This window comes from Paenibacillus konkukensis, from assembly GCF_023523925.1.
Classification (GTDB): Bacteria; Bacillota; Bacilli; order Paenibacillales; family NBRC-103111; genus Paenibacillus_S; species Paenibacillus_S doosanensis.
In genome coordinates, this window is sequence record NZ_CP027059.1 from 7,750,637 (window position 1) to 7,808,307 (window position 57,671).

Consider the following 57,671-nt stretch of genomic DNA (forward strand, 5'->3'; position numbering starts at 1 on the left):
GGTCGCCGCAGCTTCCTGCTGAATGCCTCAACAACCTGGATGCACGGCTTTTGTTTAGAAGAAACACGGCCGAAGGGGACAGGGATACACGGTTTTCACGCAAAATAGTCGTTGCAAGAAAGCGAGCGGTTAGGTATACTTTACGCAAAAGGATAATTAAACCGGTTTAACGATCGGTTGCTGCATACGCTTGAATTAAACCGGTTTAATGGATATCCGGCTTGATCTAGGCTGCAATGCTGACCCTCGTCAAGAATGCTCGGCGCGTATGTGTTCAGGTTCAACAAATGCTTTGCTGTTACAGCAAGGTTCAGTGAGCAGCAGGTTCTTGAATTGAATGTAAGCGGTTACTAAAGGGTTGGCGAGAAAGCGGCCGGAGAGCTTGGGAACAGCGGCAGCAGTCGCTTTTGTAAACGAAGCTTTTTTCCGAATCAGAGGCTCAAAGAATAAAGGAATCCGTAGGGCCAGCGTGCGGAAACCGCTATCGACCGCAGGACGCGTACAATTTGCCACGATTCTGAACATCTTCAAATAGTGCAGTTGTGGTTTGCCGCCTTGACCAATATCGTGACGTACATAGGCTTGCGGATCGCGCAGGCAGCCTTTCGCAGGATCAGGGCGGAACCATGGACTCATATAACGATAGTCAAAGGAGAGCTAAGACTATGAACACGAAAGTGAATAAAATTTACGTTGTTTTCAAGACGCATTTTGATATCGGCTTTACCGGGTTGGCTTCGGACGTCGTCCATAGCTACAGGACGGAGATGCTGGAGGATGTCATTCAAATTTGCGAACAAACGGGGCAAAACGACCCGCGTGAGCGTTACGTATGGACGATGTCGGCTTGGCCGCTTGCGCAATCTTTGGAAGGAAGCCGTGAGGAAGACAAGCTTAGGGCGCAGGAGCTGATTCGGGCGAGGCAGTTGATCTGGCATAAGCTGCCTTTTACGACGCATACCGAATTTTGCGGTTTGGAGGAGTGGGTTCGCGGAATGTACGTGTCCCGTGCGTTAACCGAACAGTTCGGTTACGATCCTGAGGATGCGAAGATGACGGATGTTCCGGGTCATACATGGAGCGTTCCGTCCTTGTTGAAAAAAGCCGGCGTGAAGCTGCTTCACTTAGGCTGCAATCCGGCGTCTACGCCTCCCGACGTGCCGCCCGTATTTTATTGGGAAGGGCCCGACGGCGAGCGCCTGCTTACCTTTTATTCCAAGGGAGCGTACGGCACGGGGATTTTGCCTCCTGAAGATTGGGACTATCCGGTATGGCTGGCGATGATTCAAACGAATGACAACCACGGGCCTCATGAAGCGTCCATAATTGAGGAGATGAAAGCTTCGATTGCGAATGCGGGCTCGAAGGCGGAGCTGCATGTCGGCAGTCTGGCGGATTTTGCCGCAGATTTCTTGTCTTATGAGCCTCTTCTGCCGGTCATAAGAGGAGATTTGGCCGACTCCTGGATTCATGGCGTCGGCACGGCGCCCAAGGAGGTGGCCAAAGCAAGAGAGCTTCGGGGCCGCACGACGGCTATGGAGAGCGCCGCCGCCATCCGGCACTGTTCGGGCGACGGCGGCAATCTGGAGGAAGCTGCAGCCCAAATACGCGGCAGCTACGAACAGACGCTGCTGTTCGGCGAGCATACGTGGGGGATGGATTGCAAATCGTTTTTGTTTCCGAGAACGTACGAGAAAGCGTCGTTTCTGAAGGATAAGCAGAGCGAGCGTTATCGCTTAATGGAACAGTCGTGGCGGGAGCAGGCGGATTATTTGCGCCATGCCGAGCGTCATCTGGAGGAAGCGGCGCGCGCTTTGCGGCCGGGGAGCAGGGAGGCGGCGCAGCGTCCCGGCCATGCGGAAGCGGCGCCTGATGCCGGACATGCGGCGGAGATGCTGGCGGCAGCCGGCTGCGATGAGGAACTGGCGCAAGCCTGCGCCTGCGGGACAATGACGGGCAGCAGCCTCCGTGTATATAATCATACCGGATGGATGAGGGACGGCTATGTGGCGCTCGATGGGGAGCACCGTCCGGACGAGGATGAAGTGTGGGTGGACGGTTCGAGCGGCGAACCGCTCCAGCTCCGAGCTTCCGGCAGCGGACTCCACGTGCTGGTGAAGGAGCTCCCGGCGCTCGGTTACAAGACCATCGTCCGCGTTAAGCGGGAGAACGGGCCTGTAAACGGCGGGATGAAGGATAACGATAGCGGGCTGCGCGGAAGTGTGACCGAGACGGAGATCGTTATGGAAAACCGTTATTTTACGGTTTCCGTCAACCGCTGCGGCGGGTGGATTACGAGTCTGTGGGATAAGAGACTGGGCAAAGAATGGATCGAGCCGAATGCCGATTACGGATTCGGACAGTATGAATACAATATTTACTCCAACAAGGAAATTACCCGCTATTTGAAAAAATACGCTTACCGGTATTACGACTGGGGAGTGCATGATTTCGGCAAGACGGGGTATCCCGAGCAGCAGAAGCGGCTTGTCTTCGGCACGGAGGTCCGCATGTCGCGGCTTATTGAGGAGCAGGGCCGCATACGGATCGAAGTGATCGCGGGAACGCCGGCCGTTTCTTTGACCGAATACGGGAATGCGGCGGAAGTCGTATGGAGCATCGCGTTGGCCGACGAGCCGCATATCGATATGGAATGGCGCTTGAACGGAAAAGTCGAGACGCCTTTGGCCGAATCCGGGCAGCTCATTTTCCCGCTGAAGCTCGATCGCCCGCAGTTTAGAGTGAACAAGCTGGGCAGCGTCGTGGACCCGTGCCGCGATGTGGTGGCCGCTTCCGGTACGTTGCTGAATTGCTGCGAATATTTTCTCGATGTCTCGAACGGCTCCGCCGGCATGGCGATCATCCCGCTCGATTCGCCGTTATGCTTTATCGGCAGGAACGGCATGTGGGATTATGAACCGGATTATAAGCCGGAAAAGCCGGAAATTCATTTTAATTTGTTCAACAATTGGTGGGGCACGAATTTTCCGCAATGGACGGGCGGCGATTTAACGTACCGATTCCGCTTAGTGCCGCATCAAGGCGATTGGGCGGATGCGTGCGTATGGAGGACGGCGCAGGAGACGATGAGCCCTGTGCTGACGCTCCCCGCCGAAACGGCGGCGATGGATGCTGTGGAGCTGCTTCCGAACGGCTTGGACGGATTTGCCGTAGTGTGCTTTAAAATAGCTGAGGACGGAAACGGCTACATCCTGAGGCTGCGGGAATGGACAGGAACGAAGCGGGAGACGGCGCTGTCGCTGCCCGCATGGGTCGGAGCCGTCGAAATGACCGATTTGCTGGAACGCGGCATTCGGACATTGTATTCGTGCGATCGGTGCAGAGACGTCCGCGACGAACAGGTGGCGGTACCGTTCTCCACGAAGCCGTTCGAAATCCATACGTTCCGGATTTCCCGGTAATCCGCATCTCAACGCAGTACAGAATCGGTTCAACTGGCTGCCAACTACCGACGGATGATCGTAAAAACGGGCTGCATATTCCGCTTCACGGAGAATGCAGCCCGTCTTCCATGCAGTTATTCGAATCCGAATCAATAACCAAGCAGCTTCTTGCCTTTGTCTTTCCACATTTCGATAAACGGCTCGTTAACGGCCCATTGAAGCATTACGACCGATTCGTTCGGGGCGAGACTCAGTGTCATCAGCGGTTTGCGGGCTATCTGTCCTTCGGACGGATAGACGGTAATATCGCTGTCGGTTACAACGCCGAGCAGCTCGTTGTTCGGCGACGAGAAGGCATCCTTCGCGTCGGGCCGAATGCGCCGGATTTCGCTCCAGTCGGTCGACAGCCGATCGTAGGAAACGACCGAATCCGGCAGGGTGATCGGGACGTCCTGGAGCAAGTAGCGATACATATTGCCGTCCGTCCGGTTGTTGTAAGAAGCGAGCTGGGGAACCCATTGCCCCTGCTTGCGCACGATCGTCCAGCTATCGCCGGTGTCGTCTATAGGCGCCGAAGCGGCGCTTCCGCCGGAAGATTGCTTGGAAGCGTTTAACAACTGCAATCGGGATTGGATCGAGCTTCCGTACAATGTTTTCATCGAAACATGCGGCTCCGAGGCCGGGGCGAGCGGCGTTCTGGCCTTGTTCTGCGCAATGTCCTGAAGTTCCTTGACCCATACGTACTCATGACGCGTCTCCTTGCCTTGAACGGTCTGGCGCACGGTTTGCGCGACGGACAAATAGCGGTTACCGGCAAAGAGCAGCTTCTCCGACAGCGCAAGCGGTCCCGCAGGCTTCGGGTCCAGCTTCCGCGCTTTGCTCAGCTCGGAAGCGAGCGATGCGCTTAGCACCCGGGATTCTTCTCCAGAGCTGACGAGACTTTGCGGCACGATTTTCATAAAGTCGGTTTTGTACGGCATCAGAATGCCGTCCCCTTCGGCAACCTTCTGCAGCTCGCCCTGATCGCCTGCCAAAAGCAGCGTCCGGTATGTGCTGTACTCCGCGCCTCCCTCCTGAGGGTGGTCGGTCCGCAGCCCGATCAGCACGGCGGAATGAATGCTGACGTTTTCCTCACCCGTCCCGGAGAAAGGGGGAATCCAAGCTTCCAGCGCCCCGTTCTTATCGCGGAGTACGCCGGCGGGTCCTTGTTCGAGCATGGAATGCCAATCGACGGACAAGAACACGGCCGCCGCGACCAGAACGGCGCTGATCCCGCCTAGCCAGGGCAGCCATTTGCGCGGAGTGTTATCCTGTTCATCCAGGCGTTCCCCGATCCGTTTTTTCAGCGTATCAGAGAACCCGTTGCGGGTGAGCGGTCCACTGGCCAGCCCTTTCTTTAACTCGTCGTCAATCGGCTCCATGACTGTGACTCTCCTTTAACTTCGTCATTTTTTTGCGGGCATGAAACAAACGTGATTTCACCGTTCCCTCGGTCACTCCCAATATTTGCGCCATTTCTTTCATCGATAATTGATAATGTGCGTAAAGGATGAGCACCTCCCGGTATTTGACAGGCAGCCTGAGCACCATCTTCCACAGATCGTTAACCGCCATTTTGTCGATGACGGCCTGTTCGGCGGAGGAGGACTCGGCAGAGGGGGCGAGGAAGTCCATTAATGTAACTTTCCGGTAAAATGCCGAGCGCCGATAGTCGAGCGTCATGTTGCGGGTAATTGTTAAAATCCACGTTTTGACGGAAGATTCATTGCGGAACGTATACAAGTTGCGGTACACCTTAATAAAAACCTCTTGAGTAATATCGTCCGCTTGGTCCCATTTGCGCGTCATGCTAAAAGCGTAATTCCATACATCTTTGCCATAAGCGACCATCAACTCTTCCAGGATGGCCTTCTTATTGGAACTTTCGGATAAATGCCTCAAATATTCAAAATTCACATCGGATTCCAACACTGCCACCTCAATTATTTGACGATCAGCCCTCCACTCAGGTTCAAAAAAATATTTTCCCTAGATAAAAGACTTCCCGGCAAGCACTCTTCTTCACTCTAGTTTACAGCTTCCGGCCGCATCGGGAAAGACCTGTCGGCATAAAGATCCGCTTGCAGCCGTAATCCGAAGCTTTACCGGTCCGCTTTCAATTCCGGGGCTGGTAGCCGTTTTCTTTTAAAAAAGCGATGATGGCGGGAAGCGCCTCTACGGTGTTGTCCAGCTTTCCCTGCTTGCCCCCGAAGCTGTGCAGCAGGATGATGCCGCCCGGCTTCGTATGGGACTTGACGTTGCGAACAATCTCTTCGGAATCCGTGCCAGCCCAATCGCGGGGGTCTACGTTCCAGCCGATCAGGGGGCGTTCGGATCGCTCGGCTTCCTTCTTGACGAGAGCGGAGACGGCCCCGTAAGGCGCTCTGATCAAAGAAGGGGAGAATCCCACCGTCTTCTCGATCCATTCGTCCGTCTTCGTAAGCTCTGCGCGGATTCGGGCCGAAGAGAGCTTGGATAAATCCGCATGATCCCATGAATGATTGCCGATCGCATGGCCTTCTTCATGAATCCGTTTGAGCACCTCCGGAAACTTGCTCACTTGGGTGCCGACGACGAAAAAAGTCGCTTTCACATCGTTTTCCCGCAAAATATCCAAAATCGCCGGCGTATACTTGCCGTCCGGCCCGTCGTCGAACGTAAGCGCCACCTTCCCGGCGAACGCCGGCGGGCTCGCCTGCACGGGCCCCAGCACCGGGCCGGCAGCGGTGCTGGTATCGGCGGCGGCATACAGGGCATGCCTGGCTTCCGGCGGTTCGGTTCCGACGGAGTGCGACGGCGAAAGAGCCGCTGACGATGGCGCAGACCCGTTCAGGGAACCGGCTGGGGATATGGCGGGTTCACGGATCGCATCCCGGGCGCCGATCGGCGCGGAGCCGCCGGGCAGAGAAAACATGCTTTCCGTTAGGGCAAAGCTGAGCCATGCCATGCCGGCCATACCGCAAAACGCGGCCCCGGCAATCCAATGCTTGCCTCTATCCGTCAAAAATCGCGTTAACATGACAATAAACCTTCTTTCATCCGTTTTTGACGGCGTTTGTTGATGTATATATTTGACGAATAGGCATGCAAAAAAGTTTACATTTTCGACAGCGGGATAAGATTTTTTTTGCCGGATGGGAGGGATGAGGGGGAAACTGTTGACCGTTTGGTTATAATTGGATATTATATAATTATCTAATTTGATGAATCTATAATTAGGTGTCCGTCGAGAACGGCCGGAGGTGTCGGCTGAATCTGGAAGAGCGGTTCAACATGTTATGACTTATACAATAAGAAGGAGAGGCGATCGATGCATGCAGCTGGATAAAGTCGTCAATTATCATAAGGCATTGGCTGATCCGACCCGGATCAAAATTTTAATTTTACTGGCGGAAGGGGAAGTGCACGGACTGCTGCTGGCGGAGAAGCTGTTTTTATCGGCGGCGACCATTACCCATCATTGCGCCAAACTGCGGGAAGCCGGGCTGATCAACGAAAGAAGGGAGAAGAACGTCGTCTATTTTTCCCTGAATCATTATTTTATTCAGCATAGCGCCTCAGCTACGGCGGAGCTTATTTATCGAAATGCGAAGCAGAGGGAGGAGGTGGAGGACGTGGAAAACAATAACGAACGGCTTGTTGCTTCCGTTATCAAAAACTTTTTCACTGCGGACGGCAAGCTGAAGCATGTTCCCGCGCAGCTTAAGAAAAAGCTGATCGTTCTGGAATATATGGTGTCCCGCTTGGAACAGGGCAAGAAGTATACGGAGAAAGAAATCAATGAGTTTATTAAAAGGTTTCATGACGATTTCGCTACGATTCGCAGGGAATTTATTATGCACCAATTTTTGTTCCGGGAGCAGGAAATCTATGAGGTGAACCCGCGGGAACTGTGGGCTAGGTGGGAGAGCTTAAGCTGAGGCGGACGACAAGGGCAGAGGGGAAGACAGGGGAAGACCCCTCTGTTTCTTGTCTAAAAGCACGGCACAAAAGTAACTCCGCCGGACAAACTTCTATAAGTGAAGCCACCACATACCCGCGCATTCGGGCAGCCGAACCCAGTTATGCCGGGCAATCTGCTCTGCCACATCGTCTCCGAAGAAAAATTGCGCCAGCTCCTCCGCCTGAGCCAGACTCTCGAATTGATAATCCGTCCGGACCCAGCGATGGGAGAAGCCGTACCTGGAAACCAGCAGCGAGTAATATTCCGTCAAAAAGGCCGGAGGCTCGGGCGTTTCATGTCCGGTGCCCATCGTTTCCCAGATGATGATCGTGCCTCCCGGACGGAGGACCCGCTTCATTTCGCCCATAATCGTCTCCAGATTGGATTCCCAATCGGCGACATGGCGGTTTACCGCATAGCATACGGTCCAGCCGGCGATGATCAGATCGGCGCTTCGGTCCTCCGCCGGTATCGCGGAATGGCCCGCCGCCGTCCGGGTCGTCCACCGGCAGCCAGCCGCCGTCTCCCGCAGCTTTCGCGCAGCGATCTGAAGCATCGCTTCCGACCGGTCTACAGCCAAGACCGAGCGCGCATAAGGCGCGAGCACGGAACTGAATCTTCCCGTACCCGCTCCCAGATCGACGATGTCCAGTCCGCGAACGTCTCTGATTTCCGTGACGTAAGGGAGCAGGCTAAGCTGCTTGGAGATCAGCTGGTCGTACTTTTCCGCTTGCTCTTGATAAATGAGGTCGTGATTCGGCATAGTGATAATTCCTCCTGTAATGAATTTGGTTATGGTTCCCCCTGATCATAAAAGTTGACGTAAGGTGAAGGTCAAGCGTATTTTTTCAGGCGCGATCGGCGAAGCGTTTTTCTCTCCTTTTAGAACAATGCACCGGCGTGTACAATAGAAATGATAAAGGCAGCGAGGAAAAGCCTGTCTTACGGTACCAGTTTCTGGATGGAGGCCGATTGAATTTGAAGCAAACGGACATCAGTATTGCACTGTTCACTTTGGCAGGCATCGCCACGGCGCCGGGATTTATGGACCCGCTCCGGGAGGAGCTGTCGCAGCAGCTGGAGAGCAGAGGGTATAGGGTGGAGACGGATTCGCTCTATCCGTTCGGCGATTGGTCGCAGCGGGTGACGCGCCAGCTGGCCGCAATTTTCCGCGATCTGACGGATATTCAGGAGCGCATATGGGCTTCGATCGGCGCACGTGCGGCGAAGGAGCGGATTTTTGAGGCGGCCGAGGCGGGGCGGACCGTGCTGTTGATCGGACACAGCGGGGGAGGCGTCAGCGCCGTGCAAGTGGCGGGGCGGCTGCAGAAGGCGGGGTATTCGCCGCCGCTCGTCGTTCAGATCGGTTCGCCCAAATGTCCGATACCGCCGGAGCTGCGGGAGCGCGTGCTGTTCCTGTCTGCCGTCGGAACGGGAGGCAGAAGAGATCCGGTGACCCGGTTAGGACGCTGGGGCGGCTGGGTACGGCGGTTAGGGCTTCTTCAGATTTGGCGGCGCCGAGCGTATCCACCCGGTGAAATCACCGACATCCCGCTGATCGGGAGCCATCCCGACTATTTCCGCACGCATTCTCCGTATGTGGATGAAGCGGGCCGCACGAATATGGAGCAGACGCTGCGTCCGCTTTTGGCATGGCTGGAGCGCAAGCTGCCGCAATGAGGGCGCGGGCTCCGGGACATTCCGTAGCATAAAAACTTATACTGTTTTTCGTAATACGAAATAGCGGATAAACGTTTACAAATAAGATTAGGTAAGCTATATTTTGAGGAAAGGAAGGATTATCAAGCAGAGGGAAATTTAAGGTTTCGCCGTCGCAGAGAGAGTATGAAGAGGGAATTGCCGAAAACTAAAAACTGGAGGGAAGAAAAATGAAAAAAATCGCGCTATGTATCGTTTTTCTGCTTGCTAGCTTTTCGAATTTCGCCATTGCCTCCCCCTCGCAGCCGCCGGCGGCATCGGCCGGGGCGGTTTTACCTGATGGAATGCCCGAAACGCTAAGTCTTCTCGACGAAACGCCGCTTTATTCCGAGCCGGACGATAAGCTGGAGCCTTCATCCACGTTAAGCCCGCAGAATGTCAAGGTCATCGGCACCCAGTACGGCGATGGCGGATTCGCCGGCGCGTCAGGCGAGACTTGGGTGCAGATTCAGACCACCTGGCTGGGCGCGATGTGGATTAAGCTGGACAACGGCAAGCTCGGCGTCATTCGCCCGTTTACGGCGGATTTGAACTTGGAAGGCGAGAACAAGCTTTACGACCGTCCTTATCCTGCGGCGCTGAATAAGGCGGTGCTATCCCCGCAAACGGTGCATGCCAAGGCCGAGTTCGTATCCCCTTCGGGATTTTATGCGATTCAGATTGAAACGACTTGGCTCGGCGATATGTGGCTGATCCATCCGAATGTTCATATCGATGCGCCTGCGGAAGAAGCCGGGCAGGAGCAGCCTTTCCCGGATGCCGTAAGCCCGGATTACGGATCGTTGATGAGAATAGCCGATATCCATTTCGTGCAGCTGGGGGAACGGTCCTTTGCGAAGGGAAAACTGGTTGTTCAGAAGGACGCCTGGTCTATCGGCAGATTCAACCCCGGGCCCATAGAGATGCCCGTCTCGGGAAAGCTGAGCTTCTGGAGTCCGTACGGAGACCTGATCGCTCAAGTTCCCTATGCGGTTCCTTCTACCGTGGGGGACGAGATAGAGACGAATCTGCTGCTTCCGCTTGACGCGGACGTATCATCGGCCGTTATGGCTACTCTGCAAAATACGATACCGATATATATTAGCTTGCCGCTCCCGCCGCTATTTAACCTGAGCGATCCGGACGAGCAAGTGATCCTCGGCATTCTTCGCCATCAGCATACAGGGAGCTACTCCGTTGCCAAAGCATGGATCAGCGGCAAGCTTCCCGGGTCTCACGACTATAAGATTACGTTGACGTTCTATGGGCCAAATCATGAAGTATTGGGATATGCACACATTCACCAGCGTCTGACAGGGCCGCCGACCCCCGAGCAGGCCGGTTCGGAAGGCGGAGGAACTCCGTACCTTACGGAAATTACCGGAAACGGAATTTGGGACGATTACAGCCAAGTCGCTGTCCGCGTAGATCAGGTTAGCGATTGAGCGAAATCACAATCTTGACCAGGGAACAAATGTTCTTGTATGATAGAAATGTCATTATGAGACGAATGGACCTTGGGAGGGAAGCTTGTGCCGGCCTATTGTAAATTAGTTCGAGATGAAATTCCGCAAATCATTGAATCGAGCGGGCGGAAGTGCGTCTATGAGGTGCTGGACGATCAGCGCTACGCGGCGGAGCTGTACCGGAAAATGAATGAAGAATTATCGGAGTTCGCAGCGGCGGAGGGGATGCCCCAGGCAGTGGAAGAGCTGGCTGATCTGCTGGAAGTCGTTCGCGCCTTAGCGGATCTGCGGGGCATTCGTATGGAAGAGGCCGAGCGGGTAAGGGAGAAGAAGGCCGCCGAAAGAGGCGGATTTGCGAAAAGGATTTTCCTTGTGGAAGCTGAAAATGACTTTTAAAAGTGTGGTGAAAAAGCGGCCGAAGAGTCGATAGAGAGTTGGAGCAGCAAGTGAAAAGCTCTATCGACCGCAGGCCGCGAATAAATCATCATGTCTTAGGATAGCTCCTAATCGTTCTGCAGAGACGCTTTTATCAGCTTTTGCAGATTAGAGATCGTTTCGTCTTCCTGCGAAGGAATGTTGATAGTCGCAGTCAAATGCGGCGCGTCGAGGACGGCAAACGAGATTTGATCGAAAACAAGCCTTCCCGCTGCCGGATGGACATTGATTTTTCTTCCCTCGGGACCGTTCAGAACGTCATGCTGCGGCCACCAATCCCGAAACTCCGGACTTACTTTATTCAACTCCCCGATCATCTCCAACCACCACGGATCGCCGGCGAATTTCCCGTAGAGGGCTCGAAAATGCGCCAAGCGATGGCGCGCGTGCGCTTCCCAGCGGTCCTGCAGCAGCTGCCGGACGTAAGGAGAGGTGAATGTGCGCCACACGCTGTTCCGCTCGCGCTCCGTCATGGACGCATAGTCTCCGTAGATCAAGCTTGCCATCCGGTTCCATGCTACGATAGTCAAGCGTTGATCGGATACGTAGGCCGGGCTTACTCCTTGCAAATCAAGGAAGCTTTGCAGCGTCGGGCTGATCTCGTGCTCAGGCTGAGCCGCATCTGCAGGCAGCTGCTGCAGGGCCAGCAGAAACAAATGTCTGCGTTCGTTGGAATCGAGCTGCAGCGCTCGTGCGATGCTTTCCAGCACCTGCGAGGATACTTGAATATCCCGGGCCTGCTCCAGCCACGTATACCAATCCACGCTGACGCCGGACAACTGGGCGACCTCGCCGCGCCGGAGCCCCGGAGTGCGCCGCCTTCCGCCGGCAAACAGACCGGCTTGCTCGGGAGACAAGCGGGCGCGACGCGATCGAAGAAATTGAGCTAGCTCCTGCCGCCGCTCCTGGCGGGATGATTCCATTCACCGATTCCTCCTTTACATTATCCGCTTCCTCATGGTAGGAGTACTACTCCTAGGATAAACTCTCATCTTATTCTATTATATGATTTATTATACACTCGCTTTGGACCAACAGCGAATCTTATCCATTAGGTCCGAAGGGAGATTTTTTTATGGAAAAAGCAGAGGTAATTCAATCCGATAGCACCAGCAGGCAGGGCAAAGGATGGCTTCTGCTGGGGCTTTCGCTCGGGTATTTTATGGTTTTGCTGGATACGACGGTCGTCAATGTAGCTTTGCCTGCCATTCGCTCCGATCTGGGCGGCGGCATGACCGGGCTGCAATGGGTCGTCAACGCCTATACGATCGTGTTTGCAGGACTTCTGTTATCTATGGGGGCGCTGGCCGACAAGCTGGGAGCGAAGCGAGTGTACGCCGCCGGTTTGGCCGTATTTCTTGCGGCATCGGCCGGTTGTGCGGCCGCTCCGACACTTGGCGTGCTGATCGGGATGCGCGGTGTCCTGGGGATCGGAGGAGCCGCGCTGATGTCGGCCTCGCTTACGCTGATAGGCCATACGTATCCCGGGCCCGCGGAACGCGCCCGCGCGCTTGGAATCTGGGCGGCGGTTACCGGGGCGGCGATGGCCGCCGGACCGGTTGTCGGGGGATTGCTGGTAGATTCGTTCGGCTGGCGCAGTATGTTTCTGATCAATGTGCCGATCGCCGTGTTGAGCCTGATCTTGACGATGCTGCTTATTACCGAGACGAAGCGCAAGCCGGAGCAAGGCTTCGACCTCGCAGGGCAAACGACGGCGATAGCAGCGATTGCTGCGCTATCTTACGCCCTTATGGAAGCAAATGATTACGGATGGAGTTCACCCGTCATTATCGGGACTGTCGGCTTTGCCGCCGCTTGTATCATCCTCTTTCTGTACGCGCAAGCGCGGGGCAGATCGCCGCTGCTGCCGCTCAAGCTGTTCAGGAGCGCAACCGTATCCGCCGGAATGGTCGCGGGGCTTGCGATCAATATCGGATTGTCGGGAGTATTGTTCGTCGTTCCCATGTTCCTGCAGCAATCGCGCGGGTTATCCGCTCATACGACAGGACTCGTGCTGCTTGCGCTCACAATCCCGCTTGCGCTGAATCCGATGGTGACCGGCCGTATTGTCAGCCGTATCGGGGCACGCCTTCCGATGACGCTGGGGTTCGCCTTAACAGCGGCGGGCACCGTGCTGGAAAGCAGGGCGGACGCAGCGGACGGCTACGGGCTGATATGCGCAGGGCTATTGCTTATCGGCTTCGGAGTATCCTTCACGATTCCGTCGATGATGGCCGCGGTCATGTCTTCCGTATCCAAGGACCAGACCGGCACCGCCTCCGGCGCGCTCAATTCAAGCCGCCAGCTGGGAGCGACCGTCGGCGTCGCTCTGGCCGGCTCCATGCTAAGCTCCAGCGGATCGATTATCGAGGGGATGCACAGATCGCTTGTCGTGACGGCGATCGTGTTGCTCGGGGGAAGCCTGCTGTCTTATGCCTTTATCGGCCGCAAGACGAAGTGATGGAGTGAAGCTTTCTACCTGCTACAAATACTTTTGTTCTATACGTTTCAATATTTCATCAGGGAATGCTTTGGAATTGAGCTCAGTCAAAATACTGTGAAAAGACCTTAAACTTCGTGATGTTTGCTCGCGTGTCATTACGCCTAAGCTTAGAGCGGTTTCAAAATCATCCATATCGAAAACATGATAACTGCCGTCCAAGTTCACCGAAATATCTATAAATAGATCATGAACGCAAAAAATGTCAGGACGTATTTCCTCAATATCCACGATATCAATCAGCCACCAGGTGGATTTTTACGAATATCGTCAGCATATTCCAGCAAGTCATGTTCCCTTCCTAAAGAATTCCAAAAAATAATCGATTCGTCCGCCGCATCGCTCGACGATCGCCCGCGAAATCGCCAGCCCCAGTCCGTTTTCGCCGTCCTTGCCTTTAACAAAACGGTGGAACAAGTGCGGAAGCAGCTCCTGTGGAAATGCCCCCGCCATCGTCGGCGACCTTGATCACGACTCCATCTTTTTCCGCAGCGATGCGGATTTCGATCTTGCGTCTTGCATGTCTGGTCGCGTTGGCGACGACGTTCAACAGCGCTTGAAGCATTTTCTCCCGGTCGGCATGCACGGTCATCCGTTCTGCGGACGGTTCCCCGTAGGTCAGCTTCAGGCTCAAATTCCGCTCCGCGAGCAGCGGATTGACACTGCAAGGGAGAATCGAGCTGGGCAAAGCGGTCGAATCGAAGGATGCGGAAGTGATTAGAGGCGCGCTCGATAAGCTGTACAAGCTGTATGAAGCTGAGGTCGAAGCGCGGCAAGCACAGAAGCAGTAAGCAATCAGCAGACTTCATTTCAAATAGAACCTTATAACGGAACCCTCCTGACATTGCGGTCAGGGGGGTTCTTCGCTTAAAGGAACGTTTTGCGATTCATCAGTGTTAAAATCTGATTATTTTATAGAAAATGCGTATAAGCTTGGATGGTAAACTTTCCCTCGATTTTTTACAATTGTAGTACGCCTTGAAATAAAGAGCGATTCGCGACCCGGAGGTGACCGTATGACAGAGCCTATTTATATCGGCAGCGTATTTGCCGCAGGGCTGTTGTCTTTTTTTTCGCCGTGTATTTTACCGTTGCTGCCCGTTTATCTGGCCTATCTCGGCAGCTCGGAGCCGGGCGGCAAGCACGGCCCGTCCCCTGTATTGTTCGGCAGGACGCTGCTATTTATATTGGGCTTATCTACCGTGTTCGTATTGCTTGGTTTCGGCGCGGGAGCGCTTGGCAGCGTATTTGGCAGTCCGTGGTTTATCGCCGTCTGCGGCGTCGTAGTGATTCTGTTTGGCATCTACCAGACCGGGGCGGTCTCGTTGCCGTTTCTGGAGCGCGAGAGGCGATTTCACACCGATGCGAGGCGCAGCCAGGGGTTGTTCGGAGCTTTTCTGCTCGGCTTCACGTTCAGCTTCGGCTGGACGCCCTGCATCGGACCGGTTCTGGCTGCGGTCATCAGTCTTTCGGCCACCGGCGGCACCTTATCGGCAGGCGTCCTATACATGCTGACGTATGCGCTGGGTCTTGCCGTTCCTTTTCTCGTGCTGTCGCTGTTTTCCGACGTGCTGTTGTCGCGAATGCGCGGCATATATAAGCATATGCGTACGCTGAAAGCGGCCTCCGGCATCGTCCTGATGCTTATGGGCTTATTGCTGTTGACGAACAAGCTTAATGTGCTTGTCGCTTATTTTTCATAATAGGAAAGGATGAAGCGGGATGAGACGAATGAAATCAAAATGGATTTGGGGTGTAGCGACCGCAGCGCTGCTGGCGCTGATCTGGTTCGGGTTCGCCGGCCGGCCGGAAGCGCAGATGAGGGCGAATGCCGGAACCGCAGCCGGTACGAATAATCCCGGACAGCCGGCGCCGGCGTTTGAGCTAAAGGACTTGAAGGGGAATACCGTCTCCTTGGCCGAGTTGAAAGGGCAGAAGGTATATGTGAAATTTTGGGCCTCCTGGTGCCCGATCTGTTTGGCAGGACTTGACGAGCTGAATCAGCTGTCCGGTCAGGACAACGGTTATAAGGTGCTTACGATCGTGAGCCCCGGATATAACGGCGAGCAATCCGCCGCCGATTTCGCCGCATGGTTCTCCAAGCGCGGATACGACAATATTGAAGTGCTGCTCGATGACGGAGGGACATGGGCCAAGAAATTCGGGGTAAGGGGATATCCTACGTCGGTCTACATCGGTTCGGACGGGATACTGGCGCAAACGGTTCCCGGCCATAACGCCAACGAAGCGATTACGGCCAATTTTCAGTCAATTCATTGAGAACAAAGATATCCGTAACTCAAGGAGGATTACGATGAAACGTAAATTACTGTTCGCAGTTTGGATGGGTGCCGCGCTGCTATTGTTTCTTTCGGCTTGTTCGTCATATAATTTAGTCAGCGATAGTCAAGCCATGTTTGCCGCGGGCGGCGCGGGAACGGGCGGCAAAGTCACGACGGCTGCTCTGCCTAACCCGAACAAGGATGTAGATTATTCGAAAAGCGAGCTTCGCACGATCTATTTGGCCGGCGGCTGCTTCTGGGGAATAGAAGCGTACATGTCCCGCATTTACGGAGTGAGCGACGTTGTGTCCGGATATGCCAACGGAACCGGCGAGAACCCGAGCTATGAAGATGTGGTCCGCGGGGACCGGGGATTTGCCGAAACGGTCAAGGTCGCTTATGATCCGAATCGCGTAACGCTTGCGGAGCTGGTGGCCGATTATTTCAAAGTCATCGACCCGACGAGCGTGAACAAGCAGGGCAATGACCGGGGAATCCAGTACCGGACCGGCATTTACTATGAAAATCAGCAGGATTTATCCGTTATCCAGGCGGGGGTGGACCGGGAACAAGGCAAATACGAGAAAAAGATCGTAACCGAGGTGCTTCCGCTCAGCAATTTTTATTTGGCCGAGGAATATCATCAGGATTATTTGGAGAAGCATCCGGACGGTTACTGCCATATCGATCTTGGCATCCTGAAGGATCAGCCGATTCAGATCGACCCGGCCAAGTATCCGAAACCGAGCGATGCCGAGCTGAAGCAAAAGCTGACGAAGGAGCAGTATCAGGTTGCCGTGCTTGCGGACACGGAGCACGCTTTTACGAATGAATACTGGGATTTGTTCAAACCGGGCATTTATGTCGACGTGACCACGGGCGAACCGTTATTTTCCAGCGCGGATAAATACGATGCCGGATGCGGCTGGCCCAGCTTCACGAAGCCGATCATTCCTGAGGTGGTCACGTATGCGGAGGACGACAGCTACGGCATGGTACGGACCGAGGTGAGGAGCCGCGCGGGCAACATTCATCTGGGTCATGTGTTTGACGACGGCCCCGCCGACAAAGGCGGCAAACGGTATTGTATCAACAGCGCTTCGATACGTTTCGTCCCTTTGGCCGATATGGATAAGGAAGGGTACGGCGATTTGATCGGCATTGCACAATGAGGGCAAAGGGGCTTCAGCCATGTATAAACTGCTGCTCGTGGAAGACGAGGACTTGGTGAGAAACGGCATCAAACGATTTGTGTCTTTCGGCGAACTGAATATTGACCGGATTTATGAGGCGGCGAACGGCGAGGAAGGGCTGCGGGTGTTCCGAGAGCAGCTCCCGGATCTGGTGCTGCTCGATATTAATATGCCGCGGATGAACGGGCTTGATTTTGCAGCGAAAATTAAGGAACTGAAGCCCGAGGTCAAAATTGCCGTCATCACCGGCTACGATTATTACGATTACGCCGTGGCCGCGCTCAAAATCGGCATCGACGATTACGTGCTCAAGCCGGTTTCCCGCAATGATGTGTTCGAGGTGTTAAGCAAGCTGGTGAATAAGCTGAGAAACGAAGGGCAGCAGGCCGAGCTGCTGGCGCTGCTCAAGGATTTTCGGTCGGCGGCTTCCGAAGCCGGAGAAGATGCCGCGGGAGAAGCCGGCGGAGGGAAAAGGCTGATCGCTCATTTTATCGAGGACAATATGTCCAATCCGGAGTTTTCGCTGACCGTGCTGGCGGAGCTTATGGGCTTTAGTCCGGGGTATATGAGCACGCTGTTCAAGAAGCATTTTAACGTCTCCTTCCAGGATCATATCGCGGCGGTCCGGCTGGAGCGCGCCAAGCTGCAGCTGCTCGCGTCGGATAAAAAGGTGTACGAAATTTCGACGGAAGTCGGCTTCGACAACCCGAACTATTTCAGCGCCGCCTTCAAAAAGAAATACGGCATGTCGCCTTTGCAGTACCGGGAAAGGATTAAGGAGTAATGGGGCCGTTTTTCCGCTCGCTGCAATTTCGCATTTCGATCATTTACATCCTGATCAGCGTACTGACGATTGCCGTGACCGGCAGCGCGCTGTATGCGGGCATTTCGCGGGTGGTCATGCATGAATCGGTCGAATCCAGCCAAATGGCCGTATCCAAAGGCGGTACCTATGTCGAGATGTACTTGGATCGGCTCAAGGTGCTGTCGTCCGTACTGGCGGGCAATCCGCAAACGATTCGTACGCTGGCTTCCAAGGATAAGGCGGGAGAGCAGGATGTGCTGAAAATGATCGATAATGTGCTGGCCGCGGACCCTTATATTCAATCCGTCATTGTGATCGGGCAAGACGGCTACGTTCTATCGAACGAACGGAAGCTGAATATGATGCGCTCTTCGGACATGATGAAAGAGGGCTGGTACGTCGCCGCCATCCACAGCAGCAATCCGGTGCTCACTTCCGCCCGCATGCAAAAGTTTTCGATGGACAAAAACAACTGGGTCATCTCCATGAGCCAGGAGATCCGCGATAAGGACGGCAGCAATCTCGGGGTCGTTTTGCTGGATATTAAATATAAGGGGCTCGAAGCTTACCTGAACGATCTGGACTTGGGCAAGGACGGCTACACCTATATCGTGAACAGCCGTAACGAAATCGTCTACCACAAAGACGTTTCTTACTTTGTCGATGAAGCGAAAAAAAACCAGCTCATTGAGATGAACCGGCAAAATCCAGGCTACGACGCCAAGCGCGATCGGCTTGTATACCAAACGGATTTGAAGGGATCGGACTGGACGCTGGTCGGCGTCAGCTCGCTGGACGGGCTTCAGCAAATCCGCGCGCAATTGCTCAGGTCGTTTATTATGGTCGGCACGGTGCTGCTGCTCTTTATTTTGCTTGCGATTCCATGGATTGCGAGGAGCATGACACAGCCGGTCAGACGGCTCGAACAGGCTATGCAGAAGGTGCAGAGCGGTCAGCTCGCCATCAGCGTCCCCGAAACCGGCGTGACGGAAGTTCAGGGCTTGGCGCGGCATTTCAACTCGATGATTATGGAAATCCGCCAGCTGCTGCAGGATATCGAAACGAAGGAGGGCGCGCTGCGCTTGCATGAGCTTAGCGTGCTGCACAGCCAGATCAACCCGCATTTTCTCTACAATACGCTGGATACGATCGTGTGGATGGCCGAGTTCCAGGATACCGACCGCGTCATATCGACGACCAAGGCGCTGGCGGAGTTTTTTCAGTTATCCTTAAGCGGCGGCAGCGAATTTACGACCATCGCCAAAGAGATGGCCCACGTCGAGCAGTATCTGTTTATCCAGAGAGAGAGATACGGAGAGAAGCTGTCTTATACCATCAGCTATGATCCGGCGCTTGCCGATGTCGTCATCCCCAAGATCATTCTCCAGCCGCTCGCGGAGAACGCGGTGTATCACGGCATCCGGGAAAAAGAAGGCCCGGGGAGGCTGGAAATCTCCTGCGGCCGGGCGGACGACGGAACGATCCGGTTGACCGTCAAAGATGACGGGGCCGGCTTCAACCCCGCCGTACTGCAAGCTCCTCCGGCAGCGGCCGGAGGGGGCGGCTCTGCAGGGGACAAGTCCAAGCTGGGCGGCGTCGGCATTCACAACGTCGACGAACGAATCAAGCTGTATTACGGAGACCGTTACGGAATTGCGTTATCATCCGCTCCAGGGGCGGGAACCGTTGTGAATATCTCCATTCCCTTAGCGATAACATCACATGAAGGAGAGAAGCTTACTTGAATACACATACAGATCATGACACGATAGAGACTCCGCGCGGAGGAAGCATCAAGCTGCCCTTCTGGAGCCTTCCGCGTAAAATTATGCTGATGCTCCTGATTATGTTTGTGCTTATCGTTTCCTTGTTTACGATCGCCGTGCACCGTCAGGACCGCTTGCTCATTATGGGGGCCAGCAAGGAGCAGGCGGAAACCATTGTTCATACGCTGGATGCGCTTATCGCAGAAACCGGGCAATCCGCCATGCTTCAACCGTACATACAAGAACAAATCAAAATGCAGCCGGATATTCAGGCGATTACGTTCTATGAATCGGCAGGCGGCGGGAAAATCGTGGCGGCGGCAGACGCTTCGCTGATCGGACAGCCCGGAACGCCGGAAATCATGCAGGCCCTTTCGGGAAATCAAGAAATTTACCAGGCGGACGACCGCATGCTCAAGCTGATTGCGCCGATCCATATTGCAGGCAAACCGGCTTACGCGATAGAAATCGCCATCGCCCTAAGCAAGGAATCGCAGTCCGCCGACAAGCTGCTGATCGATACTTTGCTTACGAGCTTGGTGCTGTTGGCGGTGTTTGCGGTCATTATGTTCGCGATATTTAAGAAAATGGTATCCGGCCCGCTGCGGCAGGTTATCGAGATCGCCAACGAAATTTCGCAAGGTCATTTGCAGCCGGTCATACCGGCCCATCGCCGTAAGGATGAGATCGGGCTGCTGTACGATTCCTTCTCGCAAATGACGGAAAGCCTGCGCCATCTGATCGGCAACGTCCGTTTCGGCACGAAGCAGGTCGGTTTCGCGGTAAATCGGCTGGCCGGCAATGCGGAGACGACGGAACGGGCGGCCAACGACATTGCCGCCAGCTTCCAGGAGCTTGCGAGCGGCAGCGATATGCAGCTTCGTCTTGCCCAGAACAATGAAGTGGCGATGAGCGAGATGGCAGCGGGCATTCAGCGCATTGCCGTTTCGTCCATGAGCGTGGCGGATATGAGCGCGGAGACGACGCAGCTGGCGCACCGCGGGGATGAAGCGCTGCAGGAGGTCGTACAGCAGATGACTCGGATCGAGGCGACGGCGGGCCAATTGAACGAAGCGCTGCACACGTTAACAGGCAAAACGGAACAAATCGATCAGATTGTGAAAATAATCGGCGAAATTTCGGCGCAAACGAACTTGTTGTCGCTTAACGCAGCTATAGAAGCGGCGAGGGCCGGGGAAGCAGGGCGCGGCTTCGCCGTCGTTGCAGGGGAGATCCGCAAGCTGTCCGAGCAGACGGAACGATCGGCGCTTGAAATTTCCGAGCTCGTTCATTCGATACAAGCCGATTCGGAGTCTTCCTTAAGCTCGATGGCGGTTGTGAACGGCGAGGTGATGAGCGGCATTGTGAAAGCGGAGGAGACCGGAGCGATTTTCCAGCATATTTTAACCAAGGTCGAGCTGGTATCCAGTCACATTCAGGAAGTTTCGGCAGCCGCCGAGGAAGTATCGGCGGGGACGGAAGAAGCGGCGGCTTCCATCGCGGAAATGTCCAGGATCGCGCGGCAATCCGCTGAACAAACCCATGTGTCCTCGGGCAATGTCGAGGATCAGCTGCATCAGGTCAACGAAGTCAAAAACATGTCGGTGCAGCTGAAAACGCTGCTGAATAATTTGCGCGAAAGCGAAGCCGCCTTCCGAATCTAACGGCAGGATGAATATCTATTTTGACCGAAAACCGTTCTCTGTCCCGTTCTCAAACTAGCAATCTTTCATATAATGCACAATGGAGACAAGCGAGGCTTGCAAGATTAGTAGAGCAGCAAGCAGGCTTGTCTCCGAATGAAAGATAAAGGAGCGAATGGCATGACGAGAAAATCGATTCAAGAGCTTCAGGACGGTTATTCGAACCAGCAGTTTACTCCGCTCGACATCACCAAGCATTATTTGAAACGAATTAAGAAAAAAGATCCGGTGCTGAATTCATTTATTACCGTCTCCAAAGAATGGGCGAGAAAAGAGGCCAAGATCGTCGAAGCCAAAGAGAAGGCCGGCGATCAGACGGGGCGGTTGTACGGCATTCCGCTGTCCTACAAGGATAATATCGATACGAAAGGCATCCGCACGACGTACGGCTCGTCCATCGACGCGAATAACGTGCCGGAGCGGGACGCGGCCGTCGTTCATAAGCTGCTGCAGGAAGATTCGATCACATTGGGCAAAAACAATATGCACGAGTACGCCCTTGGCATCACCTCGAACAATCCGCACTACGGCCCGGTTCATAATCCGTGGAATCCCGAATATACGCCTGGAGGTTCCAGCGGAGGGTCGGCCGCTGCAGTCGCCGCGGATTTGACCGTCGCCTCGATCGGTACGGATACCGGCGGTTCCATCCGGATTCCGGCCGCTTCGTGCGGAGTTGTGGGACTTAAGCCGACGTATAATAAAATCCCGACCCAAGGAGTATTTTACGTTTCGTGGACGCTCGATCATGTCGGCCCGCTGACCGCCAACATGACGGATCTGGCAATCATGATGGAGGCTTTGACGAAGCAAAAGTATGTGCCTTATTTGCAGCAGGATATTCGCGGGCTTCGCGTAGGCGTGCCGACGAGCTTTTTCAACGAGCATATCGAAGCGGAGACGTACCAGCTGTATGTCAACGCGCTGCAGGCATTGGAGCAGCTGGGCGCGGTGCTGATCGACGTGGACGTATCATTTATTAACGGCTATCAGCAGCAAATATTGAACATCGCCGCTTCGGAAGCGGGCTATGTCCACCGCGACCGGATGGAATGCTGCCTGTCGCAATACGTGGCGGATGCGAGGGCGCTGCTGGAATCGTCTCTCACCATTACGTCGCGTCAATATATCGAGGCTTTGAAGGCGAAGGAATCCTATATGAAGCAGTTCGGCCGCTTATTCCGCGAACAAATTCAAGTGCTCGCGACTCCGACGATTCCGATCGCTGCAAGAAAGATCGGCGTCGAGGAAGTCCAGTTCGGCTCGTACACCGAGAGCTTGTTCGACGCGATGACTCGTTACACGGAAATTTTCAACGCCGTCGAAGTGCCAGCATTGTCGATCCCTTGCGGAATTACGAGCGAAGGGCTTCCCGTCGCGCTGCAGCTGGTGGCCGCATGGGGACGAGAAGACCGGCTGATCCGCGCAGGCTATGCGTATGAGCAGGATCAATTGGCAAGCTTCTACCAGACCCGAGACGAAATTTGCGCAGGGTATCATGCTTGATTCGGGATTCGGTGGAAATTGGGTGAAATTGAAAAAAATAGAGGGGCCGGGAACTAACCGGGAGCCCTCTATTTTTTTGCATCTGGATCGCAGGACGGCGAGCATCAGATTGTGGCTGCGTCGCCCTAAGCAGACGCAGCCTATTACGCTCGGGTCTGCTGCCGAGACCGCGAAATGCGCTGCGACTTTAGTTAGGAGCCCGTCGAGCGGTAATGGCGTACGCCGATGTTCCATACCAGCAGGCACGGCACCAGGAAAAGAAATCCCGCCAGGGGGATAAACGCATAGATGGGGTGATTGGCGCCTTCGCGGCCGAGTATGAATAACAGCGGCAAATAGTTCGCGCAGCCGAAGGGGATGACGAAGGTGAAGAAACGGCGCACCCACTTTTGATAAATCGTCAGCGGGTACTGTGTCATTTCCCGCCCGCCGTCCGTGAAGATGTTGGCGATTTCGAGCCCCTGGACCGTCCAGAAGCTGATCGAGGCGGCCAAAATAAAAATACCGGTGAAAATGACGACGCCTCCGGAGACCATCAACAGAAGAGCTGTCACCTTGAGCGGCGTCCAGTCGATGTTGATCGAGGAAGCGGCCCATACCAGCACGGCTGCGCTCAGCAGCAGACGTCCGATTCGCGCGAATTCGAAGCGGGAGCCGAGCACCTGCAGGGCGGTACTGCGCGGACGCACGAGCAGCCGGTCGAAATCGCCGCTGACGACGAGACTGGAGAAGACGTCGAAGCCCCGCACGAAGCATTCCGTAATCGCGAAGGCCATGTACGTAACCGCGAAGCACAGGGCGACCTCGTAGAAGGTCCAGCCTTGAATCTGCCCGAAGCGCTCGAACATGAAGTAGACTCCGGCGAACATCGTAAACGGCGTCAGACACTGCCCGAGCGTCAGCAGCAAGAAGGAAACGCGGTACTGCATTTGCGATTTGAGCAGGATCAGCATGTATTGGAAATAAAGCTTCATTCGCGATCAGCCTCCTTGAACGACGACGCGCCTTAGCGCTCTGCCCATGGTGATTTTGCCCAAGGCAACCAGAGCGGCCAGCCATAGAAGCTGGGAGAACAGCCCGCTGACGGCTTCGGCCGCGGATATGTTGCCCGTAAACACGCGGAACGGAAAGTCGGCGGTCCAATGGAACGGAAGCAGATAGACGATCCGCTGCATCCATTCGGGCATTAAAGGAACGGGAATCACGAGTCCGGACAGAAATTCTCCGAACACGCTGAACAGGAGCAGCGATCCGGCAGGTGACATAGTGACGAATACGGAAATATAAATCAGCATGGAGATGGCTGCGATCAGCAGCAGACCGGCCGTCAATACGGCGAGAAAGAGCAGAAACGACGTGAAGTCGGGCGGCAATTCGAGCCCGTAGGGCGCCGGCAGGAACAAGACCACAATCAGAATAGGGAAGCAGCGAAGCAGCGCGCTCGATAGCCGTTGGGCGAGCAGCTTGGCGTACCACAGCCCGTATAGGTCGCTGGGACGGCACAGCTCGTAGGCGATATTGCCGCTGGTGATCAGCTGGAACAGCTCGTTGTCCCGTAACCATAAAATGACAAGGGCGAGAAAAGCTTGCTTGAGCCATGTATACGAGGTGACCTGCTCGAGCGTCATCGGAGGTTCTTGGACGGTGTGAGCGTAGAACGCTTGAAAGATCATAATAAACATGGAGCCAAAGAAAAATTGCGTCCCGACGCCTGCCAAGGCGGCGGCCCTGTACTGCAGCCCGTTGCTGATGCGCAGCTTGAAGACCGATATGTACGCTTTCATCATCATAGCTGGTACTCCTTATACATTTGGACGATGATATCTTCAATCGGCTGGGTATCGATCGCCACATCCATCAGCTCGACCTGGGAAGACAGCTGCGTCAGCGCTTCCGACATCAGAATTTGATCGGTGTCGACGCTGAGAATGGCCCGCTCCGGAGTCCAGGACAAGACGGATGCACCGGGAATCGTGATAGGATTTGTGTTCTCGCGGTAATCGGCGGTGATCGTCCTGTGGGTGCCGAACCGGCTGCGCAAGCCTTGAACGCTGCCGTCATAGAGCAGGGTGCCTTTGCCGATTAAGAGAATCCGGTCGGCCAGCGCCTCGATATCGTTCATATCGTGGGTGGTGAGGATGACGGTGACGCGCTTTTCTTTATTGATCATTTTAATAAAACGTCGAACGGCGATTTTGGAGACGGCGTCAAGGCCGATGGTCGGTTCGTCGAGAAACAGGATGCTCGGATTGTGCAGGAGAGAGGCGGCGATTTCGCAGCGCATCCTCTGACCGAGACTCAGCTGACGCACCGGCGTCTGGATGATTCCGCCCAAGTCGAGAGTATCGATCAGCAGCTCGAGATTGTCGTTGTAGTCCTGCTGCGGAATATTGTAAATATCCTTCAGCAGCTCGAACGAATCCATGACCGGCACATCCCACCACAGCTGGGTGCGCTGTCCGAATACGACGCCGATATGCTTCACATAAGGCACCCGTTCGAGCCATGGGGTGTAACCGTGGATCGTGCAGGTGCCGCGATCGGGTACCAGAATGCCGCTCATAATTTTGATCGTGGTCGATTTGCCCGCCCCGTTAGGCCCGATGTAGCCTACGATTTCTCCGGGAGCGATGGAAAAGGAAATGTCCTGAAGCGCTTCCACTACGGTGAATTCTCGATGGAACAACGATTTTACCGCATGCCTGAGGCCCGATGAACGCTTAGCCACCAGGAACGACTTGCTGATTCCGTTAACGGTTATCACTTACAAATACCTCCATCTCTTTTTAGAGTGACAGGATTAACATGCTATCACTAAGAAAATGTGGTGTCAATACCTATTTATTGCAATTTCGTGAATGAGCTAAGGGGAGGCCGGATTATTTTATTTTAATAAAAAATTCCTCTGAAAATCGGCATTCGTTCGCAGAATGCGGCGTATGAAATCGATTACGTAATTGCGGGATGCGCGGGAATTGGGTACAATGAATCATAACTGTAAATAGGAATGAAGGGGGCAACCTAAGGTGAAGCAGGAATATTGTACGTCGACGCAGCACCCGAAATGGTTCGGCCTCGCTGTTCAAGCGCTTATTATTATGTCTCGCGAGGATGTAGGATCAGCCTGTCCGAGCATTGAGCTCGCCAAGTACCTGCAGTCGGAACCTTCTTTGCTGCGCCGTATTCTTGCGGTTTTAGCCAAAGAAGGGTTTATTGGAACGCGGGAAGGCCGCGCCGGCGGCTATCATCTCAAGAAACCGGCGGCATCCATTCGGTTGGTCGACATCTACGATGCGTTTCGCGCCGGCAGCCAGCTATGCTTCGGCATTACCGAAACGGCGGGCACGCATCCGCTCGGGCGGTGCATGAAATCGGTGCTCGGGGAAATCACGAAGGAAATGGACGAGAGCATGCGCGCAGTGTTAAGCAAATATACGATAGCGGATATCGCCGGTCAGTTGGAATCGGAGATATAAAACGAGACCGGGCGACAAGACCGTTGACAACGGCCGATGCGAGGTCTATACTGTGCAATATAAACAACAGTTTAAGGCGGACGGTATACAGCTTATTTTTTTTGCGATATACTGTGCGAGAAAAGGCACAGTTAGTGCCGCCGCGGTTTCGTGACGCGGCTGCTGTGCTCCTTTCTTCAAGTTGTTCCGGCGCATTTGGAACGAATCCGATTCCTGACTGCGCTAAAATATAAATCGTATGTATTCGAAGGAGGATTTACAATGTCAACTTCTACTCAAATCGGGGCAAGTTCCCCGCTATTCACGGATGTTGTTCGCGAGCGCCGCTCGGTGCGCCATTATGACCCGTCGGTTCGCCTGACCCACGAACAAATTAAGGAACTGCTGCAGGAAGCGGCGCTGGCCCCTTCCTCCTCCAACGTTCAGCCTTGGCGGTTCCTCGTTATCGAGACGGAAGAGCTGAAAGCAAAGCTGCTGCCGATCGCCTTCAATCAGTCTCAGGTAACTGAAGCGGCGGCGGTCATCGCAGTGCTCGGCGATACGGAAGGCTATAAAAAAGCCGACGAAGTTTACGGAGAAGCGGCGAGACGCGGCTTTATGCCGGAAGACCGGGCCCAATCGTTCGCGGAAAGAACGATCAGCATGTACGGCGCGCTGCCCAAAGAGATTTTGCATAAAATCATTCATACCGACGGCGGTATCGTCTCCCAGCAGCTGATGCTGGTGGCGCGCGCGCATGGATACGACACGGTTCCGATGGGCGGCTACGATGCTGTCAAGCTGAAAGAAGCCTTCGGCATCAGCGACCGCTACATCCCGATCATGCTGATTGCGCTCGGCAAAGCTGCCGAACCGGGTCATCCGACGACGCGGCTGCCGATCGACGACATCACCTTCTTCAACGAAATGCCTGCTAACGACTAACCCCAAGACCTTCGAACCGATGCGATTGCAGCGCATTTCGAAGGTCTTTTTTTGCCGCAGCTCATTGGAAGGAACCGGAGCGGGCGCTTCTTCTTCGCCGCAGCATCTATAAAACCGCAAGATTGCCAATGTCGATCCGGCCAATACGAGCGTAGAAAACATCAGCATGCTGATCGAAGCGTTGTTTTTGTCAGTGCGGAGCATGTACAGCGTCAGGAGGCCTGTTATGCTGCACGCAGCGGCAGACACCATGATGAGGATGAACCGATTTCGGATGTCGGGAATCGGCCGGGCTTATGACTGAATTTGCTCCAGGCTGACTTCCCACAGACGTTTGGCGGTCTCGCTGTCTTGAGCGTGAGGTGTAGGCGCGTCGATCTGCTTATCCGTATAGTAATGACCGCTTTGACCGCTGATTTCGTCGGAATCGGCGAGCCAGACCAAGGTTTCGGCGCCTTTCTCCGGCGGTCGCGAATACAGCTTCATTATAGCCATGGTCAGCTGGGCGGCCCATCCGTTGCCTTGATTAAAGTTGGTCGATACCAGCCCCGGGTTGAAGCAGTGGGCTGTCGCTCCGGTTCCTTGCAGCCGTTTGGCCAGCTCCGAGGTGAACAAAATATTGGCCAGCTTCGTTTCGGCATAACGAACGCTCGCTCCAAGAAGCAGTCGATGGGGGAGGCTGTAGCAGCGCTCGGCGGTGAGATCATCGAAGCGGATGCCTTCTTTGGCCATTTTGTGCCCGTAGGAGGCGGTGGTGATGATGCGTCCGCCGCTTTGTTTCAATCGATCGATAAGCAGCGTGGTCAGCAGAAAGGGAGCCAAATGATTGACGGCCCAGGTCATCTCCATTCCGTCTTCCGTGAGCTTGCGCTCCATAAACATGGCTCCGGCGTGCTTTCCGTTAAATTAGTTAGATGCTATACTTTAAGAAATTCAATTAATCATTGATGTCGGGCGGGTAGGGGGATTGAACATGTTTTTACGTAGTAAAATGAATAATTCTCAGTATTTTAACTTATCCCTCGATGAACAGTTTTTGTTCTATGATGCAAGAAATTTTTTGCGCTCGTTAATAACCGACAATACTCATCGAATTCAGAAGTGGAAAAAGCGACTGGATGGTGGATCTGTTTATATAGAATACGGCGGTGCGATTAAATTTGAAATTCCGACACCGCCATTGTGGGGTGAAATGTGATATCTGGGGCTTATGGGTTATTATTGGGGTGATAGCTCTAACTGTTGGGGTTATTGCATATGAAAGTATTTTTTACAACGGTCGAATCTTAAATTGGTTAAGAGGCAGACCATGGGAATGACATTGCAAGTTTTGAATTGGAACGGAAATAAAAAAGAATATAATGGTATTATAAAAATTTAAAACGTATATGCAGCAGGATTGCTGCTCATGGTCAGGTTGTATGTCGGCTATGAATGGCTCACCGCCAGTATTCATAAATTAACTGGCGGCTTCGATGCCACGGGCTTCCTTAAAAATGCGGTAGGCAAACCGATTGCCGACAAAGCGACAGGCGAACTTGTTTACCCGACATTCACCGCCTTCTTGAAACACTTTGCTTTACCGAACGCCAAGTTGTTCAACTACATCATACCGGTCGGTGAACCACTTGTCGGGCTTGGCCTCATCCTTGGTTGCTTGACCACCGCGGCCGCATTCTTCGGATTGCTGATGAACTTCATGTTCATGTTCGCCGGAACGCTTAACACCAACCCGTGGCTTGCACTCCTTGGCGGTATCGTCATCCTGGTCGGCACCAATGCAGCAAGATTCGGCGTTGACTACTATCTGATGCCGGCGATGCATAACTGGCTTGACAAACGCCACAAAGGCGGCCGCAACAATAAGGCCGGCGGCGCAGCCAAACCGGCTCACGCCTAAGCTTCCAAGATGGCCTGAACTTGCAGCGGTAACTTGGCCTAGCGCCTAAATTACATCAAAATGCAAGCGGGAACCATGGAACGTATCCTTGGTTCTTTTTTTGCTGCCTATTGTGAAATGACAAAATCATTACAAATTTTTGAGAGGGAGGTAATATCGTTGATCGGCAAAGGCAAAGAAACGATCGGCGAGGTCGGAGAGCATATTTTCAAGAAATCGGGCGTGTATGCTCTGTTAAGCTGACCCGGTCGGAAATTTTGAAGCAGCACGATATTAGCATCAGGCGTTTCGGGCTTGCATTTTAAATCTACATATTCAGTTTTCTGCAGCTTTACGGACTAAACCCCTAAATACGTTTATCAGCTTCATACTGTCGCCATAACTCACTTAAAATAAGAAAATACGTCTTCCGTTCCACGAAACCTGTGGTATTGAATGAGTATTTGCATATAATCTCCCCCCGCCCATATAAAGTTCTGCTATAATATGTGAAACCGGTAACAAAAAATTGAACGGCGGTGGTAACATGCAAGTACAGGCTCCACTAACAGTGTTAATTGTTGACGATGACTTTCCGATACGGCAGGAGCTGCGCGCTTTTCCTTGGCAAGATTGCAATGCGGTTTTAATTGGGGAAGCTGAGAACGGGGAAGAGGCACTAGATATGTTCAGGGAAAATTTACCAGATGTAGTTATTGCCGATATTACAATGCCTTTGATGAATGGTTTGGAGCTGTTAAAAGCGATCCGCAGCGAGATCCCGTCGACCAAAGTGATCCTGCTGACATGCCATACCGAATTTGCATACGCCCAGGAAGCGTTAAAATTAGGAGCCATTGAATATTTGACGAAAATCCCTCTGGAGGACGACGACATCCGCTTGGCATTGGAGAAGGCCCGCGATTTGATTGCCCGGGACCGGCTGTCGAGTAAAGCGGAGATTGTCCATCAGCGAAACCAATTGGCCAGAACCGTGACCAAAATTGTGAGCGGCAGGTCGTCGGCGGAGGAACCCCCCGCCTTACTCCATTATCCGCTGCGACTCGTCTTCTTGCGGGTCGATGCGCAGGCAGCGGTAAAAACGTACATTATCCAGGAAATCGAAGAAGCGCTCGACCGGCTCGATCACTTGTTAAACGAACGTTTTCAATGGACGCTGATGGACGGGCAGTTTGTGTTTCTGAGGGAGGCCGCCCAGCAGGAGGCCAAAACGATCGAACGAACATTGGAGGCAGTCATGCACACCTTAAGGCATGTGCTGCAGCAAAATAAAGGCGGAATGCAGGACGATGTACAGATGTATATGATCGTTAGCGAGACGGTTCATTCCTCCGAGGAGTTAGTCAAAGCATTTCACAACTCGGCATTGTGGGAAAAGCATAAATTTTACGAACGCCATCCGCTGAGAAGTCCGATTTATATGGGCAAGCCGATTGCCTTCCATCCGGTCGACGGCAGAGAGGCCGCCGAACTTGCCAAGCTGTTTCACCAGCTGGTCAAAGAACCCGGCAACGATGAGGCGTGGATGCGTTCCGAGTTTTATGCAAAATGTATGAAAAGCCGTTACGAACCGGCGGAGTTAAAACACCTCGTTCACTCCCTGATGAAAGGTTATCATGCACAGAGCGCTTCGGCGGCGGAGCTGGCCCGCTTGTACGAACTGATTTTTCAGGCCCACACGTTATATGAATTGCTGGAAGCTGTGCACAGCTTAAAATCGGAGCAAAATGCTGCGGCGCGCAAGGGCCGCAAAGAAATCGAAGATGCGCTTGCGTACATGGCGGGTCATCTGCACGAGGATTTGACGCTTGCTTCCGTTGCCGACAAGGTGGGCTTAAGTCCAAGTTATTTCAGCAAAGTGTTCCGTGAACAGGTCGGCGAACCGTTCAGCGATTATTTAATCCGAAGAAGGGTGGAGAAAGCGGAGGAACTGCTGCGGGACACGAACCTTAAGGTATACGAGGTTGCCGAAAGGATCGGCATACCAAGCTACAGATATTTTACCGCGGTATTTAAGGAAAAAACCGGACTTACACCAACGGACTACAAAAGAGGTTGATCATATGAGACAAGCCATCGAATGGTTTCAGGGCTGGAGCATCGCGACGAAGCAATTCGTCTTTCTTTTTTTAGTGACCGCCGTGTTGTTTTTTTCGCTTGCCACTTTAAATCTGCGGGAAGCGGAAGCGCTGTACAGGGATCAAGTGATTCACGATTCCGAGGTGCTGCTGACCCGCACGGCCGACTTGATCGAATCTTATCTCGATAATGTCAACAACGTGCTGCTTATGTTGTCCAGCAACCAGGAGCTGTTTGCAGAAGGGAATGAAACGCAAAGCGTGCAAACGCTGCGCAACTACGCCAAGTCCAACAGCTCGCTGATTGGAGCGCTGTATTTGATCCGGAGCGACGGGAAGGTGTACTCCAACCAGCAAGCTTTTTACGATATTATGGGACATCCCCATTTGCAGCAATTAACGGAGCTTGCCCGGGCCAATACAAGCCTGATCAGCGTCAGCGGCTTGTACAATTCACCGCTTGCCGGGCCTACCGTAGCGTATACGAAAGCAATCGTTAACGAACGTAACGAATACCTCGGGGCGGCTGTGCTGGAAATCAATCTGAATTTGTTATATACCCGTATTGCGCCTCTGCTGATCAACTCCCACCAGACGTTTGTCATGCTGACCAAAACCGGACAACCGGTCTATCTTCCCGGCACTCAAGATGATATGTTATTGTTTCAAAGGGCTGTTTACCCGCCGCAATTAACCGGGGAGTTTATGACAAGGGTCAGCGATTTGCCGTTTGGCGTCAGCCATATCCAGGGGGCCAAAGATCAACTGGTGACCTTAAAATCGGCCTATAACCGGCTGGGCTGGTCCGTTGTGCTGTTTATTGAGGAAAGCTATTTTTATCAGGCGGCGCAAAAACTTCACAAAAACTTCAGTTCGGCGGGGATCGTCTGGCTGCTTACCCTGCTGTTCTGCACGTATATGATGAGCCGTTATTTTACTTCTCCCATCCGCACGCTGGTGCAGAAGATGGACCATCTGCGCGACTTCTCCACGACCTTTGCATTGTCGACAGCCCGTAAGGACGAAATAGGCAGGTTGTACGGCAGCTATAAAGCGATGATCAACCGGATTCATTTCCTGATCAAGGAGGTCAAGGAAGTCGAAGAGCGGAAGAAAGAAACCGAGCTGAAAATGCTGCAAAGCCAAATTGCGCCGCATTTTATTTACAACACGCTGGCTTGCGTCAGCAGTTTGGCTAAGCTCAACAAGCAGCAGGAGGTCGTACAGACGATCAAGTCGCTTGTCGGGCTGCTATCGTTCAGCTTTGACCGCATTTCGTCCGTCGTCCGGCTCAAGGATGAACTGGAGATGCTGCGGATGTATGTGCAAATTCAAAATGTGCGAAGCGGCGATAAAATCGGGTATGTCGAGTTATGCGATCCAGAAATTGTGAGTTGCCCAATCCTTAAGCTGACGCTGCAGCCGATCGTGGAAAACGCGATATTTCACGGTTTGGCCCGCCGGAAAACGGCCGGAGTTGTGACGCTCCGCGCTTTTATGCGCGGGGATCAGGTAAACATCTACATTCACGATAACGGCATGGGGATGACGCCGGAGGCCGTGCGCAGACTGCTGCAGGAAAGCCCAAGCCAGCGGGTCGCATCGAGATTTACGAGCATCGGGCTAAAAAACGTCAATGAGCGGATTCAACTGCATTACGGGGAGCGGTTTGGCCTGAAGATCCGCAGCACACCCGAGATCGGCACCACTGTCAGAATTTCGATTCCCCACCGGGCGGAAATATCGTAAAAAGTGAGTATGAAAACGTACACAATCGCTTCATATGTGCATATTTGCTGGCAATCGATCTTGATACAATGTAGGTGAGCTCAAGATCGACTACGAGGTGAATGTATGGAGTACCGTTTGAAAACATTGTGGAAGTTTAAAATGCTTTACTTATTTTTGATTCCGGGAATGATCTATTATGTTGTGTTTAGATATTTTCCCATGTACGGCGTGGTGATCGCTTTCAAAGACTTCTCCATCATGGACGGCATTGTTGGAAGCGGCTGGGCCAACCCGTGGTACAAACATTTTGTTTATTTTTACGAATCCCCTTATTTCACGCAGCTTCTCTCCAATACGCTGCTGATCAGCGTGTACAAGCTGGTGTTTGGGACAATACCGCCGATTGTGTTAGCTTTGCTGTTGAACGAATGTGCCGTTCGCTGGTTTAAGTCCTTTGTGCAAACGGTTACGTACATGCCTTATTTTTTGTCTTGGGTCATCATTTCCGGGATTCTGATCGCTTTGTTGTCGCAAAACTCCGGGGTCGTCAATTATTTTATCAAAGAAGCGGGCGGGGAATCGGTTCCGTTCCTGACATCGACGGAATACTTCCGAAGCATCCTCATTGCATCGGACATTTGGCAAAGCATCGGATACAACGCGATCATTTATTTGGCGGCGATTACCGGGATCGACGCGACGTTGTATGAAGCGGCCAGAGTGGACGGGGCGAGCCGGCTGCGTATGATTTGGAGCATTACGCTGCCGGGGATCCGCAACGTCATTATTTTGCTTGTTGTGCTGAAGCTGGGTCATATTATGGATGCCGGTTTCGAGCAGATTTACATTTTGTACAATATTCAAGTGTATCCGGTGGCCGATATTTTGGATACTTGGGTGTTTCGAACCGGGCTGCAGCAGATGAATTTCAGCCTCGCTTCGGCTGTAGGGCTGTTCAAGTCGGTTATCGGTTTGGTGCTGGTCGTTCTCGCCAACTCGCTTGCGAAGAGATGGGGGGAGAATGTATGGTAAAAGGCATCGAAGATAAAATTTTCAACACAATCGTGTATGTGCTGCTTGCGCTTTCGGGAGCATCCGTTGTTTTTCCGCTGATGTATGTATTGTCCGTATCCGTTACTCCGGTTGGCGAGGTTTTGAAAAACGGCGGATTTATTTTGATCCCAAGATCGGTCACCTTCACCGCTTATGCCAAGCTGCTGAGCGATTCGGTGCTTGTTCAATCGATCGGTGTCACGGTATTTATTACCGTTGTCGGCACGGTGCTGAATCTGATTCTGACCGCGCTGACCGCTTACCCGCTGAGCAGCAAGCAGCTGCCGGGGAGAAAAGCGTTTCTTTTCTTGATCGTGTTTACGCTCATTTTTAACGGAGGCATCATTCCGACTTACATTACCGTCAAATCAGTCGGACTGCTGGACAGCGCATGGGCGATGATTTTGCCCAATGTCATTTGGAGTTTCAACGTGCTGGTGATGAAAAGTTTCTTTGAAAATTTGCCCGACGAACTGTTTGATGCCGCCAATATTGACGGCGCCGGGGATGTAAGAGTGCTGTGGCAAATCGTGCTTCCGCTCAGCATGCCGGTGATGATGACCGTCGGTTTGTTTTATATGGTCGGTCATTGGAACGAATTTTTTCAAGCGATTATGTATGTTACCGATCGAACATTGTTTCCTCTGCAGGTGGTTGTGCGCGACATACTGATGCAATCCCAGCAGCCGCTTGATTCTGCGGAAAATATCGTGCCGACGCAAACGATGCAGATGGCTTCGGTTGTGCTCGCCAGCCTGCCGATCATTCTGGTGTATCCGTTTATCCAAAGGAAGTTTACCAAGGGATTGCTGCTCGGAGCCGTAAAAGGCTGAGGGGGCCGGTTGAAAGACCGGCCATCCGTCCGGTCTCAACATAAATCATATGCCATGGAAAGTGGGGGTTCATTTGAAAACGAAATCAATCATGTTGGCAGGTCTGGTTGCCGCTTTGGCTGCGGGGGCGTTTGGGTGCAGCAAGGGGCCGGCTGCGGCGAACGGGGACAAATCCGCTGCAGCAGCCGGGAACGACGGCAAAAAGTCGCTCCAGGTCGAAATCATCAGGCCGGGAAGCAATCTGCCGACGCCGGACAAAGACGTGATCAAGCAGGAAATGGACAAGGCGCTTGGGGCGTCCTATAACATGACGGTGTACGCCTCCTTGGACGATTACAAAAACCAGCTGAATGTACGGCTGACCGCAGGCAACTATCCCGATTTGTTCCTGGTTGACCGGCAAATGCTGAGCCAATACGTCAAGCAGAATCTCGTGCTTGATCTGGACAAATATAAGGACAAGCTGAAGCCGGCGCTTGATTTTATCGGAGACGCCGCCAAAAACGGCATGATCGACGGCAAGTTGTACGCGATCTCCCATACGCAGCAAAAACCGATGCAATCGTATTTCATTCGCAAGGATTGGCTGGACCTGCTTGGTCTGAAGCCGCCCGCCAATCTGGAGGAGCTGAAAGCCGTAGCCAAAGCGTTCACCGAAAAAGACCCGGACGGCAACGGCAAGCAGGATACGATCGGCATCACCGGTTCCAAGCTGGAGACGTTCCAGCCCATATTTGGGGCGTTTAACATCGCCATGCCAGGCTCTTTTGTCGTCAAAGACGGGAAAGTGACCAACTCCTTGTTTGATCCGGCGATGAAAGACGCATTAAGTTACATTCAAGGTTTGATCCAAGACAAGGTAGTTGATCCCGAGTTGCTGGGCAATACCGGCATGCAGCATCAGCAGAAGGCGATCATGGGGCAAGCGGGCATCATATATATCGACTGGGCCAATTTGACGAAAGAACAAATTATGGAGCAGATCAAAACGGTCAACCCCAAGGCGGAATGGATTCCGCTAACCCCTCCGGCGGGGCCGGGCGGACAATGGAACGGCACGTGGGATATCGGCACTTCGCCATATATTTTTTCCATCCCGAAAGCGCTGGAGAAAAATCCGGACAAACTGCAGAAGGTGTTTGACCTGATCAATTACGTTGCCGATCAGCAAACCGGAGGCCTGCTCGTGCAATACGGCGTCAAAGGGAAACATTACAACATGGAAGGCGACAAAATCGTGCCGACGGAGCTTATGGGCAAAGAGGTCGGTTACTCCTGGCTGTATCAATTTACCGGACGGCCGGAAATTAAATATTTGCAGTCCAAATTCGCCAGCCAAGCTCCGTATATCGATTTCTACAACAAGCAACCGCGGATCGAGGCATTAAACGGATTTGTCACATTGCCCGAAGGATTTAACAAAACCGACGTCGACCGGTATGTGGAAGAGGAGTTTGCGAAATTCATTTACGGAAAAAGAAGCTTGCAGGAATATGACAGCTTTGCCAATACGCTGAAAACAACGATGAATTATCAGGCGTATTTGGATGCGGCCCAGAAGCAGTTAAAACAAATGGGTTACGGCAACTAAACAACAACAGGAGGGTTACTGCGATGAAACAGAAGATCGAACATTATGACGTCGTTGTGTGCGGAGGAGGTTTGGCCGGATTTTGCGCCGCCGTTGCTGCGGCAAGGCATGGCGCGACGACCTGCCTAATCCATGACCGGCCCGTATTCGGGGGCAACAGCTCCTCGGAAATCCGCGTAACTACGCACGGAGCCGCCGCTTTTCACGCTTATGCGCGGGAAAGCGGCATCGTATCGGAGCTGCTCATTCAAGAGCGGGCGCTCAATCACGAGTTTATTAACGAAAACGGCTGGACGAACAGTGTATGGGACATGGTCATGTACGATATGGCCGTCAGCACCCCTAATCTGACTTTCCATCTGAATACTTCCGTGCAGGAAACAAAAATGAAGAACAAACGTTCGATTGAAGCGGTTGTTTGCCGGACAGCGAATGCTGAGGTTGAAATGATCGTTTACGGAAATACGTTTATCGATTGTACCGGTGACGGGGTTATCGCCGATATGGCCGGATGCGAATGGCGGCTTGGAGAAGAAGCGAGAGCGGAATTTGATGAAATGTTCGCTCCCGAGCAGGCCAGCAGCAATGTCATGGGCAGCTCCATCCATTTTAAAGCGATCGATATGGGACGGCCTTCGCCGTTTAAAGCGCCGGAATGGGCCTACCACTACGAAGATGCGAGTTTCTTTTACAAGCAGGGCCGTCCGCTGTTTAACACCGGACTGACGGATCGGTACCGCTCGGGGTATTGGTGGATTGAAATCGGAATGCCGTGGGATTCGATCTACGACAACGAAGAAATTCGCCACCAACTGACCCGGCATACGCTTGGCGTGTGGGACTGGATCAAAAATAAAGATCAGAAGCTGAAGGAAGTATTCGCCAATTATGCGCTGGATTGGATCGGTCAGGTGCCGGGCAAACGGGAAAGCCGCCGCATTATGGGGCAATATTTGATGACCGAACGAGATGCGCTGCATCATACGGTATTTCCCGACGAAGTAGCTTTTGGCGGTTGGAACATCGACCTGCACACCCCCGGCGGCCTGCTGGCGCCGACAAGCGAACCTGGAGCTGCGGAAGGGTACGCCTTAGTCAGCGATTTTATGCGTAAAAGCATCTGCGGTCCATATGGCATTCCGCTGCGGATGCTGGTCGCCAAAGATGTCGACAATCTGATGATGGCCGGCAGAAACGTCAGCGCCACCCATGCTGCTTTGGGCACAGTCCGGGTCATCGGCACAACGGCCGTGATGGGCCAAGCGGTCGGAACGGCTGCCGCTCTTGCGGCCAGCAAAGGCATTTCGGCTGCCGACGTGCCGGAGACGGCTATTGCTGAGCTGCAGCAGCAGCTGCTGCGCGATCACTGCTTTTTGCCGAACGTCAAAAATGAAGACCCGCTTGATTTGGCGCTTTCGGCGGCCATTACGGCGAGCAGCGAAGCGAAGTTTGCCGGCATCAGCCCGGATACGGCCGGCTACCACGAAGGCTTAAACGTATGGCTGTCGCAGCTGCAAACTTCGCATACGGATTTGCTGATGAAACGTCGCGGTCAATGGATTGCCGTAGCTACCGACAAGCTGGACAGCTTGCGGGTTTGTGTCAGCAACAATACGCAGCAAACGGAATATGTGCAGGCGTATGTCATGCAAGTCGACAGCATTTGGGATTATCGGATCGGAGCGCCGCAGCTCGCTCTCGCAGTGTTGGAAGTTCCGCCGGGAGCGCATCAATGGGTGGAGTGGAAGGTGGAGCTGTCTGCCGCAGCGGGGCTGCAGCCGGGCACCTATATCCGCCTCGATCTTGACGAGAACCCGAATGTGGAGTGGCATCGCGCTGGCAAAATCGAACCGGGCCACGTTTGTGGTTTTGACATGGGCGGAGGCAAGATGAGGCGTTACGATAACGGCATCTCGATGAGCGTTCAGGTCGATCCGCCGCAGCCGTGTTATTCGGCGGCCAATGTAGTCAGCGGGTACACCCGGCCTTACCGTTATACGAATCTGTGGAGGTCCGAGCCGGATACGCATCCGCTGCCGCAATGGCTGGAGCTGTCGTGGGAAGAGGAACACAACATTTCAACGGTCGAGTTGGCTTTTGCAGGAAACCTGCTGCGGGAATACCATGCTTACGAGCCGTTTTACCGCGATCCCCAATGCGTCAGAGATTACACGATCAGCGCATGGGTTGACGGCGAGTGGCGGGAGGTGCTGGCTTGCGAAGGGAACTACCAGCATAAGCGAGGGCATCGGCTTGACCGGCCCGTGGCGACAAACAAGCTGAGAATCACCGTGCTGGCGACAAACGGCGATCCGTCAGCTGCGATCTACGAGGTGCGCTGTTACGAATAAAGCGCAACATCGAATTCCAAGGCCTGCCATTAAGCGATCGATGGCAGGTCACAATGCACATCGAATATTATCGAAGAAACTTCTCTCAGAAGTTTTTCTTCAACCACCCGAAGAGAGCGAGGTGCTGCTATGAAACTTCAAATCGGTGTTATTGGAACGGGAGCGATCTGCCAGGATCATATCCGCAGAGTGACGAATTCGCTGGCTGAAGCGCAAATTGTTGCGGTCACGGACGTCGATGTGGGGCAGGTGCTAGGGCGGGGCATGCTATATTTTTCTTTTTGATTTCCTCTTTTCAAGCAGATCAATTGGACCATCTATCTTGCTAAGCCAAGTACTAAACTTTCGAATCATTTCATTTGGCATAAAGCGTGTTTCATAGTGGTACATGTTCTTTGAGTTCTCTGGCCTCGGAAAAATGTCACCGTATATTTTATAAGGTGCAGCAAGGAACTGAAAGCAACCATGTTCCGTTACAACGTTTAACTCCATACAAAAACCTTTTTCAGTAAGTGTATGAGCAAGAATTTCTGGCAAATCATCTTCACGGCCGAATTCTTTACAAAATGCATTCTGTGAATTCTGAATGAATGCTTCAATTTCTTCCATGCCAAAATTTTCCACTAAAGCATTTCTTTCAAATACAGAAATATTGATACCATTAGTCATTTTCATAATATTAACCCAACCCCAACCAAACAAGTTAAATATTCTTATTATTTCCAATAATCATTAACATAGACAGTGATACACAACAGTGTGACAAAATTATGATAGATAGGAGTAAAAATTTATCCCTTAACATTTTTATTTTTGCAACACAACCGAATCGAGCTCTATATTACCGGCACGAAAAATGCTTTCTCCGCCGGAACAGATGGCAACTTGGATTATTTTGAATATCAGTATGGTAGCAAGATATCTTCAAATTGCGGCGCTTTACAATTTTCATTCGAGCAACCCGCTTCCCAAGCGGGCCGCTCGTTTTTTTTTGCCGCGATGTCAATCTGGAATCGATTCTACACATCACGTGAACTTAAGAAATGCAAAGTCTAAACCAGTTTCACATATAGTCAGTTCGGCGTCATCATGCTACCATCCTCTTGAAGGGAAACAACGGCGCATACAGCTGCATAGAGTCGATTCATGAGCAAAGCGCTAGCCTGAAATTTATCCACGAAGGGGGAGCCCGGTTGAGTACGATCACAAGAGAACCACCGTTGACGCGGTTTGGCTAAAAAAAATAAAACGTTTTGCAGCAGCAGCAGATGGTCCAATAAGTTCCTGAAGAAGTGGCGAAATGACATATGTATAAAATACGAACTTTGCGAACAAGTACAGCGTTAAAGCGTTATAGTGGTAAAGCATTATGTCGGTTGACAAGAACTTGATGTCATAAATGACAAGAACATTATCCCATTCCCGACAAAAAAACATCGTCAGAAATTTTTGACGATGTTTTTAATAATTTATGTTTATTTACACAGTCAGCCTGGATACATATTTTTGAACGTAATTACGTAATTGTTTAGTTTCAACTGTTTGTTCATTCATCGCTATGCTCAAAGGTGTGAAAGATTTCATTAAGCGATAATCCATTCGTTTTGTGCTGGTTTCACATTTCATATCATTATTCATCTGCCTTAAAGATCCTTGTTCATTTAATATCACTTCAATTTGCTCAGATAATCCATCAACTTTTTGATGCTTGACAATGATTTTTGGTAGACTTTCGTCGGCCATCTTGTTGACCTCATTCCATGTAGGAACTCGAATGTCTTCAGAACTTTGTTTTGCTATGCTTAACCAATTATAAAAGAATTTTAAGCAGAGTTCTATTATGTATCGACTGATAATCCGATGGAATAGTCTTCTATCACCAATTTCTGCAAAACATTTTTGCCGGTAAAGTCTATCCATTAGATAATGAATATGGGGTTCCATTAACTTTGTTACCAAATCCATTCTCCTCGGTTGTATCATATCACTCTCCTTCATAGCCGAACTGTAGAAATGGTCGGTTTTAAGCAATGTATGTTTCCAAAAAACATAGGCATATGCGTATGGGCATATTCGAGGAAATTCAGGATGAAACAGTTATTATTCATAATGCTAATCTCCTGAAGAAACTCATCACTCCACCGGTTAATACTCGTAGCACTCTTTTCTTGGATTTTATAAGTAATCAGCGGTTCTTGAGAAAACATATGTAGTGATGTCGATCTTGGATTGAACAATAATTGAGTGGAAACCATAACCCCCTCACCTTCCCTTTCTAACCAGTTGATGACAGTGGGATCCAATATATTACATGTCAAAGCCCAGTCCTTCCACTGAGTTTCTGAAAACGTAGCTAATTGGAATCCACATCGACAGGTAAATGGATCTCCAAGCATGTCATCACTTAATAAAAACGGGATTTTATTGTAGCAACTCGGGCAGGTATCATCCAACCATTTCCTGTGAAATGGACAATGTTGAATTAATGTAAATTGATGTAACCAACTATGGTACCCATTTTTAATACATAGTTCACACCATCTAAGGTTCAAAGGAAACCAAGTGTCTACTCGCTCATTAAAGTTCTCAATAGGCTTTAAAATTTTGGATAGAGTTCTTGAATTATGTCCGACAAGATCACATTCCAAATATTGTTGTAATCGAAGTTGGTTAAATCCGCCTAATTGAATCAATTCCCTCCTACTGTGTCCAATTTTTCCGTTTTTGATTGTCTTTACTTCATTGTTGCCCATCTTGATCTTTGTCTGTGATAACAGATACTCATGATAAACAAAAATCGGATCATCCCATTGTGTAAAGTGAATCAGTCTCTTAGCTTTTAACAGGTTTATCGCTTTCCTCATTTGTAACGTGTGAGGGGTTAATGACCACTTACCAGCTGCGACGAGTTCACCTAATTCACTTCCATCTGGAAGATACACCCGGATAGTCCGAAGATCGTCAACATTTACATGGACAATAATCTTCGTATTAATCAGATGTGCGGATTGAGCTAACAATTCATTTCGATATTCTACTCCCATATATTCGATATACGGACGCTTTCCAGACTTATGGCTGCCACGAATTGTTCTGGGTTGTTCAATTCTGGTAAATTCAACTTCTGCACGTTTAGACTCATCTAACAATCTAGGTAACATCCCCTTATTTAGCCTTTGTTCCAACGCATCAAGTGGTGAATTATAAAACAGTGCACCATGCGGAGTGCCATTGTAATTTGAAACGACAACATCGAGAAGTTCCTCCAAATGCTCGTATGTCATTTTATACTGAATGGCCTTTTTCTCTGGTTCGTCCCGACGAGGGTCATTGGGATGGCTTCCAGTTGTGTTAACCATACGTTGAATGCTGCTTGATGTTAGAGTCTGATGGAAACGTTCAATATGAGGTCGTCTCATTGGCCTATCGACTGCACCTAAACATGTTGTACACCCAATTAAATTACGAAATCGTTCTCTCACCATCTCCGCAAGATGGGCTTTGGCGTTATCAAAATAAACAACATCCCATACTGCCCACTTGATTACAGGGAAACGTTCTGATGGATACCCACCTGTAGGTTGATAAGAAAGTCCATCAATAGTTAAATTTTTCTTTTTTACGGGTATTACTGCCTTTTTCGCGGCAATCATAACATCGCTTGCGTTATATTCCTTGTTCAAACAAATATGTGGCCTTCCAATTATGGTGTTTGTAGCTCGGTCAATAAAACTTAAAAACCAAAGTCGTTCTAATGCAAGTACTGCTTCGTCTCCCTCTAGGGTTTTTATGATAATCACGTACTTCCCATCAATTCTATGGCCATCAAACTCCACATGTTGGTAAGGCGTTATGGTCTGAGGATAATTCAGTTGCCCTTTCCCTGAGTTTTTGGCTTTTTGCTCCGCGTCGTGCCCGTATCGGGACGATGATTGACCGAAATGAGTGTCTCTAAGATGTACTAAGTAACGGCACAGTGCTTTATAGCCTAAGTGTGTCGTATTGAATGGGTACTGATTTCGAGAAACTCCAATCTCTTTACATTTATCAATAAACTTCTTGTGAATATATTTGGGCTTCATAACCGGTTCAGTGAGTTTCTTACTTCCGAAAAACAATTTCTTAATTTCGTCTCTAATTAATGGATATTTCTCGAGAAGTAACTCAAACTCACCAGTTTTTCTTGACTCATTATTAGCAGTCAAAAGAAAATATAAGCTTTATGTATCATACTATTGCTTCAAGCTAATCCGCCGCGGCACACGTGTTGAGCAAATTTCATGTTGTGGATGGGGCGGCGGACAAAGAGAAAACCACAACGCGAGGGTTAAGGGTTAGGTCGCATTGTGGCATTATTGTCATATCATAGATTTTCTGCTTTTCTTGCAACAAAAAAGCGAATACTACCTATGATTAATAAGATAACTCCTACAGAGAATATACCTGTTGGATAAACAATTGGAAACAAAATATTGGGCAACAAATATGAAATATCTGATTTGAATCCAATAAATGAATTTGATTGAGATGAAAGTTGTACGAGTTTCACGCCTAATAAATGATCTCCTCTATCTATATATGAAAAAATTTCTTCACTTACCTGTTTATCTGACTCAACATAAAGAACGCGCCATTTTTGAGCTTGCATATTTTCTTCGATATTTTCTCCTTTCTTCCAATCACCTGTTAGCCTTTGAATTATGGCCAATTGGTTCTTATTTTTTTTCTTATCATAAATTTTTAATATATTTAGCCATGATAAATAATCACTGTCTTTCGTAATATTTGGTTTTAGCCACGCTTCTGTCGGGAATGATGCCTCTTTGCCGTTAACCATAATAGAAATACTCATTATATGTTTAACTTCTTTTGCTAATACTCCTTTTGGAGCTTCAACTCCACTATCTTTTGTAAGTACTTCAATGATATTATTTTCCCAATTAATAGGTGAGGCAAGGTCATGAGAAGATTGAACTGGTTTGCCGATTTGTCCTTCATTTCGTATGTTTATTACTGGCTCTATTACGTATTTGGTATTAATATAAGACTCCAAAAAAGATTCTCGAAGCATCAAGAATAGAGGATAGAACGAAAGTAAAATCATACTTACTCCAATTATTGTTGTCATTATCCATTTTTTTTTTTTTCAATTGGCATTCACACCCCAAACAGAAGATAATAGAAGGTTAGGTCTTAACTCCATACCTAACCTCCCAAAATTTAACAAAATTATAAAAATATTTGCTAGAGTGCTACCAAACATCATTCTTAATTAAATGATACATATTTCTGATATCCTTTATTATTTTGGGTTATAAGTAAAATGATTTACATTCATGCCTCGCGTGAAGGCCAAATTGATAAATGGATTAACAGGTGCCGGGGTCGCAGCTTCTCTATACATGGTGTTAAAGCTACCACCATTAATACTAATATAACCCTCATATGATGGAAAGAAGTCTGTTTGATAAAAAACTAAGACATCACTCTGGTTAGTTATATCAACTCTCACCCAGGAATCTAACGAAGGAGCCCACCGTGAAAGTTCGTTGCTCGCTGATGTAAACGCATTTAGCATACCGCCATTCATACTAATTGACATACCACTATTACTATCACGTTTTTCTGCTATTACTTTCCCGCTACCATCAACTCTTTGAGTAACTGTAACATAATTAAACCCTACAACCGAATTGTTATCAAGATTCATTACTCCGTATTGTAGCGTTTTTACATTAAGATCATTAACCCCAAATTGCCTATCCTTACCATTTCCCAAATATACATCACCCCATGGATCTTTTCCTGAATTTAGGCGATCCGCAGGGCCGAAGAGGCAGTGCTGCGCCGCAGCTCGCGCAAGCCGGAGATCGCCTTTGTCCAACATGCGATGGTACTGCTGATTCCTCAGCCTGAGGCCGGGACGGAGCAGGCAGGCCCGGATGCTCGAGGGGCGGGGAAACAGAGACGGATGGACATCGCGCAAGCTCTTCGCGCCAGCCTGACGGATGAGTTCGAGGCTCAAAGATGCGTTGTTGGCATCGGCCGAAGTTACGAGGGGCTGGAAGGAATCCGCCAAGGCTACCGGGAGGCCGTGAAAGCGGTTCGGCTAGGTTCTAAATCTCAGGCGGAGGAAGGCTGCGTATATTACGGAGATTTGGGCGTGTACCGCTTGCTCCATCCGCTCTATCACGAAGAAGAACTGAAGCGGCTGTACGAGGAAACGATAGGCCCGCTCGTTCAATATGACCGGATGCACAGCGGCCGGCTGGCGGAAACGTTATCCGAGTTTTTTGCCTGTAACGGCTCCTTGGCCGACACCGCGGAGAAGCTGTATATTCACGTCAATACGATCAAATACCGGCTGGATAAAATCGCCCAGTTGACCGGCTGCCGCGTGCATGATGCGGAGGAAAGGCTGCTGCTTCATATGGGACTGAAAATATATCATTATTTGCAATCGGAATAATTGAACTGTCCATACCGACAAAAAGTCGGTATTTTTTTTGTCCTTATCGACATATTCAAGAGCGCTTGACGGCTGGTATGATGCAAAAGGATTGAAAAGCGCGGTGGCACAGTGAGCGAAAGAGCTGGGCTGGAGACGGGGCGGCATCGCGGGCGCCATTGCGGCCGGACGCCGGCTGCAATGACGAGCGGAAGCCTTAATGACCGCAGGCCGCGCATGACCGCATCGCACGGCGCTAAAAAACGGAGGGATCGCATGATGGAGAAGAACAAGCTGGCTGAAGCGATGGTGGAGGCCGCATATGTAACGGGAACATTCCGGTTAAGGTCGGGACGCACGGCGGATCATTATTTCGACAAGTTTCAATTCGAATCGGACCCGAAGCTGCTCTCGGCTATTGCGGAGCAATTGGCCGCGATGATTCCGGCAGGAACCGAAGTGCTTGCCGGGCTGGAGCTGGGCGGCGTTCCTATTGCGGCGGCACTCTCGCTGCGGACCGGGCTGCCGGCGGCGTTCGTAAGAAAAGCGGCCAAAGATTACGGAACCTGTAAGCTGGCGGAAGGCGCAGCCGTCCAAGGGAAAAACGTATGCATCATTGAAGACGTCGTGACGACGGGAGGGCAAATCCTGCTTAGCCGCAGCGACTTGGCCGCTTTGGGAGCCGAAGTGAAGCATGTGCTCTGCGTCATTGAACGGGACCTTCAAGGAAGAATTAACCTTGGAAACGAGGGGCTGGAACTCAGATCGCTGTTTCGGATGGAGGAGCTGCCGCTGCCGAACGCACGTTAATACGATAATATGCTGACGCAAGGGGAGAAATGGAGAAGCAATTTTCCGCCTCTGCCGCTCTTGCGCGAGGGGAGGAGGCATTCGCCGGACGCAGCAGTTGAGAACCGGTGCCGGAACGTAATATAATGTTGGAAATGGACATGACGGAGGAACCGGGGACAGATGAATTTTATTCCAGTACTGCTGCTTTTTGTTCTTATCAACGGTTATATCGGCGGGCACGGCGCTTTTCTTCTGGCGCATTACGGCGCAGCGTTTCCTATGACGCTGTATTGGGTGTTATTTGCGGTCCTTGTCTTCTCCTACTTGATCGGCAGGTCGCGCTTATTGAAGGGGCCGCTCGGACGGCTGCTCAAAGTGATCGGCTCTTATTACTTTGCCGTGATGGAATTCGCTTTCCTGCTGCTGATCGCCGCCGATTTGATCGCTTTGACGTGCAAGCTGGCGGGTGCGGAGCCGGGCGTATATATTCCCGTTCTTGCATGGGGAGCAGCCGCCGTTCTCGTTATTTTACTGCTGCGCGGCTCATGGAACTCTTGGACTCCGGTGGTGCGGAAGTACGAGCTTCAGGTGAACAAGCAAGTCCGCGGCATGAAGGAATTGCGGGTGTTAGTGGCTTCGGACATTCACCTCGGCAATATCGTCGGCAAGCGGCATTTAAGCAAGCTGGTGAAGCATGCGGAAAACACCAAGCCGGATCTTATTCTGCTGCCGGGCGATGTGATCGACGATTCGATCGAGCCGTATATCCGCAACGGCATGTCCGAAGTGATGCGGCGGCTGAAGGCGCCGCTCGGCACGTATGCCGTGCTCGGCAACCATGAGTACTACGGCGGCCATATCGAGGAATATGTGAAGCAGATGGAGGCTATCGGCATCAAGGTGTTGAGGGACGAGACAGTCGGCGTTCAGAATGCCGTCCTTATCGCCGGGCGCAAAGACAGAACCGCGGAAAGATCGGGCGGCTCGGGCAGGCTGAGCGCCGCCGAGCTGTTGAAGGACGCCGATTCTTCACGTCCGATTATTATGATGGATCACCAGCCGTACCAGTTCGCCCAAACGGCGGCCGCCGGGGTTGACGTGCTGTTATGCGGACATACGCACCGCGGGCAATTCGCCCCGAACCATTGGATCACCCGCAGGCTGTTCGAGCTGGATTGGGGTTATATGCGCAAAGAGGCGATGCATGTCGTCGTCTCGTCGGGCTTCGGCAGCTGGGGACCGCCGATCCGGCTGGCGAGCCGGTCGGAAATCGTTGAGCTTGTGATTCGGTTTGATTGAATGATTGCCTCTACGATTTTCTATCCTGTGAAAAAATATTAAAGAACGAGGTCTCCGGAAGGGGACCTCGCTCTTTGTATGCGGTCATTTTGCATCGTGCAGCGGAATGAAGCCGATTGGCATCTATTGGACGCGACAGCGGCAGATGCTTTTTATGCCGATTTTCCGCAAGCAGCCTTTGGATGTGACAGTAAGACATCCCTTGACCCGCAGGGCATAAAGGAGGTAACCGCCGCTTAACCGTTCTCCCTGATCCAGACGGTCATCTCTCCGCGTGACCGGTTGCTCCAGGCGAAATAAGGAATCGCCGTAATAGGGACGGCCGTGCGGCTGTAGCTTTGCGTCGTATAGAGCGCTTGACCGCTCTCCGCCGGCACAACGCTGCGCGTTCCGATACCGCTCAAGACGGCCACGCCGCCCAGCAGCTTCTCGTCGAAATGGACGTCGAATTCGGCATCGGCCGCAATCGCAATATCGTGCAGGTTGGCTCCGTTGTCGGCCTCTTCGAGGCAGTATACGACGGGGCCGCGCTGCAGGGCCGCTTTGCCCGCATTTGCCGGGACGAGAGGGCTCGAATACATCCGCTCCACCGGCATATCGAGCGAGAGCTCGATGCGGACGCCGGGCTGCCATACTCTGCGCAGCTTGACGTATCCGTTATCGTGAGCGGCAGCGTCGGCCTCCTGGCCGTCTACGCGGATGGCCGCCTGCCTGCACCAGCCGGGGATGCGCAGCGCCACCGTGAATTCGCAAGGCTCCGCCGGAGTCACCTCCAGAGTCACCTGTCCGTCCCACGGATAGTTCGTTTGCTGCGACAGACGTACTTGGTTACCGTTCACTTCGGCCTCGAACTCGCTTCCCGCATACAGGTGAACATAGATTTCGCCGCCGTCCTCCTGCTGCGAATATAGATACTGCCCCAGCGAAGCAATCAGCCGGGCGATGTTAGGCGGGCAGCAGGCGCAGCCGAACCAAGGCTGCCTCGTCACCTTGACCGATTTCATGTCATTGCGGAAATCGGCCGCGCTCGGCCATACCTCCAGCGGATTGACGTAGAAGTAGCTTTTGCCGTCGAGCGAGATGCCGCTCATGACACCGTTGAACAGAGCCAGCTCCATGACGTCGGTATACTGCCGGTCTTTTTCGATTTGCAGCATGCGCTGCGCCCAGAACATCAGGCCGATAGCGGCGCATGTCTCCGTGTAGGCGCGGTCGTTGGGCAGATCGAACGGCACGGTGAACCGTTCCTCGAACGCGGAGGAGCCGATCCCGCCGGTGACGTACATTTTGCGGCGGACCGTATCCTGCCACAGCTCCTTGCAGGCGTTCATCAGCTGTTCGTCGCCGTACTGCGCCGCCAGCTCCGCCATCGCGCTGTACAGATAGACGGCCCGCACGGAATGACCTTCCGCCGTCCGCTGCTCGCGTACCGGCAGGTGCGCCTGGAAGTAATCGTACAACCGCTTTTTCTGACCCGGCGTGTCCCGTCTCAAGTCCCCGGCGGCGATGCGCTCGTCGGCTTCGAGATCGAAGAAATGCGGCTGCTGTCCGCGCTCGTCAACGAAAAACTTGCTGAGCTCCATATAGGCGTCATTGCCCGTGGCGCGCGCCAGCTTAATCAGCGCCAGCTCGATTTCGGGATGCCCGTCATATCCCCGCTTCTGGCCGTCATCCCTGCCGAACACCTCGGCGATATAGTCGGCATATCGGCTCATAATATCGAGAAACTTGCGCTTGCCCGTCGCCTCGTAATAGGAGACGGCCGCTTCCATCAAATGTCCCGCGCAGTAAAGCTCATGATTATCGCGGAGATTCGTCCACCGTTTGCCGGGCTCCTTGACGGTATAGTAGGTGTTAAGATAACCGTCGGGCTGCTGCGCGCGTCCCAGAAGGTCGATCACTTCGTCGGCGATCCGCTCCAGCTGCGGGTCCGGTTGGGTGGAGAGCACGAACCCGACCGTCTCCAGCCATTTGCCGAGGTCGCTGTCCTGGAACACCATGCCGTAATATTCGCCCTCCGCTTCCTTGGCCGCCAGCCGGAAGTTTTCGATCGTATGGCTCGGCTCGGCGCCCGGAATGGCGTCGTTCAAGGCGTCCCATTGGTAAGGAACTACCGTTTCCGTTACATTGCGCTGCCGGGAGGACCAGAACGTATCGGTCATGCGCACCTGCTTGAGGGAAGCGGGCTTCATAAAGGTTTTGAGCGGTTTGGTTGTTTTTTCCATGAATAGGATCGTCCTTTCGCAAATAAATTTACTCGCCTTTGAGACCGGATAACGTCACGCCTTTAATAAAGAAATCCTGCGCCAGCAAAAAGATGACGATCAGCGGAATCATCGTGATCACGGTACCGGCCATCAGCACCGGCCAATCGGTGGAATACATGCCCTGCATGGAGGCGAGACCCAGCGGTAGGGTCATTTTTTCCTGCGAATTAATATAAACCAGCGGCGCCAGAAAATCGTTCCATGAGCCCATGAAGACGAAGACGCCGAGCGTAGCCATGGCAGGCTGGGACAGCGGAACGAAGATCCGCCAATACATGCCGAACGGCGTGCAGCCGTCCATTTTGGCGGCGTCCTCCAGGGCGGCGGGCACGGTCATGAAAAACTGGCGCAGCAAAAACGTGCCGAAGGCGGACACCAGCGCAGGGAGGACCAGCGACCAGTGGGTGTCGACCAGATTGTAATGCCGCATCACGATAAAATTCGGGATCATCATCACCTGCGCCGGCACCATCATCGTAGCGAGATACAGAGCGAACAGCGTATCGCGGCCCTTGAACCGCAGTCTGGCAAAGACAAAGCCGGCCATGGAGCTCGTAATCAGCTGCGCGATCACGATGATGACGGTAATTTTCAAGCTGTTCAGAAAGTAAACGCCGAACGGAAAGCGGTCGGCAATATGCCAATAATTGTCCCAGCGGAGCTCTTGACCGAACGGCTTGGGCGGGAACACGAACACTTCGCTCAGCTGCTTCAGGGAGGTGCTTACCGTCCACAGGAAAGGAAGGATCATGGATACCGCTCCGGCCATCAGAATCAAGTGGGCGGTTAAGTTCAGCGCGGTCTGCTTTTTCATCGCAAGCTCCCTCCTTTAGTAGACGCTCCACTTTTTTTGGTACCAGAACTGAACGAGCGTTACGATAAACACCATGAAGAACAGAACGTAAGCCATTGCGCTGGCATAGCCCATGTTGAAATATTTAAAGGCGTTCTCGTATAAATAATGGACGATGACGGAGGTAGAACGAGCCGGGCCGCCCTGCGTCATCAGGAAAACCGTGTCGAATACTTGAAACGAGCCGATAAACGACATCACCGTAACAAAAAACGTCGTCGGAGACAGCAGCGGAATCGTCACATAGAGAAATTGATGGAGCTTGCCTGCCCCGTCCAGCTCGGCTGCCTCGTAGTAGCTCTCGGAGATGCCTTGCAAACCGGCGAGGAAGATGAGCATGTTAAAGCCTGCGTTCTTCCATATGCTCGTCAGGATGACGGCGGGCATCGCCCAAGCGGTGCTGGTCAGCCAGTTCGGCCCGTGGATGCCGACCAGCCCGAGAAAGTAGTTCAGCAATCCGTATTCCGGATTGTAGATGAACTGCCATACGACGGCCACGGCTACCATCGACGAGACGACGGGAAGAAAGTATGCCGCCCGGTAAAACTTCTTGAACCGGATGTTCCGGTCGAGCGCAACGGCAAGCAGCAGCGAGATGACCATGCCGAGAGGCACTGAAACTCCCGCGAAGTAGATCGTATTCCAGAATACTTTGACGAACGTCTCGTCCTTGATCAGGTTGACGTAATTATCCGTGCCGACCCATTCGATGGGCGAGAGCATATCCCAGGACGTGAAGCTGAGCAGGAAGGAGCCGAGCACCGGAATCAGCGTAAAAGCGAGAAATCCCAATATATTAGGCGCAAGGAGCAGCAGCGCCCACGCGCCGTCCTTCTGAAACCATTTGCGCAGCGTCTTGGCGAGACCGGCCCGGCCGATTGTAGGACGCACGGCTTCCGCTCCGGCCGGACCGGAATGATCGGGAGCATTCATCAACAAAATCACCTCTTTCCTCACTAGAGCATTCCGTTACCGTTCTGAGGCAAGGAGGCTCTGCGGTTCGGGTTATTTGGCAAGCTCGGCGTTGGAGCGCGTCTCGATATTTTTCAACGTATCGTCGACGCCTTGGCCGGAATACCACAGCTTATCCGTTTCTTCCGTGATGATGTCATTGACTTTATTTTGAGTGATCATCGGGAAGGGATACGCATCCGCGTTGGCGAAGTAGGGGATCAGCTCTTTAAAGCCGGCCGGATGGACTTTGTCGTTAAACCATTTTTTGATGCCATCCTCGGTGTACAGCGATTTGCGGTTCGGCATCCACAGCCCTTCTTTAATATTGGCGATCTGGTAATCCTCGGAAGACAAAAACTTCAGCAGTTCCCAAGCTTCCTTGGGATGGGCGGTTTTGGCGGAAGCGGCGTGCACGTGCGCCTGACCTGTCGTTTTGGCTTCCTTGAAGGTCGGAAGGGCGGCTACCCCGATCGGGAAGCCCATCGTCGCGAGCTCTTGAAGCGCCCAGGAGCCGTCGGCCACCATCGCGACTTTGCCGGTCTGCAGCATCTGGTTCGCTTTCATTCCTACGCTCTCCAGCGTCTTGGCCGTCGGCGAGGCGCCGTCCTTGACCCGGAGGTCGAAGATGCTCTGCATCACCTGTTTCACTTCAGGGGTGTTGATGTTCATTTTGTTATAATCCTTGTTGAACAAACTGCCGCCGTTGGATAAAATTTCTGCTGTGCCCACATAAAAGTTTTCGAAGCCAAACGCCCCGTACTGCGCGACCTTATCGCCTTCACGGACCGTCAGCTTCTTGGCGGCGTCGACAAATTGGCTCCACGTCCAGGCTTTGTTCGGATCGCTCGGAGGATACGCAATCTTCGCTTTGTCAAATACGTCCTTGTTGTAGTAAAGTACAGGGGAAACGATACAGCTGCTCACGCCGTAAATTTTGCCGCCGATGCTCATGATCTGGGCGGAGGAGGGGACGAAGTCGTCCAGCGACATGTCCTTGTTGAAATTGTCGGTCAAATCCAGCAGCACATTCCGTTTCTGAAAGGCACGGTATTCCGTAGCGCCGAGGAAGAAGACGTCGGGTGCGGCGTTGCCGGCGAGCATCGTCAGCAATTTTTGCGGATATTGCGTGTTGGGCACGGGCTGGTAGTCGACCTTAATGTTCGGATGCTGGCTCATAAACTGCTCCAGCCCTTTTTTGACGGATTGGGTTTCCAGGGGACTGGCTTCCCAGCCCATAAACTTCAAGGTCACCGTTTCTCCATCCGCTCCTTTCGACGGAGCCGCCCCCTTATCGGCGGAGCTGCCGCCGGTGCCTGCATTCGAGTTAGAGCATGCTGTAAACAATAGCGAGCTTGCCAAAACCGCAGAAGCCATTCGCAGCTTTTTCAATGAACAGACCCTCCTTCAAAAAAATGTAGTGAAGGCAAACATCGATTGCTTGATGCGGGTATCCTTAGTTCGTCTATAATCCTATCTTAGCATCGGAACGAAGACTTGTAAGTAGCGGGACACTCACATTAGGTAGACAAATTCGATTTATATAAAAGCGCTTCCATGATTCGATCCATTTTGACAAAATCCTTGAAGGAGGGAATTACGGGTGAACTATTTGAAAATCAATATTGAAAAGCCCGCGGAGTTTGTGTCGGGAGGCCTGTTCGTCTCCGACGTTCCCTGGACGCATTCCCGAAGAATCGTAGATTCCTTCGAGATCATTATCGGGATCAGCGGGTGCCTGTACATATCGCAAGGCCAGGCGGAGTACGAGGTGAAGCCCGGCGACGTGCTTCTGATCCTGCCCGGACAAATGCATCAGGGGTACCGGATGTGCGAGAGCGGCATTTCGTTTTATTGGTTTCATTTCACGGCCGACCGCGAATATGCGCTGCTCGACGAGCATCAGTTATCCGAGGAGCTGTCCAAGCTCAACAAACCGGATTCCGCCAAAATGTTCTCCGAAGCGTACATCCCGCTCTTCTACGCGCCGTCCCGGGTGGAGCGGGTGAACATCCTGTTCCAGCAGCTGCAGCATGTCGTCAATTCCAACTACTACACGCGGCAGGCCGCCCACTACATCGCCACATCCTTGCTGATCGAGCTGTCCGAGCAAATGATCAAAGATTACTACAATTCCTCCAAGCTGCCGCAAGGGGACAAAATCATCTCCGAAATGATCGAATGGATTCGCGTACATATGAGAGAAGATATATCCGTCAGCGACGTCGCGGAGAAATTCACCTACAACAAAGATTACTTGTCGCGCTTCTTCAAGAAGAGGACGGGGTTTCATTTGCAGGAGTACATCCATTTGATGAAAATGTCCAAAGCGAAGGAGCTGCTCACGCGCAGCTCGCAAAGCATCAAGGACGTCGCCGAATTCGTCGGCTTCCGGGACGAGAAATATTTCATGCGGCTGTTCAAAAAATACGAGAACATGACCCCGACCGAGTACCGCCAAGCCTTTTACAAAATCCATATGAACAATCATTAGTAGGTGGACGATTCCGTAGTTTGGATGGAGGAAATCGAGGAGGTGGGATCGTATTTCACGCTATGAATCTATGTAAAAACATGGTAAACTTTGTAATGCCTTCAGAGGCCTCTTTTGGTCTATGAATAAATTAGGTTCGCGGACGGACTTCTAAACTAAAGTTTAAAAAGAGGAGCATATGCCGGAAATGTTTTATCGACTTTCTTTGTTAGTAATGTGTATGATCGCTGGAATTCTTGCTATTCACAATGCGTCATGTTTGGCTTCCACAGGCAACGGCCTGAAGGGAGAATACTACGATAACATGGACCTAACGAACTTGAAGGTGACGCGGATAGATCCGGAGATCAACTTCAGTTGGGGAGAGGGAGCACCGGCTCCATCGATAGGAGCAGATACGTTTTCCGTTCGATGGACAGGTAAAATCGTGCCGCGGTATAGCGAGAGCTACACATTCTATATGAAATCAGATGACGGGGTAAGAGTCTGGATCAATGGACAAAAAGTGATTGATGCATGGAATGATCATACTGTATATGAAATTGCAGGCCAAACGATTGGGAATTATACTATTTCGGTGGGACTATGTAAAAACGATTTTTAATGAGTGTTCAGATTGTTGTTATTATTTTTCTAGCTTTTTTTTCTTTGGCTATGTTAAATTCTAATGTTGATATTTGACCATAAGTAAACCGCCTTGGTGTGAAAAGGCGGTTCATTGAGCCATCGTTCTCCGTTATTTTAGTACCTTTGAGATATATAGACCTCTACCACTAATACCTTGAGGGTCATATTCCGTATCAAAGCCTGCTTCTTTAAATGCAAATAACATTTCGTTCACGCTATATAATCCTAACTCATGTTTCTCTGATAAATGTTTGATTCCTTCTTTAGTGCCAACTAAGTATTCAAAATTAAGGATAGATATTTTTCCTACTTGGTCGGAAAATGACATACGACTTACTTTAACATCATTTGTTTCGCCATTAACAATGGATACATACCCAGAGTACCAAGTTTCTGGTGTAAACCAAGGTTCAATGATGATATAGCCAGCATGCTTGGTATGCTTTTTCATTTGTTTCAAAGTTTGAGTTAGGGTCTGAAATGACTTGGCGTAGGCAATTGCACTAAATAGACACATGACAATATCATATTGCTTATCTAATTCAAATGAAGTCATATCTTTACACCAAAAGGTTGAGGTAGGGTTTCGCTCCTGTGCAATTTCAACAAAACGTTTACTAATATCAATCCCGTCAACTTTGAAAAAGTGATTCAAATATCCAGCATGCTTTCCCGTGCCACATGCTACATCGAGAATTGTTTTTGTACCAGGAAATCTGTTCAGAATATAATCCTTTATCTCGGTTGCTTCCTTTTGGTAATCCTTGGAACTATAAATTATATCATACAAATCTTCGGTGGAATTGTGCATATTGCAACCTCCAAGCATCAGGATTTATTACTGAATATATTCCATATATGACTCAACTCTCCTGCCAGTTATTTTAACAAGAATAAGCAGAAAGCCGAAGTTTGGTATTCGTATCGGTCACAGTAAACAGGCACGATTTGACCAACATATTTTTCTTATTCGATGCGGTATTCTCATACTCCTTGCTGTCTAAGTATCGAAACCAAGCCAAATAGTGCTGTAAATATTTCGTTGCAACACCATTGAAGCGATCCATCCATTTCTTTAAGCGACTGTGGTAGCTGTTTACGTTTTGGATATGGTACACGTCTTTCACACGTTGTTATCCGTCGGACTTGAAGCGGTAATGAGCCAAGCCTTTTGAATTTGCATAGGAACTGAATGCCCGCCACGAATCAGTGCATAGCACGTTTGAGTCGGATAAATGACCACCAATCGCCTCATCCAATTTCGTTGTCCGAATTCGCCCACGTCCAAGAACGCCAGAGTAGGTCATTTTCTGACGGTCACGAGCAACCAGTACGCACACTTGATCGTGGCTTATACCACGATATTTCGCTTTGCCGCCATGTTTACGTGGCTTGCGTTCGGTGATATTTCGCTTGCCTTTTTCCGAGTACAGAAAGTAAGTCTCATCCATCTCAACAGTATCTTGAAATGCTTCGGTTGGAAGCTGTTTTAGAGCAGAGAGAATCTTAGGCCGCCAGTAAAACAAGGTGACATGGGTTGACTTCATCGTTTCACTGCTCTGCACATTTTCTCAGAGAAAAGCCCTCAATCATGCATTCAATAAAACGAACCCAAATATGAGGTCTCCTCGTTCGTTGCAGAGGGGTGTTTGTAAGGTCATTAAACGTTTGGTGACAGGACTTGCAACGGTAACGTTGACGTTTAACCTCTCCAGTGCGTGTTTTTACAGCATACTTTCCAAATCGCACGACAGAATGGTTTTTGCAATGCGGGCAAACAAGCCCATCTTTATGTTTTTGCTCTTGAATCTCATCAATCGCTCGAACAGGAACCGCAACTCCTTTGGCTCGTGACTGCAAAAAGTAGATAAGCTCTCGCTTACCATTATCGTCCAACGTATCAGCAAGCTTTTTAAGTTCCTTTAAATCCATGGGTAAATCATCTCCGAACAGTGATATTACCCTTAATATAGAACGTTTGTTCTTAATTATCAAATATCAACAATAAAGTTTAACAAAGCCTTTTCTTTAAATAAGTAATCATTTGCCTAAAATCTACCACATTATGGAAATATACATAACTACGATCTGAACGGCAACTTGGTTAAATCTGAATTGGTGGATGCTTCAAAACCGCGAACGGGAGGGGCATGGCTCATAGATCATACGAACGATTTACTTAAATCAAGGTTTGAAATATTGTAAAACAAAAAGAAACCATTATTCGGTAAAATGAAAGAATCATTCACCATCTACTAAAGGAGTGGTTTCTTTATATAATCAACATGAAATTAATTTTTGAAAAAGACATTCCAGCCAAAATTTCAAGATCGTACTGGATGGCAGCCACATCTCGGTCTACCAAGATGGCGTACTGCAACTCAGTGCCGTGGACACGGCGCATGCCAGCGGGAAGATCGGGGCGCGCACTTATGCGAATACGAAAGCGTATTTTGATGATGTTGTGGTGAGCAGATAAGAAAGAGGCACCGACCAACGTAAGGTCGGTGTCTCTTTGTGTTGCATCGCAATATTCGGCTATCCCTATTCACCTCCCGATCGAAGGCAGAATCTCGCGCAGGTATCCTTTACATTTGCTGCCCTGTTTATTATCCTTTACCTATGGATAAGTACATAACTGCCCGCCTACATTGCGGGCAAGCAACGAATCGAAGGAGGCATGCCGTATGTTGAACCGAATGAAGGGCAGCTATTTCTCCAAGCTCGTGTTTTCACATATTGCATTAACGCTCGTATTGGTCACGGTTATCGGAGGATTGCTGCTGGAAAAGACGGAGCGCATGATGTCAGAAGAGATGCGGCAGACCGGGGAAGCCAGATTATCGTCCGTGAAGCAAAAGCTGGAGAAGGAGCTGCTGGAAAGCTATCATTCGGCGCTATTGAATCGGGCGTTGAATACGGTGCGTCCGGAGGCGGAAAGTGAAATTAATTATTTACTGGAACATGGCCGAGGGGACAGCTATTCCCGGATGGCCCGGTTTACCCAGGATTTGAAAACGTTATCATTCACGCTGCCGCTGCTGCATAACATCTCGTTTTACTTCTTTAAGGATGACTTCGTGTTGGACCAGTATTACCATGAAGCACCGGATACGTCGCCGCAGGCAGAGCTGCTGCGCAGCGGAGCTGAGATTACTCCGAACAAATGGTTCTTGCGAACGGTTCCAGATAACGACCGCTCCATCACGGAGCAGACACCTGTGCTTACCTATATCCATACGCTACCGTTCCTTGCGAAAGGG

52 protein-coding genes and 3 pseudogenes (1 of these 55 cut by a window edge) are annotated in these 57,671 nt (G+C 51.5%); 32 read left to right on the top strand and 23 right to left on the bottom strand.

The window, feature by feature from the left end; all coding sequences use genetic code 11:
• Positions 1 to 249: 249 nt before the first annotated feature.
• Positions 250 to 636, bottom strand: coding sequence for a hypothetical protein (locus SK3146_RS33940; RefSeq protein ID WP_249862943.1), 387 nt, complete (start codon positions 634 to 636; stop codon positions 250 to 252).
• Positions 637 to 665: 29 nt separating this feature from the next.
• On the opposite strand from SK3146_RS33940, the gene SK3146_RS33945 reads away from it, so the two are divergent.
• Positions 666 to 3,422 carry a DUF5054 domain-containing protein gene (locus SK3146_RS33945; RefSeq protein WP_249862944.1) on the top strand — a complete coding sequence of 919 codons (2,757 nt, stop codon included), beginning with the start codon at positions 666 to 668 and terminating at the stop codon, positions 3,420 to 3,422.
• Positions 3,423 to 3,553: 131 nt separating this feature from the next.
• Here SK3146_RS33945 and SK3146_RS33950 read toward each other — a convergent pair whose 3' ends face one another.
• The 3 genes from SK3146_RS33950 to SK3146_RS33960 all read right to left on the bottom strand — a co-directional run bounded on the left by SK3146_RS33950 (position 3,554) and on the right by SK3146_RS33960 (position 6,462).
• Positions 3,554 to 4,825, bottom strand: coding sequence for a hypothetical protein (locus SK3146_RS33950; RefSeq protein ID WP_249862945.1), 1,272 nt, complete (start codon positions 4,823 to 4,825; stop codon positions 3,554 to 3,556).
• The gene (locus SK3146_RS33955) at positions 4,812 to 5,252 is read right to left on the bottom strand and encodes an RNA polymerase sigma factor (protein WP_249862946.1); all 441 of its coding nucleotides are present in this window, start codon (positions 5,250 to 5,252) and stop codon (positions 4,812 to 4,814) included. The genes SK3146_RS33950 and SK3146_RS33955 overlap by 14 nt, the downstream gene beginning before the upstream one ends.
• Positions 5,253 to 5,559: 307 nt before the next feature.
• A complete protein-coding gene (locus tag SK3146_RS33960; RefSeq protein ID WP_249862947.1) occupies positions 5,560 to 6,462 on the bottom strand; it encodes a polysaccharide deacetylase family protein in 903 nt (300 codons plus the stop codon).
• Positions 6,463 to 6,757: 295 nt separating this feature from the next.
• On the opposite strand from SK3146_RS33960, the gene SK3146_RS33965 reads away from it, so the two are divergent.
• A complete protein-coding gene (locus tag SK3146_RS33965; RefSeq protein WP_249862948.1) occupies positions 6,758 to 7,363 on the top strand; it encodes a DUF2087 domain-containing protein in 606 nt (201 codons plus the stop codon).
• Between the two features lie 93 nt (positions 7,364 to 7,456).
• Here SK3146_RS33965 and SK3146_RS33970 read toward each other — a convergent pair whose 3' ends face one another.
• Entirely contained in the window at positions 7,457 to 8,149 is a 693-nt protein-coding gene (locus SK3146_RS33970; RefSeq protein WP_249862949.1) for a class I SAM-dependent methyltransferase, read from the bottom strand.
• Positions 8,150 to 8,286: 137 nt separating this feature from the next.
• Between SK3146_RS33970 and SK3146_RS33975 the strand changes: the two genes are divergently transcribed.
• The 3 genes from SK3146_RS33975 (at position 8,287) to SK3146_RS33985 (ending at position 10,946) form a co-directional block, all read left to right on the top strand.
• A complete protein-coding gene (locus SK3146_RS33975; RefSeq protein WP_249862950.1) occupies positions 8,287 to 9,066 on the top strand; it encodes a hypothetical protein in 780 nt (259 codons plus the stop codon).
• A gap of 209 nt (positions 9,067 to 9,275) precedes the next feature.
• Positions 9,276 to 10,529, top strand: coding sequence for a hypothetical protein (locus SK3146_RS33980; RefSeq protein WP_249862951.1), 1,254 nt, complete (start codon positions 9,276 to 9,278; stop codon positions 10,527 to 10,529).
• An 87-nt stretch (positions 10,530 to 10,616) separates the two neighbouring features.
• On the top strand, positions 10,617 to 10,946 hold the full coding sequence (locus SK3146_RS33985) for a nucleoside triphosphate pyrophosphohydrolase (protein WP_249862952.1): 330 nt from the start codon (positions 10,617 to 10,619) through the stop codon (positions 10,944 to 10,946).
• A 107-nt stretch (positions 10,947 to 11,053) separates the two neighbouring features.
• Here the strand turns inward: SK3146_RS33985 and SK3146_RS33990 are convergent, their stop codons facing one another.
• Entirely contained in the window at positions 11,054 to 11,908 is an 855-nt protein-coding gene (locus SK3146_RS33990; protein ID WP_249862953.1) for a helix-turn-helix transcriptional regulator, read from the bottom strand.
• Between the two features lie 152 nt (positions 11,909 to 12,060).
• Here SK3146_RS33990 and SK3146_RS33995 point away from each other — a divergent pair, with 152 nt between their 5' ends.
• Entirely contained in the window at positions 12,061 to 13,446 is a 1,386-nt protein-coding gene (locus SK3146_RS33995; RefSeq protein WP_249862954.1) for an MFS transporter, read from the top strand.
• A 327-nt stretch (positions 13,447 to 13,773) separates the two neighbouring features.
• Here SK3146_RS33995 and SK3146_RS35390 read toward each other — a convergent pair whose 3' ends face one another.
• Together SK3146_RS35390 and SK3146_RS34000 are read right to left on the bottom strand one after the other, a co-directional pair.
• Positions 13,774 to 13,938 (bottom strand): ATP-binding protein, encoded by a 165-nt coding sequence (locus tag SK3146_RS35390; protein WP_375295467.1) that lies wholly within the window; start codon positions 13,936 to 13,938, stop codon positions 13,774 to 13,776.
• A complete protein-coding gene (locus SK3146_RS34000; RefSeq protein WP_249862955.1) occupies positions 13,883 to 14,119 on the bottom strand; it encodes an ATP-binding protein in 237 nt (78 codons plus the stop codon). Before SK3146_RS34000 ends, SK3146_RS35390 begins: the two co-directional genes overlap by 56 nt.
• Positions 14,120 to 14,141: 22 nt before the next feature.
• On the opposite strand from SK3146_RS34000, the gene SK3146_RS35090 reads away from it, so the two are divergent.
• The 8 genes from SK3146_RS35090 to SK3146_RS34035 all read left to right on the top strand — a co-directional run bounded on the left by SK3146_RS35090 (position 14,142) and on the right by SK3146_RS34035 (position 22,740).
• Positions 14,142 to 14,276 (top strand): hypothetical protein, encoded by a 135-nt coding sequence (locus SK3146_RS35090; protein ID WP_259617742.1) that lies wholly within the window; start codon positions 14,142 to 14,144, stop codon positions 14,274 to 14,276.
• Positions 14,277 to 14,501: 225 nt separating this feature from the next.
• Positions 14,502 to 15,188 (top strand): cytochrome c biogenesis CcdA family protein, encoded by a 687-nt coding sequence (locus tag SK3146_RS34005; protein WP_249862956.1) that lies wholly within the window; start codon positions 14,502 to 14,504, stop codon positions 15,186 to 15,188.
• A gap of 28 nt (positions 15,189 to 15,216) precedes the next feature.
• Positions 15,217 to 15,765: a TlpA family protein disulfide reductase gene (locus SK3146_RS34010; protein ID WP_249862957.1), complete on the top strand. Its 549-nt coding sequence runs from the start codon at positions 15,217 to 15,219 to the stop codon at positions 15,763 to 15,765.
• Between the two features lie 34 nt (positions 15,766 to 15,799).
• Positions 15,800 to 16,939 (top strand): peptide-methionine (R)-S-oxide reductase MsrB, encoded by a 1,140-nt coding sequence (gene msrB, locus SK3146_RS34015; RefSeq protein WP_249862958.1) that lies wholly within the window; start codon positions 15,800 to 15,802, stop codon positions 16,937 to 16,939.
• A gap of 19 nt (positions 16,940 to 16,958) precedes the next feature.
• Complete coding sequence (locus SK3146_RS34020; protein ID WP_249862959.1) at positions 16,959 to 17,744, top strand: response regulator transcription factor; 786 nt, start codon at positions 16,959 to 16,961, stop codon at positions 17,742 to 17,744.
• Positions 17,744 to 19,510 carry a sensor histidine kinase gene (locus tag SK3146_RS34025; RefSeq protein ID WP_249862960.1) on the top strand — a complete coding sequence of 589 codons (1,767 nt, stop codon included), beginning with the start codon at positions 17,744 to 17,746 and terminating at the stop codon, positions 19,508 to 19,510. Before SK3146_RS34020 ends, SK3146_RS34025 begins: the two co-directional genes overlap by 1 nt.
• Positions 19,507 to 21,195: a methyl-accepting chemotaxis protein gene (locus SK3146_RS34030; protein ID WP_249862961.1), complete on the top strand. Its 1,689-nt coding sequence runs from the start codon at positions 19,507 to 19,509 to the stop codon at positions 21,193 to 21,195. The genes SK3146_RS34025 and SK3146_RS34030 overlap by 4 nt, the downstream gene beginning before the upstream one ends.
• 159 nt (positions 21,196 to 21,354) lie before the next feature.
• On the top strand, positions 21,355 to 22,740 hold the full coding sequence (locus tag SK3146_RS34035; RefSeq protein ID WP_249862962.1) for an amidase: 1,386 nt from the start codon (positions 21,355 to 21,357) through the stop codon (positions 22,738 to 22,740).
• 191 nt (positions 22,741 to 22,931) lie between these two features.
• Here the strand turns inward: SK3146_RS34035 and SK3146_RS34040 are convergent, their stop codons facing one another.
• Genes SK3146_RS34040 through SK3146_RS34050 form a run of 3 tightly spaced genes read right to left on the bottom strand, consistent with a single transcriptional unit; the run spans position 22,932 to position 25,504 of the window.
• Complete coding sequence (locus SK3146_RS34040) at positions 22,932 to 23,714, bottom strand: ABC transporter permease (protein WP_249862963.1); 783 nt, start codon at positions 23,712 to 23,714, stop codon at positions 22,932 to 22,934.
• A gap of 6 nt (positions 23,715 to 23,720) precedes the next feature.
• On the bottom strand, positions 23,721 to 24,530 hold the full coding sequence (locus SK3146_RS34045; RefSeq protein WP_349655178.1) for an ABC transporter permease: 810 nt from the start codon (positions 24,528 to 24,530) through the stop codon (positions 23,721 to 23,723).
• Entirely contained in the window at positions 24,527 to 25,504 is a 978-nt protein-coding gene (locus SK3146_RS34050; RefSeq protein WP_249862964.1) for an ABC transporter ATP-binding protein, read from the bottom strand. The genes SK3146_RS34045 and SK3146_RS34050 overlap by 4 nt, the downstream gene beginning before the upstream one ends.
• Before the next feature lie 262 nt (positions 25,505 to 25,766).
• On the opposite strand from SK3146_RS34050, the gene SK3146_RS34055 reads away from it, so the two are divergent.
• Together SK3146_RS34055 and SK3146_RS34060 are read left to right on the top strand one after the other, a co-directional pair.
• Positions 25,767 to 26,216 carry an RrF2 family transcriptional regulator gene (locus SK3146_RS34055; RefSeq protein ID WP_249862965.1) on the top strand — a complete coding sequence of 150 codons (450 nt, stop codon included), beginning with the start codon at positions 25,767 to 25,769 and terminating at the stop codon, positions 26,214 to 26,216.
• A 261-nt stretch (positions 26,217 to 26,477) separates the two neighbouring features.
• Positions 26,478 to 27,140: a nitroreductase family protein gene (locus tag SK3146_RS34060; RefSeq protein ID WP_249862966.1), complete on the top strand. Its 663-nt coding sequence runs from the start codon at positions 26,478 to 26,480 to the stop codon at positions 27,138 to 27,140.
• Between the two features lie 294 nt (positions 27,141 to 27,434).
• On the opposite strand, the pseudogene SK3146_RS34065 reads toward SK3146_RS34060, so the two are convergent.
• A pseudogene (locus tag SK3146_RS34065) lies at positions 27,435 to 28,034 on the bottom strand (short-chain dehydrogenase); the annotation flags it as partial.
• Between the two features lie 79 nt (positions 28,035 to 28,113).
• Between SK3146_RS34065 and SK3146_RS34070 the strand changes: the two are divergent.
• The 10 genes and pseudogenes from SK3146_RS34070 to SK3146_RS34110 all read left to right on the top strand — a co-directional run.
• Entirely contained in the window at positions 28,114 to 28,338 is a 225-nt protein-coding gene (locus SK3146_RS34070) for a hypothetical protein (RefSeq protein ID WP_249862967.1), read from the top strand.
• Between the two features lie 210 nt (positions 28,339 to 28,548).
• A complete protein-coding gene (locus tag SK3146_RS34075; protein WP_249862968.1) occupies positions 28,549 to 29,040 on the top strand; it encodes a DoxX family membrane protein in 492 nt (163 codons plus the stop codon).
• Between the two features lie 117 nt (positions 29,041 to 29,157).
• Positions 29,158 to 29,283, top strand: coding sequence for a hypothetical protein (locus tag SK3146_RS35095; protein ID WP_283942799.1), 126 nt, complete (start codon positions 29,158 to 29,160; stop codon positions 29,281 to 29,283).
• A gap of 283 nt (positions 29,284 to 29,566) precedes the next feature.
• Positions 29,567 to 31,099, top strand: a complete 1,533-nt coding sequence (locus tag SK3146_RS34080; RefSeq protein ID WP_249862969.1) for a response regulator — start codon at positions 29,567 to 29,569, stop codon at positions 31,097 to 31,099.
• A gap of 4 nt (positions 31,100 to 31,103) precedes the next feature.
• Complete coding sequence (locus SK3146_RS34085; RefSeq protein WP_249862970.1) at positions 31,104 to 32,867, top strand: cache domain-containing sensor histidine kinase; 1,764 nt, start codon at positions 31,104 to 31,106, stop codon at positions 32,865 to 32,867.
• A 105-nt stretch (positions 32,868 to 32,972) separates the two neighbouring features.
• Positions 32,973 to 33,881, top strand: coding sequence for an ABC transporter permease (locus SK3146_RS34090; protein ID WP_131011266.1), 909 nt, complete (start codon positions 32,973 to 32,975; stop codon positions 33,879 to 33,881).
• Positions 33,875 to 34,735: a carbohydrate ABC transporter permease gene (locus SK3146_RS34095; protein ID WP_249862971.1), complete on the top strand. Its 861-nt coding sequence runs from the start codon at positions 33,875 to 33,877 to the stop codon at positions 34,733 to 34,735. The genes SK3146_RS34090 and SK3146_RS34095 overlap by 7 nt, the downstream gene beginning before the upstream one ends.
• 91 nt (positions 34,736 to 34,826) lie before the next feature.
• Positions 34,827 to 36,326 carry an extracellular solute-binding protein gene (locus SK3146_RS34100; RefSeq protein WP_249862972.1) on the top strand — a complete coding sequence of 500 codons (1,500 nt, stop codon included), beginning with the start codon at positions 34,827 to 34,829 and terminating at the stop codon, positions 36,324 to 36,326.
• Positions 36,327 to 36,349: 23 nt separating this feature from the next.
• On the top strand, positions 36,350 to 38,677 hold the full coding sequence (locus SK3146_RS34105) for an FAD-dependent oxidoreductase (RefSeq protein ID WP_249862973.1): 2,328 nt from the start codon (positions 36,350 to 36,352) through the stop codon (positions 38,675 to 38,677).
• A gap of 129 nt (positions 38,678 to 38,806) precedes the next feature.
• A pseudogene (locus SK3146_RS34110) lies at positions 38,807 to 38,917 on the top strand (inositol 2-dehydrogenase); the annotation flags it as partial.
• Between the two features lie 27 nt (positions 38,918 to 38,944).
• Here the strand turns inward: SK3146_RS34110 and SK3146_RS34115 are convergent.
• From SK3146_RS34115 to SK3146_RS34135, 5 genes are all read right to left on the bottom strand, one after another.
• Complete coding sequence (locus SK3146_RS34115) at positions 38,945 to 39,352, bottom strand: hypothetical protein (protein ID WP_249862974.1); 408 nt, start codon at positions 39,350 to 39,352, stop codon at positions 38,945 to 38,947.
• 804 nt (positions 39,353 to 40,156) lie between these two features.
• Positions 40,157 to 40,642: a hypothetical protein gene (locus tag SK3146_RS34120; RefSeq protein WP_249862975.1), complete on the bottom strand. Its 486-nt coding sequence runs from the start codon at positions 40,640 to 40,642 to the stop codon at positions 40,157 to 40,159.
• A gap of 29 nt (positions 40,643 to 40,671) precedes the next feature.
• A complete protein-coding gene (locus SK3146_RS34125) occupies positions 40,672 to 42,882 on the bottom strand; it encodes a hypothetical protein (RefSeq protein WP_249862976.1) in 2,211 nt (736 codons plus the stop codon).
• A 158-nt stretch (positions 42,883 to 43,040) separates the two neighbouring features.
• Positions 43,041 to 43,751 (bottom strand): hypothetical protein, encoded by a 711-nt coding sequence (locus SK3146_RS34130; protein ID WP_249862977.1) that lies wholly within the window; start codon positions 43,749 to 43,751, stop codon positions 43,041 to 43,043.
• 228 nt (positions 43,752 to 43,979) lie between these two features.
• The gene (locus SK3146_RS34135) at positions 43,980 to 44,564 is read right to left on the bottom strand and encodes a DUF3238 domain-containing protein (RefSeq protein WP_249862978.1); all 585 of its coding nucleotides are present in this window, start codon (positions 44,562 to 44,564) and stop codon (positions 43,980 to 43,982) included.
• Positions 44,565 to 44,567: 3 nt separating this feature from the next.
• On the opposite strand from SK3146_RS34135, the gene SK3146_RS34140 reads away from it, so the two are divergent.
• From SK3146_RS34140 to SK3146_RS34150, 3 genes are all read left to right on the top strand, one after another.
• Positions 44,568 to 45,146: a PucR family transcriptional regulator gene (locus SK3146_RS34140; protein WP_249862979.1), complete on the top strand. Its 579-nt coding sequence runs from the start codon at positions 44,568 to 44,570 to the stop codon at positions 45,144 to 45,146.
• 258 nt (positions 45,147 to 45,404) lie between these two features.
• Positions 45,405 to 45,935: an orotate phosphoribosyltransferase gene (gene pyrE, locus SK3146_RS34145; protein ID WP_249866526.1), complete on the top strand. Its 531-nt coding sequence runs from the start codon at positions 45,405 to 45,407 to the stop codon at positions 45,933 to 45,935.
• A gap of 162 nt (positions 45,936 to 46,097) precedes the next feature.
• Positions 46,098 to 47,216 (top strand): metallophosphoesterase, encoded by a 1,119-nt coding sequence (locus SK3146_RS34150; protein WP_249862980.1) that lies wholly within the window; start codon positions 46,098 to 46,100, stop codon positions 47,214 to 47,216.
• Between the two features lie 236 nt (positions 47,217 to 47,452).
• Here the strand turns inward: SK3146_RS34150 and SK3146_RS34155 are convergent, their stop codons facing one another.
• The 4 genes from SK3146_RS34155 to SK3146_RS34170 all read right to left on the bottom strand — a co-directional run bounded on the left by SK3146_RS34155 (position 47,453) and on the right by SK3146_RS34170 (position 52,679).
• Positions 47,453 to 49,441, bottom strand: coding sequence for a glycoside hydrolase family 127 protein (locus SK3146_RS34155; protein ID WP_249862981.1), 1,989 nt, complete (start codon positions 49,439 to 49,441; stop codon positions 47,453 to 47,455).
• Positions 49,442 to 49,469: 28 nt separating this feature from the next.
• Positions 49,470 to 50,297 (bottom strand): carbohydrate ABC transporter permease, encoded by an 828-nt coding sequence (locus SK3146_RS34160; RefSeq protein ID WP_249862982.1) that lies wholly within the window; start codon positions 50,295 to 50,297, stop codon positions 49,470 to 49,472.
• 15 nt (positions 50,298 to 50,312) lie between these two features.
• Positions 50,313 to 51,269 (bottom strand): carbohydrate ABC transporter permease, encoded by a 957-nt coding sequence (locus SK3146_RS34165; RefSeq protein WP_249866527.1) that lies wholly within the window; start codon positions 51,267 to 51,269, stop codon positions 50,313 to 50,315.
• A 72-nt stretch (positions 51,270 to 51,341) separates the two neighbouring features.
• The gene (locus SK3146_RS34170) at positions 51,342 to 52,679 is read right to left on the bottom strand and encodes an ABC transporter substrate-binding protein (RefSeq protein WP_249862983.1); all 1,338 of its coding nucleotides are present in this window, start codon (positions 52,677 to 52,679) and stop codon (positions 51,342 to 51,344) included.
• A 211-nt stretch (positions 52,680 to 52,890) separates the two neighbouring features.
• On the opposite strand from SK3146_RS34170, the gene SK3146_RS34175 reads away from it, so the two are divergent.
• Together SK3146_RS34175 and SK3146_RS34180 are read left to right on the top strand one after the other, a co-directional pair.
• Positions 52,891 to 53,781: a helix-turn-helix transcriptional regulator gene (locus SK3146_RS34175; protein ID WP_249862984.1), complete on the top strand. Its 891-nt coding sequence runs from the start codon at positions 52,891 to 52,893 to the stop codon at positions 53,779 to 53,781.
• Positions 53,782 to 53,959: 178 nt separating this feature from the next.
• Positions 53,960 to 54,385: a PA14 domain-containing protein gene (locus SK3146_RS34180; protein WP_249862985.1), complete on the top strand. Its 426-nt coding sequence runs from the start codon at positions 53,960 to 53,962 to the stop codon at positions 54,383 to 54,385.
• A gap of 132 nt (positions 54,386 to 54,517) precedes the next feature.
• Here SK3146_RS34180 and SK3146_RS34185 read toward each other — a convergent pair whose 3' ends face one another.
• Both SK3146_RS34185 and SK3146_RS34190 read right to left on the bottom strand, forming a co-directional pair.
• Entirely contained in the window at positions 54,518 to 55,219 is a 702-nt protein-coding gene (locus tag SK3146_RS34185; RefSeq protein ID WP_249862986.1) for a class I SAM-dependent methyltransferase, read from the bottom strand.
• Positions 55,220 to 55,292: 73 nt separating this feature from the next.
• Positions 55,293 to 56,340 (bottom strand): annotated as a pseudogene (locus tag SK3146_RS34190) (IS1595 family transposase).
• Positions 56,341 to 57,095: 755 nt separating this feature from the next.
• On the opposite strand from SK3146_RS34190, the gene SK3146_RS34195 reads away from it, so the two are divergent.
• Positions 57,096 to 57,671: the 5' portion of a helix-turn-helix domain-containing protein gene (locus SK3146_RS34195; protein WP_249862987.1), read on the top strand. It continues 1,629 nt past the right edge of the window; the window shows 576 of its 2,205 coding nt (coding positions 1-576); the start codon lies at positions 57,096 to 57,098; the stop codon falls past the right edge of the window.

Bases quoted from the DNA above. Each gene is read 5' to 3' on its own strand.
- SK3146_RS34150 (WP_249862980.1), top strand. From the start codon at position 46,098: ATGAATTTTATTCCAGTACTGCTGCTTTTTGTTCTTATCAACGGTTAT.
- SK3146_RS34135 (WP_249862978.1), bottom strand. From the start codon at position 44,564: ATGTTGGACAAAGGCGATCTCCGGCTTGCGCGAGCTGCGGCGCAGCAC.
- SK3146_RS34060 (WP_249862966.1), top strand. From the start codon at position 26,478: ATGTCAACTTCTACTCAAATCGGGGCAAGTTCCCCGCTATTCACGGAT.
- SK3146_RS35095 (WP_283942799.1), top strand. From the start codon at position 29,158: ATGACAAAATCATTACAAATTTTTGAGAGGGAGGTAATATCGTTGATC.
- msrB (WP_249862958.1), top strand. From the start codon at position 15,800: ATGAAACGTAAATTACTGTTCGCAGTTTGGATGGGTGCCGCGCTGCTA.
- SK3146_RS33940 (WP_249862943.1), bottom strand. From the start codon at position 636: ATGAGTCCATGGTTCCGCCCTGATCCTGCGAAAGGCTGCCTGCGCGAT.
- SK3146_RS33945 (WP_249862944.1), top strand. From the start codon at position 666: ATGAACACGAAAGTGAATAAAATTTACGTTGTTTTCAAGACGCATTTT.
- SK3146_RS34020 (WP_249862959.1), top strand. From the start codon at position 16,959: ATGTATAAACTGCTGCTCGTGGAAGACGAGGACTTGGTGAGAAACGGC.
- SK3146_RS34115 (WP_249862974.1), bottom strand. From the start codon at position 39,352: ATGAAAATGACTAATGGTATCAATATTTCTGTATTTGAAAGAAATGCT.
- SK3146_RS33965 (WP_249862948.1), top strand. From the start codon at position 6,758: ATGCAGCTGGATAAAGTCGTCAATTATCATAAGGCATTGGCTGATCCG.
- SK3146_RS34010 (WP_249862957.1), top strand. From the start codon at position 15,217: ATGAAATCAAAATGGATTTGGGGTGTAGCGACCGCAGCGCTGCTGGCG.
- SK3146_RS34035 (WP_249862962.1), top strand. From the start codon at position 21,355: ATGACGAGAAAATCGATTCAAGAGCTTCAGGACGGTTATTCGAACCAG.
- SK3146_RS34095 (WP_249862971.1), top strand. From the start codon at position 33,875: ATGGTAAAAGGCATCGAAGATAAAATTTTCAACACAATCGTGTATGTG.
- pyrE (WP_249866526.1), top strand. From the start codon at position 45,405: ATGGAGAAGAACAAGCTGGCTGAAGCGATGGTGGAGGCCGCATATGTA.
- SK3146_RS34185 (WP_249862986.1), bottom strand. From the start codon at position 55,219: ATGCACAATTCCACCGAAGATTTGTATGATATAATTTATAGTTCCAAG.
- SK3146_RS34140 (WP_249862979.1), top strand. From the start codon at position 44,568: ATGGTACTGCTGATTCCTCAGCCTGAGGCCGGGACGGAGCAGGCAGGC.
- SK3146_RS33970 (WP_249862949.1), bottom strand. From the start codon at position 8,149: ATGCCGAATCACGACCTCATTTATCAAGAGCAAGCGGAAAAGTACGAC.
- SK3146_RS33955 (WP_249862946.1), bottom strand. From the start codon at position 5,252: ATGACGCGCAAATGGGACCAAGCGGACGATATTACTCAAGAGGTTTTT.
- SK3146_RS34180 (WP_249862985.1), top strand. From the start codon at position 53,960: ATGCCGGAAATGTTTTATCGACTTTCTTTGTTAGTAATGTGTATGATC.
- SK3146_RS34075 (WP_249862968.1), top strand. From the start codon at position 28,549: ATGGTCAGGTTGTATGTCGGCTATGAATGGCTCACCGCCAGTATTCAT.
- SK3146_RS34155 (WP_249862981.1), bottom strand. From the start codon at position 49,441: ATGGAAAAAACAACCAAACCGCTCAAAACCTTTATGAAGCCCGCTTCC.
- SK3146_RS34040 (WP_249862963.1), bottom strand. From the start codon at position 23,714: ATGAAGCTTTATTTCCAATACATGCTGATCCTGCTCAAATCGCAAATG.
- SK3146_RS34070 (WP_249862967.1), top strand. From the start codon at position 28,114: ATGTTTTTACGTAGTAAAATGAATAATTCTCAGTATTTTAACTTATCC.
- SK3146_RS34045 (WP_349655178.1), bottom strand. From the start codon at position 24,530: ATGATGATGAAAGCGTACATATCGGTCTTCAAGCTGCGCATCAGCAAC.
- SK3146_RS34085 (WP_249862970.1), top strand. From the start codon at position 31,104: ATGAGACAAGCCATCGAATGGTTTCAGGGCTGGAGCATCGCGACGAAG.
- SK3146_RS35390 (WP_375295467.1), bottom strand. From the start codon at position 13,938: ATGGCGGGGGCATTTCCACAGGAGCTGCTTCCGCACTTGTTCCACCGT.
- SK3146_RS33990 (WP_249862953.1), bottom strand. From the start codon at position 11,908: ATGGAATCATCCCGCCAGGAGCGGCGGCAGGAGCTAGCTCAATTTCTT.
- SK3146_RS34080 (WP_249862969.1), top strand. From the start codon at position 29,567: ATGCAAGTACAGGCTCCACTAACAGTGTTAATTGTTGACGATGACTTT.
- SK3146_RS34165 (WP_249866527.1), bottom strand. From the start codon at position 51,269: ATGAATGCTCCCGATCATTCCGGTCCGGCCGGAGCGGAAGCCGTGCGT.
- SK3146_RS34100 (WP_249862972.1), top strand. From the start codon at position 34,827: ATGTTGGCAGGTCTGGTTGCCGCTTTGGCTGCGGGGGCGTTTGGGTGC.
- SK3146_RS34005 (WP_249862956.1), top strand. From the start codon at position 14,502: ATGACAGAGCCTATTTATATCGGCAGCGTATTTGCCGCAGGGCTGTTG.
- SK3146_RS34160 (WP_249862982.1), bottom strand. From the start codon at position 50,297: ATGAAAAAGCAGACCGCGCTGAACTTAACCGCCCACTTGATTCTGATG.
- SK3146_RS33960 (WP_249862947.1), bottom strand. From the start codon at position 6,462: ATGTTAACGCGATTTTTGACGGATAGAGGCAAGCATTGGATTGCCGGG.
- SK3146_RS33995 (WP_249862954.1), top strand. From the start codon at position 12,061: ATGGAAAAAGCAGAGGTAATTCAATCCGATAGCACCAGCAGGCAGGGC.
- SK3146_RS34120 (WP_249862975.1), bottom strand. From the start codon at position 40,642: ATGGATTTGGTAACAAAGTTAATGGAACCCCATATTCATTATCTAATG.
- SK3146_RS34090 (WP_131011266.1), top strand. From the start codon at position 32,973: ATGGAGTACCGTTTGAAAACATTGTGGAAGTTTAAAATGCTTTACTTA.
- SK3146_RS33950 (WP_249862945.1), bottom strand. From the start codon at position 4,825: ATGGAGCCGATTGACGACGAGTTAAAGAAAGGGCTGGCCAGTGGACCG.
- SK3146_RS34105 (WP_249862973.1), top strand. From the start codon at position 36,350: ATGAAACAGAAGATCGAACATTATGACGTCGTTGTGTGCGGAGGAGGT.
- SK3146_RS34025 (WP_249862960.1), top strand. From the start codon at position 17,744: ATGGGGCCGTTTTTCCGCTCGCTGCAATTTCGCATTTCGATCATTTAC.
- SK3146_RS33980 (WP_249862951.1), top strand. From the start codon at position 9,276: ATGAAAAAAATCGCGCTATGTATCGTTTTTCTGCTTGCTAGCTTTTCG.